Source organism: Neisseria wadsworthii 9715, from assembly GCF_000227765.1.
Classification (GTDB): domain Bacteria; phylum Pseudomonadota; class Gammaproteobacteria; order Burkholderiales; family Neisseriaceae; genus Neisseria; species Neisseria wadsworthii.
Map to the genome: position 1 here is coordinate 1,626,675 of NZ_JH165159.1, position 57,472 is coordinate 1,684,146.

Annotated in this window: 54 protein-coding genes and 1 pseudogene (1 of these 55 running past the window's edge); 28 read left to right on the top strand and 27 right to left on the bottom strand. The window is 46.7% G+C overall.

Annotated elements, in window-relative coordinates; translation table 11 throughout:
- Positions 1-25: 25 nt before the first annotated feature.
- The 6 genes and pseudogenes from HMPREF9370_RS07500 (at position 26) to glyA (ending at position 4,883) form a co-directional block, all read left to right on the top strand.
- Positions 26-910 (top strand): NAD(P)H-hydrate dehydratase, encoded by an 885-nt coding sequence (locus HMPREF9370_RS07500; protein ID WP_009116818.1) that lies wholly within the window; start codon positions 26-28, stop codon positions 908-910.
- Between the two features lie 116 nt (positions 911-1,026).
- Complete coding sequence (purM, locus tag HMPREF9370_RS07505; protein WP_009116819.1) at positions 1,027-2,061, top strand: phosphoribosylformylglycinamidine cyclo-ligase; 1,035 nt, start codon at positions 1,027-1,029, stop codon at positions 2,059-2,061.
- Positions 2,062-2,144: 83 nt separating this feature from the next.
- Positions 2,145-2,381 carry a hypothetical protein gene (locus HMPREF9370_RS07510; RefSeq protein WP_009116820.1) on the top strand — a complete coding sequence of 79 codons (237 nt, stop codon included), beginning with the start codon at positions 2,145-2,147 and terminating at the stop codon, positions 2,379-2,381.
- Between the two features lie 57 nt (positions 2,382-2,438).
- Positions 2,439-2,750 carry a PhoU domain-containing protein gene (locus HMPREF9370_RS07515; RefSeq protein ID WP_009116821.1) on the top strand — a complete coding sequence of 104 codons (312 nt, stop codon included), beginning with the start codon at positions 2,439-2,441 and terminating at the stop codon, positions 2,748-2,750.
- A 111-nt stretch (positions 2,751-2,861) separates the two neighbouring features.
- A pseudogene (locus tag HMPREF9370_RS11810) lies at positions 2,862-3,478 on the top strand (IS30 family transposase); the annotation flags it as partial.
- A 154-nt stretch (positions 3,479-3,632) separates the two neighbouring features.
- Entirely contained in the window at positions 3,633-4,883 is a 1,251-nt protein-coding gene (gene glyA, locus HMPREF9370_RS07525; protein ID WP_009116824.1) for a serine hydroxymethyltransferase, read from the top strand.
- A gap of 117 nt (positions 4,884-5,000) precedes the next feature.
- Here the strand turns inward: glyA and HMPREF9370_RS07530 are convergent, their stop codons facing one another.
- Both HMPREF9370_RS07530 and lon read right to left on the bottom strand, forming a co-directional pair.
- Entirely contained in the window at positions 5,001-5,288 is a 288-nt protein-coding gene (locus HMPREF9370_RS07530; RefSeq protein WP_483406993.1) for an HU family DNA-binding protein, read from the bottom strand.
- A gap of 199 nt (positions 5,289-5,487) precedes the next feature.
- On the bottom strand, positions 5,488-7,941 hold the full coding sequence (gene lon / locus HMPREF9370_RS07535; protein WP_009116826.1) for an endopeptidase La: 2,454 nt from the start codon (positions 7,939-7,941) through the stop codon (positions 5,488-5,490).
- 273 nt (positions 7,942-8,214) lie between these two features.
- Between lon and HMPREF9370_RS07540 the strand changes: the two genes are divergently transcribed.
- From HMPREF9370_RS07540 to HMPREF9370_RS07565, 6 genes are all read left to right on the top strand, one after another.
- A complete protein-coding gene (locus tag HMPREF9370_RS07540) occupies positions 8,215-8,484 on the top strand; it encodes an HP0495 family protein (RefSeq protein ID WP_009116828.1) in 270 nt (89 codons plus the stop codon).
- Entirely contained in the window at positions 8,484-9,089 is a 606-nt protein-coding gene (lipB, locus tag HMPREF9370_RS07545; protein ID WP_009116829.1) for a lipoyl(octanoyl) transferase LipB, read from the top strand. The genes HMPREF9370_RS07540 and lipB overlap by 1 nt, the downstream gene beginning before the upstream one ends.
- A 107-nt stretch (positions 9,090-9,196) precedes the next feature.
- Complete coding sequence (lipA, locus tag HMPREF9370_RS07550) at positions 9,197-10,174, top strand: lipoyl synthase (protein ID WP_009116830.1); 978 nt, start codon at positions 9,197-9,199, stop codon at positions 10,172-10,174.
- A gap of 70 nt (positions 10,175-10,244) precedes the next feature.
- Positions 10,245-11,993 carry a hypothetical protein gene (locus HMPREF9370_RS07555; RefSeq protein WP_244963437.1) on the top strand — a complete coding sequence of 583 codons (1,749 nt, stop codon included), beginning with the start codon at positions 10,245-10,247 and terminating at the stop codon, positions 11,991-11,993.
- Positions 11,994-12,039: 46 nt separating this feature from the next.
- Entirely contained in the window at positions 12,040-13,884 is a 1,845-nt protein-coding gene (locus HMPREF9370_RS07560) for an AAA family ATPase (protein WP_009116832.1), read from the top strand.
- 51 nt (positions 13,885-13,935) lie between these two features.
- Positions 13,936-14,799, top strand: a complete 864-nt coding sequence (locus tag HMPREF9370_RS07565) for a DNA adenine methylase (RefSeq protein ID WP_009116833.1) — start codon at positions 13,936-13,938, stop codon at positions 14,797-14,799.
- 37 nt (positions 14,800-14,836) lie between these two features.
- Here the strand turns inward: HMPREF9370_RS07565 and HMPREF9370_RS07570 are convergent, their stop codons facing one another.
- Genes HMPREF9370_RS07570 through HMPREF9370_RS07585 form a run of 4 tightly spaced genes read right to left on the bottom strand, consistent with a single transcriptional unit; the run spans position 14,837 to position 19,330 of the window.
- Positions 14,837-15,877, bottom strand: coding sequence for a TniQ family protein (locus HMPREF9370_RS07570; protein WP_009116834.1), 1,041 nt, complete (start codon positions 15,875-15,877; stop codon positions 14,837-14,839).
- A 2-nt stretch (positions 15,878-15,879) separates the two neighbouring features.
- Entirely contained in the window at positions 15,880-16,773 is an 894-nt protein-coding gene (locus HMPREF9370_RS07575) for a TniB family NTP-binding protein (RefSeq protein ID WP_009116835.1), read from the bottom strand.
- Positions 16,770-18,683: a TnsB C-terminal domain-containing protein gene (locus HMPREF9370_RS07580; RefSeq protein ID WP_009116836.1), complete on the bottom strand. Its 1,914-nt coding sequence runs from the start codon at positions 18,681-18,683 to the stop codon at positions 16,770-16,772. The genes HMPREF9370_RS07575 and HMPREF9370_RS07580 overlap by 4 nt, the downstream gene beginning before the upstream one ends.
- The gene (locus HMPREF9370_RS07585; RefSeq protein WP_009116837.1) at positions 18,668-19,330 is read right to left on the bottom strand and encodes a heteromeric transposase endonuclease subunit TnsA; all 663 of its coding nucleotides are present in this window, start codon (positions 19,328-19,330) and stop codon (positions 18,668-18,670) included. Before HMPREF9370_RS07585 ends, HMPREF9370_RS07580 begins: the two co-directional genes overlap by 16 nt.
- Before the next feature lie 317 nt (positions 19,331-19,647).
- Between HMPREF9370_RS07585 and rpsF the strand changes: the two genes are divergently transcribed.
- Genes rpsF through rplI form a run of 4 tightly spaced genes read left to right on the top strand, consistent with a single transcriptional unit; the run spans position 19,648 to position 21,039 of the window.
- The gene (gene rpsF / locus HMPREF9370_RS07590; protein ID WP_009116839.1) at positions 19,648-20,034 is read left to right on the top strand and encodes a 30S ribosomal protein S6; all 387 of its coding nucleotides are present in this window, start codon (positions 19,648-19,650) and stop codon (positions 20,032-20,034) included.
- A gap of 1 nt (position 20,035) precedes the next feature.
- On the top strand, positions 20,036-20,332 hold the full coding sequence (gene priB, locus HMPREF9370_RS07595) for a primosomal replication protein N (protein WP_009116840.1): 297 nt from the start codon (positions 20,036-20,038) through the stop codon (positions 20,330-20,332).
- A gap of 6 nt (positions 20,333-20,338) precedes the next feature.
- Positions 20,339-20,569, top strand: coding sequence for a 30S ribosomal protein S18 (gene rpsR / locus HMPREF9370_RS07600; protein WP_009116841.1), 231 nt, complete (start codon positions 20,339-20,341; stop codon positions 20,567-20,569).
- 17 nt (positions 20,570-20,586) lie between these two features.
- Entirely contained in the window at positions 20,587-21,039 is a 453-nt protein-coding gene (gene rplI, locus HMPREF9370_RS07605; RefSeq protein ID WP_009116842.1) for a 50S ribosomal protein L9, read from the top strand.
- Between the two features lie 461 nt (positions 21,040-21,500).
- Here rplI and HMPREF9370_RS07610 read toward each other — a convergent pair whose 3' ends face one another.
- The 3 genes from HMPREF9370_RS07610 to HMPREF9370_RS07620 all read right to left on the bottom strand — a co-directional run bounded on the left by HMPREF9370_RS07610 (position 21,501) and on the right by HMPREF9370_RS07620 (position 24,592).
- A complete protein-coding gene (locus tag HMPREF9370_RS07610) occupies positions 21,501-22,499 on the bottom strand; it encodes an HlyD family secretion protein (RefSeq protein WP_009116844.1) in 999 nt (332 codons plus the stop codon).
- Positions 22,500-22,560: 61 nt separating this feature from the next.
- The gene (locus tag HMPREF9370_RS07615) at positions 22,561-24,072 is read right to left on the bottom strand and encodes a TolC family protein (protein WP_009116845.1); all 1,512 of its coding nucleotides are present in this window, start codon (positions 24,070-24,072) and stop codon (positions 22,561-22,563) included.
- Positions 24,073-24,160: 88 nt separating this feature from the next.
- Positions 24,161-24,592 carry an META domain-containing protein gene (locus HMPREF9370_RS07620; protein WP_009116846.1) on the bottom strand — a complete coding sequence of 144 codons (432 nt, stop codon included), beginning with the start codon at positions 24,590-24,592 and terminating at the stop codon, positions 24,161-24,163.
- 340 nt (positions 24,593-24,932) lie between these two features.
- Here HMPREF9370_RS07620 and pyrG point away from each other — a divergent pair, with 340 nt between their 5' ends.
- Complete coding sequence (gene pyrG, locus HMPREF9370_RS07625) at positions 24,933-26,558, top strand: CTP synthase (protein ID WP_009116848.1); 1,626 nt, start codon at positions 24,933-24,935, stop codon at positions 26,556-26,558.
- Between the two features lie 69 nt (positions 26,559-26,627).
- Here the strand turns inward: pyrG and HMPREF9370_RS07630 are convergent, their stop codons facing one another.
- The 5 genes from HMPREF9370_RS07630 to HMPREF9370_RS07650 all read right to left on the bottom strand — a co-directional run bounded on the left by HMPREF9370_RS07630 (position 26,628) and on the right by HMPREF9370_RS07650 (position 29,351).
- Entirely contained in the window at positions 26,628-27,263 is a 636-nt protein-coding gene (locus tag HMPREF9370_RS07630; RefSeq protein WP_009116849.1) for a TonB-dependent receptor domain-containing protein, read from the bottom strand.
- Positions 27,235-27,537, bottom strand: coding sequence for a TonB-dependent receptor (locus tag HMPREF9370_RS12045; protein WP_009116850.1), 303 nt, complete (start codon positions 27,535-27,537; stop codon positions 27,235-27,237). The genes HMPREF9370_RS07630 and HMPREF9370_RS12045 overlap by 29 nt, the downstream gene beginning before the upstream one ends.
- On the bottom strand, positions 27,498-27,860 hold the full coding sequence (locus HMPREF9370_RS07640) for a hypothetical protein (RefSeq protein ID WP_009116851.1): 363 nt from the start codon (positions 27,858-27,860) through the stop codon (positions 27,498-27,500). The genes HMPREF9370_RS12045 and HMPREF9370_RS07640 overlap by 40 nt, the downstream gene beginning before the upstream one ends.
- 7 nt (positions 27,861-27,867) lie before the next feature.
- Positions 27,868-28,065: a hypothetical protein gene (locus HMPREF9370_RS12495; protein ID WP_009116852.1), complete on the bottom strand. Its 198-nt coding sequence runs from the start codon at positions 28,063-28,065 to the stop codon at positions 27,868-27,870.
- A gap of 89 nt (positions 28,066-28,154) precedes the next feature.
- Positions 28,155-29,351, bottom strand: a complete 1,197-nt coding sequence (locus HMPREF9370_RS07650; RefSeq protein WP_009116853.1) for a TonB-dependent receptor — start codon at positions 29,349-29,351, stop codon at positions 28,155-28,157.
- A 283-nt stretch (positions 29,352-29,634) separates the two neighbouring features.
- Here HMPREF9370_RS07650 and HMPREF9370_RS07655 point away from each other — a divergent pair, with 283 nt between their 5' ends.
- The 3 genes from HMPREF9370_RS07655 (at position 29,635) to rbsK (ending at position 33,724) form a co-directional block, all read left to right on the top strand.
- Positions 29,635-30,534, top strand: coding sequence for a surface lipoprotein assembly modifier (locus tag HMPREF9370_RS07655; RefSeq protein ID WP_009116855.1), 900 nt, complete (start codon positions 29,635-29,637; stop codon positions 30,532-30,534).
- 116 nt (positions 30,535-30,650) lie between these two features.
- Positions 30,651-32,639, top strand: a complete 1,989-nt coding sequence (locus tag HMPREF9370_RS07660; RefSeq protein WP_009116856.1) for a DNA topoisomerase IV subunit B — start codon at positions 30,651-30,653, stop codon at positions 32,637-32,639.
- Between the two features lie 185 nt (positions 32,640-32,824).
- Complete coding sequence (rbsK, locus tag HMPREF9370_RS07665; RefSeq protein ID WP_009116857.1) at positions 32,825-33,724, top strand: ribokinase; 900 nt, start codon at positions 32,825-32,827, stop codon at positions 33,722-33,724.
- A gap of 132 nt (positions 33,725-33,856) precedes the next feature.
- Here the strand turns inward: rbsK and HMPREF9370_RS11815 are convergent, their stop codons facing one another.
- Positions 33,857-36,037: a family 20 glycosylhydrolase gene (locus HMPREF9370_RS11815; protein WP_009116858.1), complete on the bottom strand. Its 2,181-nt coding sequence runs from the start codon at positions 36,035-36,037 to the stop codon at positions 33,857-33,859.
- A gap of 53 nt (positions 36,038-36,090) precedes the next feature.
- On the bottom strand, positions 36,091-37,062 hold the full coding sequence (locus HMPREF9370_RS07675; protein WP_009116859.1) for a tRNA dihydrouridine synthase: 972 nt from the start codon (positions 37,060-37,062) through the stop codon (positions 36,091-36,093).
- 105 nt (positions 37,063-37,167) lie between these two features.
- On the opposite strand from HMPREF9370_RS07675, the gene HMPREF9370_RS07680 reads away from it, so the two are divergent.
- Both HMPREF9370_RS07680 and HMPREF9370_RS07685 read left to right on the top strand, forming a co-directional pair.
- Positions 37,168-38,121, top strand: coding sequence for a nucleoside hydrolase (locus HMPREF9370_RS07680; protein WP_040667049.1), 954 nt, complete (start codon positions 37,168-37,170; stop codon positions 38,119-38,121).
- A gap of 82 nt (positions 38,122-38,203) precedes the next feature.
- Positions 38,204-39,787 (top strand): glycosyltransferase family 2 protein, encoded by a 1,584-nt coding sequence (locus tag HMPREF9370_RS07685; RefSeq protein WP_009116861.1) that lies wholly within the window; start codon positions 38,204-38,206, stop codon positions 39,785-39,787.
- Between the two features lie 80 nt (positions 39,788-39,867).
- On the opposite strand, the gene HMPREF9370_RS07690 is transcribed toward HMPREF9370_RS07685, so the two are convergent.
- Positions 39,868-41,481, bottom strand: coding sequence for a YdgA family protein (locus HMPREF9370_RS07690; RefSeq protein ID WP_009116862.1), 1,614 nt, complete (start codon positions 41,479-41,481; stop codon positions 39,868-39,870).
- Positions 41,482-41,675: 194 nt separating this feature from the next.
- On the opposite strand from HMPREF9370_RS07690, the gene HMPREF9370_RS07695 reads away from it, so the two are divergent.
- Complete coding sequence (locus tag HMPREF9370_RS07695; protein WP_009116863.1) at positions 41,676-42,713, top strand: sulfate ABC transporter substrate-binding protein; 1,038 nt, start codon at positions 41,676-41,678, stop codon at positions 42,711-42,713.
- Positions 42,714-43,001: 288 nt separating this feature from the next.
- On the opposite strand, the gene HMPREF9370_RS07700 is transcribed toward HMPREF9370_RS07695, so the two are convergent.
- The 5 genes from HMPREF9370_RS07700 to HMPREF9370_RS07720 all read right to left on the bottom strand — a co-directional run bounded on the left by HMPREF9370_RS07700 (position 43,002) and on the right by HMPREF9370_RS07720 (position 47,154).
- The gene (locus HMPREF9370_RS07700; RefSeq protein WP_040667050.1) at positions 43,002-44,084 is read right to left on the bottom strand and encodes a sulfate/molybdate ABC transporter ATP-binding protein; all 1,083 of its coding nucleotides are present in this window, start codon (positions 44,082-44,084) and stop codon (positions 43,002-43,004) included.
- Between the two features lie 45 nt (positions 44,085-44,129).
- Positions 44,130-44,981, bottom strand: coding sequence for a sulfate ABC transporter permease subunit CysW (gene cysW, locus HMPREF9370_RS07705; protein WP_009116865.1), 852 nt, complete (start codon positions 44,979-44,981; stop codon positions 44,130-44,132).
- A 22-nt stretch (positions 44,982-45,003) separates the two neighbouring features.
- Positions 45,004-45,831 (bottom strand): sulfate ABC transporter permease subunit CysT, encoded by an 828-nt coding sequence (cysT, locus tag HMPREF9370_RS07710; RefSeq protein ID WP_040667556.1) that lies wholly within the window; start codon positions 45,829-45,831, stop codon positions 45,004-45,006.
- A gap of 225 nt (positions 45,832-46,056) precedes the next feature.
- Positions 46,057-46,284: a hypothetical protein gene (locus HMPREF9370_RS07715; protein WP_169311365.1), complete on the bottom strand. Its 228-nt coding sequence runs from the start codon at positions 46,282-46,284 to the stop codon at positions 46,057-46,059.
- A gap of 168 nt (positions 46,285-46,452) precedes the next feature.
- Positions 46,453-47,154, bottom strand: coding sequence for a 5'-methylthioadenosine/adenosylhomocysteine nucleosidase (locus tag HMPREF9370_RS07720; protein ID WP_009116869.1), 702 nt, complete (start codon positions 47,152-47,154; stop codon positions 46,453-46,455).
- 310 nt (positions 47,155-47,464) lie between these two features.
- Here HMPREF9370_RS07720 and HMPREF9370_RS07725 point away from each other — a divergent pair, with 310 nt between their 5' ends.
- Positions 47,465-48,604, top strand: a complete 1,140-nt coding sequence (locus tag HMPREF9370_RS07725; protein ID WP_009116871.1) for a PilT/PilU family type 4a pilus ATPase — start codon at positions 47,465-47,467, stop codon at positions 48,602-48,604.
- Positions 48,605-48,688: 84 nt separating this feature from the next.
- Here HMPREF9370_RS07725 and argB read toward each other — a convergent pair whose 3' ends face one another.
- From argB to HMPREF9370_RS07745, 4 genes are all read right to left on the bottom strand, one after another.
- The gene (gene argB, locus HMPREF9370_RS07730) at positions 48,689-49,579 is read right to left on the bottom strand and encodes an acetylglutamate kinase (RefSeq protein WP_009116872.1); all 891 of its coding nucleotides are present in this window, start codon (positions 49,577-49,579) and stop codon (positions 48,689-48,691) included.
- A 126-nt stretch (positions 49,580-49,705) separates the two neighbouring features.
- Positions 49,706-50,119 (bottom strand): YidB family protein, encoded by a 414-nt coding sequence (locus HMPREF9370_RS07735; RefSeq protein WP_009116873.1) that lies wholly within the window; start codon positions 50,117-50,119, stop codon positions 49,706-49,708.
- Positions 50,120-50,223: 104 nt separating this feature from the next.
- Positions 50,224-50,706 carry a Holliday junction resolvase RuvX gene (gene ruvX / locus HMPREF9370_RS07740; protein WP_009116874.1) on the bottom strand — a complete coding sequence of 161 codons (483 nt, stop codon included), beginning with the start codon at positions 50,704-50,706 and terminating at the stop codon, positions 50,224-50,226.
- Positions 50,699-51,247, bottom strand: coding sequence for a YqgE/AlgH family protein (locus tag HMPREF9370_RS07745; protein ID WP_040667557.1), 549 nt, complete (start codon positions 51,245-51,247; stop codon positions 50,699-50,701). The genes ruvX and HMPREF9370_RS07745 overlap by 8 nt, the downstream gene beginning before the upstream one ends.
- Positions 51,248-51,386: 139 nt before the next feature.
- Here HMPREF9370_RS07745 and HMPREF9370_RS07750 point away from each other — a divergent pair, with 139 nt between their 5' ends.
- From HMPREF9370_RS07750 to ribBA, 4 genes are all read left to right on the top strand, one after another.
- Positions 51,387-52,646 (top strand): murein hydrolase activator EnvC family protein, encoded by a 1,260-nt coding sequence (locus HMPREF9370_RS07750; protein WP_040667059.1) that lies wholly within the window; start codon positions 51,387-51,389, stop codon positions 52,644-52,646.
- 117 nt (positions 52,647-52,763) lie between these two features.
- Positions 52,764-54,221 (top strand): S41 family peptidase, encoded by a 1,458-nt coding sequence (locus tag HMPREF9370_RS07755; protein ID WP_009116877.1) that lies wholly within the window; start codon positions 52,764-52,766, stop codon positions 54,219-54,221.
- A gap of 275 nt (positions 54,222-54,496) precedes the next feature.
- Positions 54,497-55,012, top strand: coding sequence for a lectin (locus HMPREF9370_RS11820; RefSeq protein WP_009116879.1), 516 nt, complete (start codon positions 54,497-54,499; stop codon positions 55,010-55,012).
- 164 nt (positions 55,013-55,176) lie between these two features.
- On the top strand, positions 55,177-56,532 hold the full coding sequence (gene ribBA, locus HMPREF9370_RS07770; protein WP_009116880.1) for a bifunctional 3,4-dihydroxy-2-butanone-4-phosphate synthase/GTP cyclohydrolase II: 1,356 nt from the start codon (positions 55,177-55,179) through the stop codon (positions 56,530-56,532).
- An 83-nt stretch (positions 56,533-56,615) separates the two neighbouring features.
- Here the strand turns inward: ribBA and HMPREF9370_RS07775 are convergent, their stop codons facing one another.
- Positions 56,616-57,472: the 3' portion of an MFS transporter gene (locus HMPREF9370_RS07775; protein ID WP_009116882.1), read on the bottom strand. It continues 451 nt past the right edge of the window; the window shows 857 of its 1,308 coding nt (coding positions 452-1,308); its start codon lies off the right edge, out of view; its stop codon occupies positions 56,616-56,618.

Here is a 57,472-nt window from a genome sequence, read left to right on the forward strand (position 1 = left end):
ATACTCATTTTTCCGAGGAGCTGCCATGCCGGAACTTTACCATACCGACCTCACCCGCTTTACCGAATCGGCCAAACAATTCCCCAATATTTTCAAAGCCCGCGCGGTAGACAGCCACAAAGGCACCCACGGCACGCTGGGCATCGTCGGCGGCGCGGCAGGCATGAGCGGCGCCGTAGTGCTGGCCGCCGAAGCCGCGATTTACAGCGGCTGCGGTAAAGTTTGGGCGGGCTTCAACCAAAGCGCGCTGCCCATGCCGCTGATTCCCGAGCGCCCGGAAATCATGCTTGCCACCGCAGCAACCCTGCAAAAACGCAACGACATCACAGCCTGGGTTATCGGCTGCGGGCTGGATTTGGAAGCATCCGGCACCCTGCTGCTGCACACCCAATTCACTCTCTCACACGACATCCCCCTGCTGCTCGACGCCGACGCGCTCACTCTGGTCGCCCACGATGAAAATTTGGCCGCCACTTGCCGCGAGCACCCCGCGCTCGTGCTCACGCCCCACCCCGCCGAAGCCGCGCGCCTGCTCGGCAGCAGCACGGCCGCCGTACAGGCAGACCGCGTAGCCGCCGTACAATGCCTGTCTGAAAGATTCAACGCAACCGTTGTATTAAAAGGCCGCCACAGCTTGGTTGCCGAACCCGGCGCAGCGCTCTACACCAACACCAGCGGCAACGCAGGGCTGGCCACCGCAGGCAGCGGCGACGTGCTCAGCGGCATCATCGGCGCCCTGCTCGCACAAGGCATTCCAATCGGAGAAGCCGTCCGCGGCGGCGTGTGGCTGCACGGCGCGGCGGCCGATGTACTGCGCGATTCGCAAATCGGCGAAATCGGCATGCTGTCGGGCGAGCTTGCACCGGCGGCACGCTGGCTGCGCAACCGTCTGGTTGCCGCACTTGCTTAAAGATGCCTGTCTGAAAAATACCCTTCGGCCAAAGCGATTATTAACCAAGCCACAGTTAAAATCGGGTAAAATAAGCCCGATTTTTTTACCCTCATCACCAACTGAAAGAACCCGACATGAGCGATTCATTGAGCTACCGCGACGCAGGCGTGGATATCGACGCAGGCGACCAACTCGTTGAAAACATCAAACCTTTTGCCAAACGCACCATGCGCCCCGAAGTGTTGGGCGATTTGGGCGGCTTCGGCGCACTGGTGGAAATCAGCAAAAAATACCAAAACCCCGTGCTCGTTTCCGGCACCGACGGCGTAGGCACCAAACTGAAACTGGCTTTCGACTGGGACAAACACGACACCGTGGGCATCGACCTCGTGGCCATGAGTGTGAACGATATTCTCGTGCAAGGCGCAGAGCCGCTGTTTTTCCTCGACTACTTCGCCTGCGGCAAACTCGATGTCGCCCGCGCTACCGACGTGATTAAAGGCATTGCCCAAGGCTGTGAAGAATCCGACTGCGCCCTCATCGGCGGCGAAACCGCCGAAATGCCCGGCATGTATCCCGAAGGCGAATACGACTTGGCCGGCTTCGCCGTGGGCGTGGTGGAAAAAGACCAAGTGATCAACGGCCGCAGCATCGTACCCGGCGACATCGTGCTGGGCTTGGCTTCCAACGGCGCACATTCCAACGGCTATTCATTGGTACGCAAAATCATCGAGCGCGACCAGCCCGATTTGGACGCACCGTTCGACGGCAACAAAACCCTGCGCCAAGCCATCATCGCACCCACGCGCCTGTATGTAAAACCGATTCTCGCCGCGCTGAAACAGTTCACCATCAAAGGCATGGCGCACATCACCGGCGGCGGCATCACCGAAAACGTACCGCGCGTGCTGCCCGAAAACACCGTTGCCCAAATCGACGCCGAAGCATGGGAAATGCCCAAGCTGTTCCAATGGCTGCAACAAACCGGCAATGTGGCGCAACAAGAAATGTACCGCACCTTCAACTGCGGCATCGGCATGGTGGTCATCATCGCCAAAGAAGATGCCGACGCAGTGCAGAAATTCTTGGCCGAACAAGGCGAAACCGTTTACCGCTTGGGCGAAATCCGCGCACGTAACGGCGACGAACACCAAACCCAAGTGGCCTAACATCAGGCTTAGTTCACTAAACAGAGGCCGTCTGAAAACACCTTTTCAGACGGCCTTACCTTCAAATCCAAACCATTAAACCCATGAACATCATCGAAAAACAAGCCTTAAAATTCATCCTCAAACACACGCAGGAAACGCATCAGCAGGAAATGTCCGACTACGTTCAAACCCATTGGGCGCGCTACCGTGCAGGCGAAATCAATCTGCAAGAAGCCAAAACGCTGGCCAAACAAACCCGCCCGATGCTGAAGCCCGAAAGCGTGGCCGAATTGACCGAGTTTGTGAAAACATGGTCTAAGCGGTTGAATTTCAAATAAAGAGGCGTTATCCCGCCAGCAATCTGCCTAAATTTACCGTTGTCAAATTTGTGTCATATGGCAGAACACATTTCATCTCATTTCAATCAAGAGCTGGAAACCGTGCGCACCGAAGTAATGCGCATGGGCGGCTTGGTGGAGCAGCGGCTGCAAACCGTTTTAAATGCAATGGCCGGCACCGATGCCGTGATGCTGACCTCCGTTATCGAAGGTGATGGAGCCATCAACGATTTGGAAATCGCCATAGACGACGCCTGCCGCACCATCATCGCCCGCCGCCAGCCCGCCGCCGGAGCAGGTAAAAGCCGATTTAAGCAAATGATTTCAAGCGGCGGATTATGCAGCCTTCGGGCTGCTTTTTTCATTTGATGCCGTCTGAAAAATGTTTCAGACAAACATTTCTCCATTGCTGTCATATAGTTGAAACAAAGTCCGCTTAAACTTGCCGCTATAGTCAATCCACTTACACGATAACGATTCAGAATAGCCGGCAAACCTTACTGTAAACAGTACGGCAGCACATGAACCAGAGGAAAAGCACCCGGCCGTGTCGGCATAGAAAACCGACCCGCCATCGTTGACCAAAAATCCCGTATCGGCGATTGGGAAGCCGACACCATCGTCGGTAAAGATCAAAAAAGCGCATTATTGATTTTGGTTGAGCGGGTTACCCGCTACACCATCATCTGCAAGTTGAAAAACTTCAAAGCCAAAGACACTGCCAACGCCGTCATCAAGGTATTGAAGGCGCATAAAGCCAGAGTCCATACCATTACCATGGATAACGGCAAAGAATTCTACCAACACATCCGAATAGCCTTTGCCGCCCCTACCATTCTTGGGAGAAAGGGCTGAATGAAAATACTAACGGACTCATCCGCCAATATTTCCCCAAACAAACGGATTTCCGCAACATCAGCCATCGGGAGATACGCAGGGTTCAAGATGAACTGAACCACCGGCCAAGAAAAACACTTGGCTATGAAACGCCAAGTGTTTTATTCTTAAACCGGTTCCGACCATTACTGCCTGAGTATTGCACTCGAAATTCGAATCCAAGCCTGTCTGAAAAATTTTCAGATAGGCATTTTGTTTAACAAAGCCGAAGCAAGGTTTATTCAGTTGCATTGTTGACAATCTATATAGAAAGATTCAGAATCCAGCGCATTGCTGCGTCTTGTGCTGCGAAGCCTGGGCATGCATTTCTGCATCGGATTTCTTTTGTAATTTTTTTTAAGAAAAGGAACAAAAATGTTCTCAAAAAGTATCACCATTGAAAAATATGATCCTGAACTGGCGGCGGCGATGGCCGACGAAGTGCAACGCCAGCAAGACCATATCGAATTGATTGCATCGGAAAACTATGTAAGTTGCGCCGTGATGGAAGCGCAAGGCAGCCAGTTAACCAATAAATATGCAGAAGGCTATCCGGGCAAGCGTTATTACGGCGGCTGCGAGTTTGTGGATGTGGCCGAGCAATTGGCTATCGACCGCGTGAAAAAGCTGTTTAGTGCCGAATATGCCAACGTTCAGCCTCATTCGGGTTCACAAGCAAACCAAGCTGTTTATGCTTCGGTATTGAAACCGGGCGATACCATTTTGGGCATGAGCTTGGCGCACGGCGGCCATCTTACCCATGGCGCTTCTGTTAACATTTCAGGCAAGCTTTATAACGCAGTTACATACGGCTTGGATGAAAACGAAGTGTTGGATTATGCAGAGGTTGAGCGTTTGGCATTGGAGCATAAGCCGAAAATGATTGTGGCCGGTGCATCTGCTTATGCTTTGCAAATTGATTGGGCAAAATTCCGTGAGATTGCCGATAAAGTGGGCGCTTACCTGTTTGTTGATATGGCACACTATGCAGGCTTGGTAGCAGGCGGCGAGTATCCGAACCCCGTGCCATTCGCTGACTTTGTTACCACCACTACCCACAAAACCCTGCGTGGTCCGCGCGGCGGTGTGATTTTGTGTCGCGACAACACGCACGAAAAAGCCCTGAATTCAGCCATTTTCCCTAGCCTGCAAGGCGGCCCGCTGATGCATGTGATTGCGGCAAAAGCCGTAGCGTTTAAAGAAGCTCTGGAGCCTGAATTTAAAGAATATGCCAAGCAGGTGAAAGTGAACGCTTCTGCAATGGCGGAAGAATTGGTTAAACGAGGCTTGCGTATTATTTCCGGCCGCACCGAGAGCCATGTGTTTCTAGTTGATTTGCGCGCCAAAAACATTACCGGCAAAGCAGCCGAAGAAGCTTTAGGCAAAGCGCATATCACCATCAATAAAAATGCGATTCCAAACGACCCGGAAAAACCTTTTGTTACTTCCGGCATCCGCGTAGGCACCGCAGCCATCACCACCCGCGGATTCAAAGAAGCCGATGCGCGCGAATTGGCCAATTTGCTAGCTGATGTGTTGGAAAACCCTGAAGATACCGCCACACTGGAGCGTGTTGCATCAGCTGCCAAGGCTTTGTGCGACAAATATCCGGTTTACGGTGCTTAATTTTTTGAGAAAAGCAAAATGCCTGTCTGAAACTTTTCAGACAGGCATTGTTTTTAAAAATATATAAAAAAATCAGGCGGGTATATACCTGCCTGATTGATGTTACTTTAACTGATATTACAGCGCATCTTTCAAAGCTTTGCCTGCACGGAATTTCGGGGTTTTTGCAGCAGCAATAGTCAAAGGCTCGCCGGTTTTGGGGTTGCGGCCTTGACGTTCAGCGCGTTCGCCAACGTAGAAAGTACCAAAACCTACCAAAGTTACAGTATCGCCTTTTTTCAATGCATTGGTTACAGCATTCATCATACCGTCCAAAGCTTTGGTTGCGGCGGCTTTAGAAATATCAGCTTCTTGAGCAATTGCTTCGATCAATTCAGACTTGTTCACAGTTAAGTCCCTTTCTATCGTTGTAAATTTATGAAACCCTCAAGCGGTTGGTTAATCTGCTGAGAATGTAGCGCGTTAATGAAAGATACGGTTTTCTTGCATTTGCGCCTTTATAGCAAGTATAAAAAGCAGGTGTCAAGCGAAAAGGTATGAATGGTAAGGCCTGTCTGCGCTTTGGACCGTTTACATCCGACCTTTACAACACATTTTACTTTTTTTAATGTTGCGTTGCTTTCGCGCTTGACTTAGTGCGTCGCCTTGTTTTAGGCAAAGAAGGCGCCTCAATCGGCTCAACGGGCGATGTCACGCCGCTTTCAGGCTGGCGTTCCAAGCCTAAAGCTAATACTTCATCTATCCATTTTACAGGATGAATCTGCAAACCTTCTTTTACATTTTGCGGAATCTCTTCCAAGTCTTTAACATTTCCATGAGGAATCAAGACATGTTGGATACCGCCGCGCAAGGCTGCCAAAAGTTTTTCTTTTAAGCCGCCAATCGGTAACACTTCACCGCGCAAAGTAATTTCACCGGTCATCGCAACGTCGGCACGCACAGGAATGCCGGTAAAAGCCGAAACCATGGCCAAAGTCATGGCAATACCCGCACTCGGCCCGTCTTTCGGCGTAGCACCTTCGGGAACGTGAACATGCACATCGTTTTTCTCGTAGAAATCCGGTGCGATTCCCAAAGCCTCTGCACGTGAGCGCACAACCGTCCAAGCAGCGGAAATCGATTCTTGCATCACATCGCCAAGCTTGCCGGTGCGTACAATATTTCCTTTGCCTTTCATTACGGCAGCTTCGATGGTCAGCAATTCGCCGCCTACTTCAGTCCAAGCCAAGCCGGTAACTTGACCAATGCGGTTTTCACTTTCTGCTACCCCGTAGTCAAATCGGCGCACGCCTAGATAATCATGCAGGTTTTTGTCGCTGACAACGATGGTTTTAGGCTTGGTTTTGCGGGTTTTGGTTTTCTGAGCATCTTCTTTCAACTGCACACTCATAACCACTTTGCGGCAGATTTTGGCAATCTCGCGATCAAGTGAACGCACACCTGCTTCACGTGTGTAGTAGCGAACAATATCTCTTACAGCGCTGTTTTGAATTTCTACCTCGCCTTCCTTAACGCCGTTACGTTTCATCTGTTTGGGAATCAGATATTGCATGGCAATATTGATTTTCTCATCTTCGGTATAACCGGAAAGACGGATGATTTCCATACGGTCGAGCAGGGCAGGAGGAATGTTCAGGCTGTTGGAAGTGGCAATGAACATCACATCGCTTAAGTCAAAATCTACTTCAACAAAGTGGTCGGCAAATGAGTTGTTTTGTTCCGGGTCGAGCACTTCCAGCAATGCGCTTGCCGGATCACCACGAAAATCATTGCCGAGCTTGTCGATTTCGTCCAACAGGAAAAGCGGATTTTTTACCTCTGCTTTAATCATGTTTTGAATGATTTTGCCTGGCATCGAGCCGATATAGGTGCGGCGGTGACCACGGATTTCGCTTTCATCGCGTACGCCGCCTAAAGCCATACGCACATATTTACGGCCGGTAGCTTTAGCGATTGACTCGCCAAGTGAGGTTTTGCCGACCCCGGGCGGGCCTACCAAGCATAGAATCGGGCCTTTGAGCTTGTCGGTACGTTTTTGTACGGCTAAATACTCAAGAATACGTTCTTTAACTTTTTCCAAGCCGTAATGGTCTTCGTTTAAAACCAAGTCAGCCTTGGCAATATCTTTGATAACACGGTTTTTTTTCTTCCACGGCAGTTCGAGCAAGGTGTCAATATAGTTGCGCACTACAGTAGATTCGGCCGACATCGGCGGCATCATTTTGAGCTTTTTAAGTTCAGACAGGCATTTGTCTTCTGCTTCTTTGCTCATACCGGCAGTTTTGATTTTGTTTTCCAAAGCTTCCAGTTCGCCGCGCTCGTCTTCTTCACCCAATTCTTTTTGAATTGCTTTAACTTGCTCGTTGAGATAATACTCGCGCTGTGATTTTTCCATTTGGCGTTTTACACGGCCGCGAATGCGTTTTTCAACTTGCAGAATATCCAGTTCAGCTTCCAGCTGACCCAGCAGGAACTCCATGCGTTCGATGATGTCTGCTTTTTCCAGAATCATTTGGCGAAATTCCAACTTCAATTGAAGGTGGGCGGCAATGGTGTCTACCAAGCGGCCGTTGTCTTCAATGCTGTGGATGGTGCTTACGATTTCAGCCGGAATTTTTTTATTGGATTTTGTAAATTGATCGAATTGCGACAAAATCGCACGGCGCAATGCTTCTGCATCGGCATTTTTGCTTTCTTTTTCTTCAATATTTTCGGTTTGCGCTGAGAAATAGTTTTTTCCGGTTTGCACGGAAACTGCGCGCGCACGGCGGATGCCTTCAACCAAAACTTTAACGGTTCCGTCTGGTAATTTTAATACTTGTAATACGTTGGCTAATGTACCGACTTGGTACAGATTATCAACCGATGGATCTTCATCGTTCGGGTCACGTTGTGCCAGCAGAAATACGGGGGAATCGTTTTCCATTGCAGCTTCCAGTGCGGCGATGGATTTTTGTCTGCCTACAAACAGTGGAAGTACCATGTGTGGATAAATCACTACGTCACGCAGTGGTAGGAGGGGCAGGGTGCCGTAATCCTCGAATTGTTTGTTTGCCATAATTGAATTCTGCTTTCTTTAAAAACTTACTTGATGAGCGTGAAATTGGGCCGGTAAATTTGTTTTTCAAGAGATTTTGAATAGATTGTTTTAAGAGGGATTTATGAAAGGGGTGCGTGGATTGAAAATAGCTTTTGCGTTAAAATGTGAGATTCGATTTTCAGACAGGCATTCAGTATAGCTTAAAAAGCGAATGGCGGTGTTTTTTATTTTAATCACGCGGTAATCATCCTTATATATGCCTGTCTGAAAAGTAAGTTTAGGAATGTAACAATGTCTGATGAAAAAAAAACGCTGATCGAGTTCCCTTGTAAGTTCCCTTTGAAAATCATGGGCGCTAAACATCCGGAATTTCCTGCCGAGGTGATTAAGGCAGTCAAAGTGCATGCACCGGATGCGAGCGAAGAACATTTACAATACCGTGAAAGCTCGAGCGGCAACTACACAGGGCTGACGTTGCCGGTGAATGTGGAAAATCAAGAGCAGCTCGATAATATTTATCGTGCACTCACTTCCCATCCTATGGTGAAAGTGGTTTTATAATGAAAATCTTGCACTTAGGGTTGGCCGATTATCTGCCGACTTTTGAGGCGATGAAAAAATTTAATGATTCGCGTACCGAAAGCACCGAAGATGAGCTTTGGGTGGTGGAGCATCCGCCAGTGTTCACGCAAGGTTTGGCAGGAAAGCCCGAGCATCTATTGGTTCAAGATGATATTCCTGTGGTGCAAATCGACAGAGGCGGACAAATTACTTACCATGGGCCCGGGCAATTGGTGGTTTATACCATGATTGATTTCAAACGCCGTAAAACAAGTGTTCGCCATATCGTTACGGCTTTGGAAAACAGTATTGTTGATACGCTGGCAGCTTATGGAATCAAAGCCTCAGCCGATCCTAAAAGACCGGGGGTGTATGTTGAAGGAAAAAAAATTGCTTCTTTAGGCTTGAGAATTAAAAACGGCTCGGTTTACCACGGATTAGCGCTTAATATAAATATGGATTTAAATCCGTTTACCCATATTAACCCTTGCGGCTATGCGGGCTTGGAAATGGTGCAAATGGCCGATTTCCTTAAGCCTTGCCCTTCTGTTGCCGAAGTTGCAGCAAAGTTGACCTCTAATTTGCAAGAAAAATTAGCAATCTAGATAGAATCATACTTCTATTTGAATTTTAATGGCATTATAGTGCATCAAAATATAGCTTATAGATTAATTTAAAGCTACCTCAAGAGAATTGCGAAAGAATACCTGAAATGAATAATGAAATGTCCACCAAACTTGATAATGCCCAAGGCGTAAAACACAAAGGTGCAGCTAAAACCGCACGTATTCCGATTAAAGTAGTGCCTTTGGAAGAAAAACTCAAAAAGCCTGAGTGGATTCGGGCCAAATTGCCCAATAATAAAAAGTTCTTCGAAATCAAGAATATTCTTCGTGATCAAAAAATGCATACGGTGTGCGAAGAAGCAAGTTGCCCGAATATCGGCGAATGCTTTAGTAAAGGTACGGCCACTTTTATGATTATGGGCGATATTTGTACCCGGCGCTGTCCTTTTTGTGATGTAGGTCACGGTAGACCGAATCCTTTGGATGCTGATGAACCTAAAAACTTGGCCGAGTCGGTTGCGGCAATGAATTTGCGCTATGTTGTGATCACTTCCGTGGATAGAGACGATTTGCGCGATGGTGGCGCGCAGCATTTTGCAGACTGCATTCAGGCCATACGCGAACGAAGCCCGAATACCAAAATTGAAATTCTGGTGCCCGATTTCCGCGGTCGTTTAGATATAGCACTGCAAATTCTCGCACAAACACCACCAGATGTGATGAACCACAATCTGGAAACCCATCCCCGTTTGTATAAACAAGCCCGCCCGGGATCAGACTACAAGCATTCACTTGAATTGCTTCGCCGCTATAAAGAAATGATGCCTCATATTCCCACCAAGTCAGGTATTATGGTGGGTTTGGGGGAAACTGATGAAGAAGTACGTGAAATCATGCGGGATATGCGGGCGCACAATATTGAAATGATTACAGTAGGCCAATACCTGCAACCGAGTGACGGCCATTTGCCGGTGCTGCGTTATGTAACGCCCCAACAATTTAAAGAGTTTGAAAAAGAAGCTTATGAGATGGGTTTCACCAATGCTGCGATTGGCGCAATGGTAAGGTCAAGTTACCATGCTGACGAACAAGCTGAACACGCTTGGAAAAATTGTGAATTCTAACAATAAATGCTACTGAACATCGCTCTTTGGTGCTATACATCGATAAATGGTGCTGACATGGAATAACAAAATGCCGGTGACCCAGATTAAAGAATTTCCCAACGACGGAAGAGTTTGGAGAATTGATTGGTTCGGAGCGGTACGAAAAAACGATAACGTACCTACGGAACCGACCATTGACGTTTATCTCAGACCTGTATCAGTAACAGACAAAGAGTCTATTGCTGATTTTGGTTGGTCAAATAAAGAGAGAATATGTTGTCCTGTTGGTGTTGGACAGCTGCCGCTACTTACTATCGGATCTCTATGGGAAAATGGTAAATTATTGGATCACCAAATTATTGTGCCTAGTAATCTACCGAATGTTAACATAACTGAAGATTCTGTACGTTTGATTGAAGCAGGGCATAAAGATGAAACTGGTTATATCATCAATAAAGCTGCCTTTGATATTGGCGGTTTCAAAAATGGATTATCTGCAAGATGTTTGGCTATTGCGTCTGATGAAGATCCCTACTCAATCATTATTCCCGTTGCCGAAGTTATTCGTTTTTATTACGTTATTTCAACCAATTTGGCCAAAATTGCTTTTTTGGGGTCATATGAAACTAATTTCGATCAAATCATCGGTGAACGATGCGGTTTTGATTCAAAAACCAAGATTCTCATAATCCATTTACGACAATGGCTTTACGATAATGAGGGATGGGTTTTGGGTAGGATTTTAAGGGACAAAAATGCACAGCAGGGATTTTTCCAAATTCATCGTTCGTTAGTCAAACAATTAGCGGGCAAGTATCATCAGCCGATGCCGGAAACTAATTTCCCGTTTCAAGGAAAAACAGACTGGGCTGCACGCTGCCTAAGTTTTAGGAGCGGAGAAAGGGTTCGTACCTTAGTCTTAGAATTATTGCGTTGTGCTGCTCCCTTTCCTTTTTCTAATTTGGTGGTTATCAGAGACAATGATGGCAGGCAAGCATCTCCAGAAACTGATCTCCCGGAAGCAAATAAACGTCCTTATCTAAGGAACCAGGGATTAAAATCTGGTACTTCAAAAAAACTGCATAGCATAGAAGAACCCGTGCAGAATATGAAAAGAATGGTTATTGACTATATAAAAGAACGTTTTGGAGATCTTCGGAATAAAAAACTCATAAAGCTTGAAAAAGAGTTTTGTAATTATAGAAAAACAGACTTACTGCTTTCGCCGCCATCTGAATCGACCACAGCATTGGGAACCGGAGACGGTACACTAGGACAGTCCAAAACTGCCCCCGTTTCAATCTCTGTTAATGTTGGGAAAAAAACTGGCATCGCTCAAAAGCTACGTTCTCACAGTCGTTCCGAAGCTCTGCCTGCTACCTTTGAAAATATGATGGCCGCCGTCCGATATTTATCAGAGAACTATCAAGATAAAGGTGTTACGACAAAAGTATGGCCGACCCTATATATGCCGTTAACTTCTAATCGTAGCAGCCAATGGTCTTATTTAGATACTTCTGCAACAACAACCAACCTAGTCAAAACTCCAAGAAGAGTTTTAATTGCCGAACTCAAGATAGGTAATATGCTATTTTGGTTGGTGGAGTTTGAACAGAGAGAATCAGAATCTCTAACTGCTGCTATGATATATGGAGCAAGTTCGATGAAGGCTGAAGAAATAAAAAAAATCTTGCATTTGCTTGCTAAGTCAAAAGGAATTTGGAAAAATATTTCAACAAACGGAAAGTTTCATATCAGGTCTATGAAGCATAGTTGGCCTAGCATTGAGGAGTATGCTTTATCTATCTATAAAATCTGTTCAACAATTTCCGGTTAAAATATCCTGGAGCTATCTTTATCAAAGTTAAGTTGAGAATAATAAAATGAAACTAAAAAAAATATCTTTCGATGAAAAAGGATTTCGTAAGTTAAAGAATATTGAAATTCCCATTGCTCCGTATATTACAGCAATTGCAGGACATAATGGCATTGGAAAATCTACTATATTAGGTTTGATTGCTAACTGCTCTGGACTTTCTAAAGGGGAGAAAAGTTTTTTCGGAAAAGTATTTCAATCTAATTTTCAAGAAGCTTTCCATTTGGACTACTTTCAAGATTATGACAACTACCATATAAATGGGACTAAAAAAGCAGATACGCCTAAGGTTACCGTTCAATATCATGTCGAGACAAACCAAGATGGCAGCTTTATTGAACTCAATAAAATATGTGCAGTAAGTATACAAAAACATGCTATCAAGGAGCGGCTCTATAAAAATCATATGATTAAGGTGCCGGAAGATAAGCATATAGATCCAAATCATTCTCTTGATTTAGAAGATTTTGATAACAATTCATTATCTTCATCTTCTGAACCACTAATTAATATCTGGCGGCTACGTATTATTCCACGAACACAACAATTACCTAATACTCCAGAGATAGAGGTGTTGGATGAAAAACTTAAAGGAGCTGGTAAAATGCCAATTCCTACCCTGTACTTGGGAATGAGTAGAATGACACCTATTGGTGAGTTTGATGCGGAACTTATCGATAAAAAAACCATTAGAAAAATGAATGGAGAAGACAAAAACTTTATTGTTAATTCTTTTAAAGATGTATTGTATTTTGATGAATCTGATAATGAAATTACAGCTCACTCTTTTTCGAGCTCTAAAAAAAGCTCATATCTCCCTTCTTTTCCATATCATTCTTTTACAGTTTCGTTGGGACAAGATTCACTTAGCTCAATAGTGACTGCCTTAGCTTCATTCAACTATTTAAAAAGAACCTCCCCTCAAACTTATAGTGGAGGTATTTTGGTAATTGATGAGGTTGACGCTGGACTACACCCTAGAGCCCAAGAAAAACTGATAAATTTACTTCATACACAAGCTAGGAAACTTAATCTTCAAATTATCTTAACCACACATTCATTAACTGTCATTAAAACTATCCTGTCCAAAAACGAACATCCAGGAGAGAAGGTAAATGATGTTGTTTACTTACAAGACTCAAACTTTCCTAGGATTATGGAAAATCCCACATATACAAAAATTAAAAATGATATGCTTGTGTTAGCCCCTCTTGAAGATAAGCCAGAAACAATAAAGCTTTATTTTGAAGATGATGAAGCATTATTTTTCTTTAAACAGATATTAAAATACAAAAATATCATTCATGATAAAGACTACTTTGGGAAAGAGCTGGAACTGATCAGCTTAAGTGTCGGATGTAATATTTTATTGGATCTACATAAAGGAGATTCATATTTTCAAAGTGTTATTTTAATTCCAGATAATGATGTTTTCTCTAGTGAGTCCAATCGAAAAACAATTGAAGAAAACCCAAATATATGTCCATTGCCAAATGACTCCACTTTCACTGACAACACAAGACATACTGAACGCAATCCGGAGATGATTCTATATCGTTTCTTGCAAAGAAAGCTTGAAGGACATAATGATAACTTCTGGAAACAGATGCCTGGTGCCTATACAAGCGACTATGTTAGAGACAGGGTTATTACTCTAACATCAAATTCTAATCGGGATGAGAATAAAAAATGGTTTCAAGATAATGTGAATTTTATTGAAAAAAGTGGCATCATTGAAAAGTGGTGCGGAGAAAATGAAAAACAAGTAGATATGTTTTTAGAGAGGATTGTTGAAGCAGTAAATATTGTTTCATGTTCTAAAAGTTACCGTCAAAATCAGCTGGCCAAATAGATTAGCTTACTTTATAATCAACAACTAAACAGATAGTAAAAAGGTTTCTCAATGGCTGGACATTCCAATCCTCTTACCCCTCTACGTTACCCTGGAGGGAAAGGGGCTTTTGCACCTTTCGTAAGGGCTGTAATGGATGTCAACAATCTAACGGGAGGGCACTATCTTGAGCCTTTTGCTGGTGGATGTGGCGTGGCTTTAGATCTACTTTTCAATCAATATTGCTCTGACATCCATATTAATGATTTGGATTTAGCTATTTATAACTTTTGGAACTCTATTACGAACGATTCAGAAAATTTTCTAGCACTTTTGTATGATGTGCCACTATCTGTTGAAGAATGGGAAAAACAAAAAATTATATTGCAGCATCCGGAAGAATATTCTTCGTTGGCTCATGGGTTTGCTGCTTTCTATCTAAATAGAACCAACCGGTCGGGTATTTTAAAAGCTGGAGTAATTGGAGGGAAAAGTCAAAATGGAACTTATAAACTAGATGCCCGATTCAATAAAGAACGATTGTCCAAATTGATTATTCGCATTGCGAAATATGCAAATCATATCCACATATACAATGAAGATGCTTTATCATTGCTGCAAAAAGTAAATACCTTACTACCAGAGAAATCACTTATTTATCTAGATCCGCCATATTATGTAAAGGGACAAGGACTGTATAGGAATTTTTATAATCATAATGACCATGTCAATATTTGTAATGCCTTAGGTTCTGTGAATCGAAAATGGATAGTCTCGTATGACAATTGCTCTGAAATAAAAAAAATCTATCAGAAATACAGGCAGGATGAGTATTTTTTGACCTATTGTGCATACAATAAGGTAAAAGGATCTGAGATCATGATTTATGGAAAGGACATAAATATCCCAGAAAAGAGACTATTAATCAATAAATAAATGGGGAATTATAAGAAAATATTTTTTATAGTAACTGTTATTTTAAATGTTGTTTACGATAAAGATTTTTCCTGCTGTTTCTGTTTAAAGTGGCAACTAGTTTTCTGAATTCTTCTGGACAATCATCAAAATCTTTCAGCATATGGTTATAGCGCAAAACACCATCTTTCCATGCCTGAAAGAGATTGTCCGGATAATTATCCATCAGCCACCAACATAAATCCAAAGTATGGTGGCGTTCGATCAGTTCTCTGCTTTCCCATGCTGTACGCTTGCTTTTATCAATTTTTTGTGGTTGTGAACCGGTTTTTAGGCATAAATAGGAATATAATTTCGGTGCCAGTCGTTGTGAAGTTAATAGCGTGACAAAGTGGTGCAATATTTTCAAACTGTCTCTATAACTGTTTTGTGAACTTTCTACCGGGTAGTGTTCCAACCAAACTAACAGTCTTCGCCATTGTTCAAGTGTATTACCACTCCAAGCTGTAACGGGTTGTGTTTCTGTACAAGCCAAGTCGGTTTTACACTGCCAGCAGAATTTGAGGGGCCGAAACGCTGTTTCTTGCATATTTCCTATCTCTTGCCGATGGAATGCAACACCCGCACCGCAATGTGAACATCGGTCGTGAAGTATCACTTTGTGCTTTGGGCAAAAGGTATAGCAGGCAACACGCCATGACACCCTAAAATAAGGTTCATAGTCTTCTGCCAAGCACAATGGACAGAACAATAAACCGTATCCTACGCGTTTCCGATGGTATATCTGCAAACTGTTTACCCACGTCAGATGTCCTGATGGACGTACTTTGTCAAACAAAATGCCCTGAAAACGCCGTAGTGAAGTTCTATCGATTTTCTCCGCACTTATTCCGCTTTTTTCACTTAGCTTTGTAACTATCCACTCTGGAATATATCTGTCAATGTCCCGATTCCATATCTCATAATTGTTCCCAAAGACTAAGTTGCAAAATGTCTGAACTTTTAGTCCGTTCGCATGTGCCGTTCGAACCAGCCATGAAGACAGTAATTCATTATGATACGGATGGGGATGTGCTGGCCAAAGATGTAAGTCAGACATATCTAAGCCAGTTTGTCTATTTGCCGCTTCCGCTCAGTAGGTGTTACCCAGCCGATTGAATCAAGCACTTCATGATTTATTTGTTCCGTTTCATTTTGTACAGCAGTTGCGGCAGCTTCTGTCAGTACCCGAGATAGCTCTCCAATATATCCTTCGCTCATATTGTACAATCTGACGGCAAGTTCTCTCGTTTGCAGTTCAGACGGTCTTTTCAGGGGGATCATTCTTTCAAAGCTAACCAATAACCGAAGAAAATTTCTATCTAAGTTCCATCTAGGCAGAACAGCCGGTTCGAATCGGTTGGATAACTGCGGATCAGTTTGCAACGCACGGAAAGCATCCTTAGTGCCTATACCGACAATCGGTATTTGTAAATCGTTTCCTAGATATTTGATGACATTCAGAAAAGCCCTTTGCCGGTTCATGCTACCAGCCAAGATATGATGGATTTCGTCAATAATCAGCATTCTAGTTTGCATACGTTTGAGTAAGTGTATGACTTGAGTCTGCTTCTTATCTATTCTGTCATGCGATTTATATGGTGCAAAGATTGCATCTAAAATGGTATTGTAAAATCTTCCTTCATCCGGAACAGGTGGAGCCTGAACCAGCAGTACAGGAACCAATACACTGTCACCATCTAAATTTTGGTCAGCAGGATGTTTTCTTAAAAAACGGTGAGCCAGCATGGTTTTACCGTTATTGGTATCTCCGACAATCAGAAGATTCGGCATACGGTGGATTTTGGGATAAACCAAAAGATCTTCCAGTTTGTCCAAAATGTGTCCAGCTTGGGGATAGCCTATCCAATGCGGCGAACGGATATGCCAGATGCGTTCCTCTGTATCAGCATCCAAATATGTGGCGGTTTTTGTGTGCAAATGAGGATATTTCATGACAAATCATCCAAGTCGTCAAACGGCTGTACATTTTCAAAAGACATTTCAGTCTCCAGCGAATCCGTTTGCGGAAAAGCAGTGGCTGTATTATTGATACCGTTATTCTCTTTGGGAACCGGTTTGGTTATAGCAATACTTTCATTTTTTTTACGTCGTTGCATCGCTCTGCGTACCGCTTTGGTTTTACCTTGAGCTTGTTCTTCCATCTCGCGCATCTTGCCATAAGCTGAAAAAATCATTCTTTCGTCAATGTTGGATTTGTGTTCCTGTTTGAGTTGGCGGTTGATTTCCCTTAACTCCCAAATACTCATAACTGGATGGGAACTGTCCCGGTAAGGGATAGCAAAATAGCTATTCAATTCAGGGTCAAAAAACCAGATTACGCTGAGATCACGAGGGTCAAATCGAAACACAAACTGACGAGCCCTTTTCGGGTTTCCCGGTTCTGTTGAACCAATCCAAGTGCGAAGTACATCATGCCAATAATGAATTTTATGGATGGATACGCCATATTGTTGGACGGTTCTCATTTCAAAAGGCATGAAATCCAATCGGAATTTGGTTTCATCTAGGACTTTAGGCGGCATACCCGTTCCCGGGAGAGAGTCAGTACCGAATATACCTTCTTTATATTTGGCCATCGGCGACATACCCAATGCTGAATGCATCCTCTGGTGATACACACCGGTAATGAAAGTTGTCAGCCATTTTTCAAATTCTGACAGTGTAAATACTGCACTGTCTTCGGAATCATAATTACGACGTTCGACAACATTGGAAAAAGTCGTACCGGGCAAAGTATGTATTTCCTGTAAAACCGTACCCAGTAGTCGCTCTATATGACCACCGAAATGTGGCCGCCCCACCGGACGCCATTCAATGTCGATACCGTATTGTTTACAAGCTTTTTCCAATACTTTGCCGTGAAACTCCCTTGCATTGTCCAAATGGATTTTTCGTGGTAATCCCCAACACGGCCACAAGCCTTCCACTTCATGCTGGGCAAGCCATTTTTCTTTTGTCAGTACAGAATGAGCTAGACACAATCCTGCCGATAATGCACTAGGTGGATCAAAGGAAATGTAGAATCCGGGAATCATCCGGCTGAACACATCAACTGCCATTGTGATCCACGGGCGACCAATTGGTTTACGGTAAACATCATCCACCAGAATAATATCTAGTTTCGTATGGTCTATCTGAATGACCGCCAACGGAAAATCCGCATTGGGAAAACTGCCCTTAGACGGTTTAAACTGCTCCTCAGCAGCTTTTTTCCCCTGTCTTTTCGCTATCTTAAACTGAGGATCCAGCTTGCTGATGCGGGCACGGATAGTATTGTTATGAGGATATGCCAATCCTACATCCAAGCATTGCCGCTTGATCTCGTTAATTATTTGTTGGACTGGCTTTTTTTGTTTGGTCAGATATTCTTTTTCAATAACGGATTGGACGATCTCTTCGACATTGCTGTCAATACGATAGCAACCTTTGTCTTTTCGGTGTTGTTTGAATAAACCCGTTAGCAAACCTGTTTCGTGGTATTGCCGAAGCCAGCGGTAAATGGTATTGGTATGAACACCAAACTGTGCAGCTCTTTCTTCAACAGCTTTCTTCGTCCGTTTTTTATCGTCCAGTAAAGGCTTGATAATCTCAAAACGTTTTGTTGCCGTGGCCCATTCTTGTGCATCGATGGTACTTAAATCTTGGGCGGAAGGAGGTTCATTCGTTATGGAGGACAACTCCGCCACTTTAACTTGATAAGTTTTACGGCTTTCTACCTCAGTCAGCAAAACCGTGTCCAAATCCACAATGTTTGTAATTACACAGCAGATCCCGTTAAATTCGACCATTGCCCCCGGTCGAATATCTAACACAGCCTTTCCGGTATTCATCGCTTTCTCCATAATGTAGAATTCATCGTCAGCGGTAGGTTCAAATCTGCACCGATTTCTCCTACGGCCACTAGATACCATAACACTGGTAAAATCTTTGCCTGATTCCACTCATCTTGAAAAACAGCTGCAACTAGCTCTCTCGGAGTAGCTGTTTTAAGCTCTTTTAATTTTTGGTCAAGTAGTATCATATATGGCTCGTAATATTCATGCACAACGGCATTCCGCATATAGGGCAGCAGAAATCGCACGTTTTGAAGATAGACTGTATGAATTTCAACTTCAGTGACCAGTTTGAACATCCAGCCCTTTTGTCGGCAAAATGCTCTTGCTGCTTTAAATTTTGGCTGCAATACTGACCAGTTTTTCCTCAAATCGCTTCGGTATTTGACTTCATAGAGAATTATCGTAACAGGTTGCCGACTAGGTTTGTAGTGCACCAAAACATCAGGTGTGTACATATGCTTTTTGCCGGAATCATCAAACCATTCGATAGAAACCGGTTGTACCTCGAAGCGGATTACATCGGGATAAAACTCCAATAAACTAAGGAAATCCCGTTCCAAAGAAGATTCATAAGCTGCGCAGCCTACAGACTTAGAATAGGCGGCCATTCCAGTGATATTACGGTAATTTTTAGGAATTTTTCTGACAGGCATGATAATTCAGTCTCAAATATCGTTGTAATTTTGACTTAAGGATAAATTTTTAACCCGTTTAGCACTAAATAATAATGTAGAAAATAAAGTTTTAGGTCGTTTGGGCACCATTTAATGATGGAATTTACAAAAATGAAGCGTAAAAATGGCCTGGATAAATAAACAATGCCTGTCTGAAAAATTAATCAGACAGACATTATTTATTAAACTACGCTATCACTTGTGTGAAAAATATAAAGTATGTATAATCCCTAGGTTTTTAACCTTGCCTTTTGCTTTCGCATGGTAAAAGGCTGTTTAAACCGTAAGGAGATAACATGCGTCATTATGAGATCGTGTTTATCGTTCACCCTGATCAAAGCGAGCAAGTTCCCGCTATGGTTGAACGCTACAAAGCACTTGTTACCGAAAACAGCGGTACTATCCACCGCTTGGAGGATTGGGGTCGCCGTCAACTGGCTTACCCGATTAACAAAATCCACAAAGCACATTATGTTTTGATGAACATCGAAACCACGCCTGAAGTGGTAGATGAATTGGAAACTGCTTTCCGTTTCAATGATGCAGTATTGCGTCATCTGACCATCAAAACTAAAGCTGCAGTTACAGAAGCTTCTCCAATGATGAAAGACGAAAAATCAAAAAGTCTGCTGAGCGCGGAAGCTGCCCCTGCACCTGTTAAAGAAGAAGCTGCCGAAGCCTGATTTGGATAATCTATTCCAAATTACTGCCGAACTAACTCAAACCGAAGTACTTCGTTATACACCTGCAGGTATTCCTGTATTGGATGTCATGCTAAAACATGAGTCCTGGCAAGTAGAAAACGGACAAAAATGTTTGGTTAAGTTTGAATTACCCGCAAAGATTGTGGGTGAGCAGGCTAAGCAGTGGCAGTATCGTGAAAATACAATGGTTAAAGCGAGCGGCTTTTTAGCGCAGCGCAACCAACAGATATTTAAGCCGATACTGCGGATTCAAAATATTCAAGAATATAAAGGTTAAACGACAATGGCTCGTCAATCATTTAAACGTAGAAAATTCTGCCGTTTTACGGCTGAAAAAATCCAAGAAGTGGATTACAAACAAGTTGATTTGCTGAAAGATTTCATTTCTGAAAACGGTAAAATCATTCCCGCACGCATCACCGGCACTAAAGCCCGTTACCAACGCCAATTGACTACCGCAATTAAACGTGCACGTTTCTTGGCATTGTTGCCTTACACCGATCAACACAAATAATTTGGGAGAATCAGATTATGCAAATTATCCTGTTAGAAAAAATCGGTGGTTTGGGCAATTTGGGCGATGTGGTAACCGTTAAAAACGGTTATGCCCGTAACTTTTTGATTCCCCAAGCCAAAGCGAAGCGCGCTACTGCTGAAAACTTGAAAGAGTTTGAAGAACGTCGCGCTGAGTTGGAAGCCAAACAAGCTGCGATCTTGGCCGATGCAAAAGAGCGTCAGTCTAAATTGGATGGCCAAACCGTTACTGTTGCTCAAAAAGCCGGTGTTGATGGCCGTTTATTTGGTTCTGTTACTAATGCTGATATTGCGGAAGCTATTAAAGCTGCCGGTATTGAAGTAGTTAAATCGAATGTACGCTTGCCTGACGGCCCATTTAAAGCGATAGGCGAATACGAAGTAGAAGTTGCTTTGCATTCGGATGCTGTTGCTAAAATTACAGTGGCTGTTGTAGCTGCCGCTCAATAAGGGCTTGAATAATTAGTTTTATCAGCGAAACCCTTTAAAGTCGGATAAGACTTTAAAGGGTTTTTTATTAAAAAATAAGCAATATGCTCTAGCTATAGTTAATCAACTTAAAAATAGTACACTTATCATACGCGGGCTTGCTCCGAGCATCTTGGGTTTTAGTAAGGTTGGGTGATATAGTTAATCAACTTAACTTTTACTACGGTGTTATTGCGTCTCAGCAGAAATAAAGTTTATTTGCGATAGGAATAATAGAAATGCCTGTCTGAAAAAGTTGTTTTTTAGACAGGCATTATGTTGTGTCGGTTTTATGTAAGAATTCCATAATTTCATAACTATGGAAAAACCAAAGGATAGCAACTGGGCAGGTCGGGTTTTAGGTTCGTATTTTTAGCGTGCTTGGATTGAATGCCGACTAAATCTCGCCTACTCTGTTAATGCCGCATTTCCTATAGTAAAGCTTATTTCGGTTCTGCAGATACCAACACGCTCATCCCCGGGCGGATATTGTCTAACGGCTGTATGGGGCGGGCTTTGATTTCGAAAGTGCGCATATCAAAGCCGTCGTTGTTGCGGGTAGCGCGCCAGGTGGCGTAGTCGGCGAGGACTTTGCTGGCAAACACCTTAAAACGTACGGGTTTCTCACCCAGAGCGGGAATCGTGCCTTCGAATTCTTTATTCAAACCGAAAGCTTCTAAATAATCTTCACGCACGTTCAATACTACCCACTGGTCTTTTAAATCCACCAGTGTAACCAAAGGCACGCCTTGCGGTACAACGGCGCCTTCTTCCACCATTACGTCGGCCACTTGGCCTTTAATCGGGCTTTTCAGGTTGGCTTCGGCTTGTGCGACTTCGGCTTCTTCCACTTTGGCGGCAACTTGTTTGGCTTGGGCTTCGGCTGCTTCTTTGTCTTCAGTACGTGCGCCGGTTTTTGCCATGTCGTATTGTGCTTTAGCAGCAGCGGCCTGCTCACGGCTGGCGATGTAGTTGGTGTAGGCTTCGTCACGTTTCTGGCGCGACATCAGGCCTTCGTTGGCTAAGTTTTGTACGCGGCGGTAAGAGGTTTCGGCGAGTTCGGCGGCGGCTTGTGCACGTTTCCATGCGGCGTGTGCCATTTCGATTTCCTGCGGGCGTGCTCCGTGCTCGGCTTTGCGTGCCACTGCATCGGCAGCATCTTGTGCGGCTTTGGCTTGTTTGATTTTGGCGGTAATCTCGGGGCTGTCCATTTCAATCAGTTGTGTGCCGGCTTCGATGTTTTCGCCTTCTTTCACTAAAATTTTGCTGATACGGCCGGGTACTTTGGCGGCAATATCGGTTTCTTGTGCATCCATCTGACCTTGCAATACTACAGGGTCGGGCTTGGCAGCCAACCATACGCCATAGGCAATCACGCACACTAAAATCAACAATACGATAATCAGAGCGGTGGAGCGGGTTTTGTTTTCACTTTTTGTCATGGTTTATCTTTCTTTTTTCAGACAGGCATGGGTAGAGGCAATGCCTGTCTGAAAGCATGCTTTATTTCGTCACTCGGTTTTTCATCAATAATTTTACATCGGCTTTGCGTTCATAATCTGTCAGCCTTTCGGGCACGCCGCTGCTTTCGAGGAGTTTGGCCAAAGATTGTACATAATCATTGGCGGCTTTGGCGCGTTCGGTTTCGGCTTTGGCGAACTCGGTTTCGGCTTTCATTAAGTCGGCCACGGTATTCACGCCTTCGCGCAGCCCTGCTTGTTTCAGGCGGAGCACTTCTTTGGCAAGGTTGACGTTACTGCCGCGGCGGATGTAGTCGGTGCGTGCGTTTTCAACGCTGCGCCAGTTTTTCTCTACCAGCAGCATTATGTTTTCGCGGAGTTCTTCATCGCTTTGTTCGGCCTGAATGATTTGCTGGGCAGAGGCGTGATTCATTGCACGTCGGTCAATTTGGCTGTATAGCGTCCAGCTCATATTTACACCGGCGACCCAGCTGCCTTTTTCGCGGGTCTGATAGGCACCAAACAAATTGACGTTGGGCATATAGCGCGCTTGCCCTGCTTTATGCATGGCTTCGGCCTGATGCTTTTTGGCGTTGACTTTTTTAAAGCCCGGATGGTTTGCCAAAGCTAAATCTTGAAAGTATTCAACCGGTTCGATCGGTTTGGTAAGAATAAAAATCGGGGTGGTTTGTTTGACTGGAGTATTGCGCTTGAGCAGACGGCGCAGGGCGGTTTCGGCGAGTATGGCATCGTTATGTGCTTTTTCTGCCTCGCGTTTGGCGTTTTCAAACGTAGTTTGCGCTTCCAAGCGTTCAACTTTGGAGATCAAGCCTTCTTCCAAAGCGCGTTTGGCGGTGTAATCGTAGCGGGAAATGGTGCGTACAGATTGATCGTGCAAGCCGGCGGCCATGCGTGCGAGCTGGGTGCCGAAATAGCGCTCAACCAGTGTGCTGTTTAATTCGTTGGCGGTAAGCAAGGTATCCGCTCCGGCCTCTTCGACCTGGGCTTTCAACAGGTTTTTAACTGCTTTTGTGGTGCCGCCGTTGTACACCGGCCAAATGGCAATCAACGAGGCATTGCTGGTGCTGCCGCGCTGATCGTAAACGATTTCATCGGGTATGCCCGAAGAAATGCGGTTGGCTGTGTTGCTCAGTAAAGATGAAATAGAAGGGTCGATACCGCTTAAGGTTGCGCTGTTGCTGCCTCGGTCTAAGACATGTTGCTTGATATCGTCCACATCGACATCGCCGCGAACACGGTATTTGGAGGCGGATGCGTCCAGCACCAGGCTGGGGCCGCCCAATCCTTTTGCTGCATCGCTTTGCAGCTGTCGGGCGGACTCAAACGCTTGAGCAGCGGCAAGCTTGGGGGATTGCTGCATCAATTCTGATCGAGCTTCTTGAAAACTTAAGGCGTTTGAGCCGGTATGTTCTGCATTTTCCTGCTCTGTATGTGGGATAACGGGTAGCTCTTGCGCTAGTGGGGAAGCGGCTGCACTGAGGGGAAAGGTCACAAGAAAAGGCAGATAAATTATAGATAAAGCGGTTTTTCTCATGGTAGGTGGTTTGCTGCCGGAATGCAGCGAGGTTTGTTAGTGTTAAATAAAATGTATTCTACACAATCTTTTCAGACAGGCATCAATCCTAATCTTCTGTAATGAAGCGCATGGACTTGCCTTCAGGGCTATTTAAAATTAATTCGTGCCCTTGAACGATGTAGCTATTGATGCTGTTAAGTTTACTCAGAAAGGTTTGCTCCAGCTTCATGGTTTCCGCACAATACATGCGGGTGGCGACCACGCTGCTGAAGCTTATTTGGCCGGCATTCATTTTCTCGGCGCTGAACATTAATTGGTTACAGCCCATATAGGCATGTATTTTAGGTAGTTTTGTCCAATCCATTGTGGCTTTGGCGTTAATCAGTTGGTCGCGGCTGAAGCCTTCCATTTCGATAAGTTTCCAAATGCGTTTAACGTGTGTGCTGTCATGTGGGGGAACAGCGCTGCCGGATTGTTGTGGTGTGACGGTACAGGCCGCAAGCAATAGTAGAGCTGATGCGATGAAAGGCAGTTTCATTGTCCGATCCTATCTTATGCTGGAGAAACTAAGCAAGAGTGATTGTACACGGATTCTTTGTGGGGTTGGTTGATTCGAGGCGTTGAAAAATGCCTGTCTGAAAACCACTTTTTCAGACAGGCATGATCATTATTCAAACTTTTACCGTCATACTCAGGCTTGGCCCGCGTATTCCCTCAATTCCAAATCCATACACGAACAAGAAAAAATAGCTGCCTACACAGTTACTGTTTTTTAGTTATTTCACTTATAAACCACCTCCCCAAACCCACCGTAACCCGCGTTGCCGAAAGCTGTTTTTTTCAGTAAAATTACGGATTCCAACCGAGCGACAAACATCATGACTAAGTTTATCTTCGTAACCGGCGGCGTAGTATCTTCATTAGGCAAAGGTATCGCCGCCGCTTCCATTGCTACTATCCTCGAGTCGCGTGGCTTGAAAGTAACCATGCTCAAACTCGACCCTTATATCAACGTAGACCCCGGCACCATGAGCCCTTTCCAGCATGGCGAAGTATTCGTGACGGAAGACGGCGCAGAAACCGACTTGGATTTGGGCCACTACGAACGTTTCATTAACTCCACCATGTCACGCCGCAATAGTTTCAGCGCAGGCCAGGTTTACGAGCAAGTTATCGCCAAAGAGCGCCGAGGCGATTACTTGGGCGGCACCGTGCAAGTCATCCCGCACATTACCGACGAAATCAAACGCAAAATCCACGAAGGTGCGGCAGGCCATGATGTTGCCATCGTCGAAATCGGCGGCACCGTGGGCGATATCGAATCCTTACCCTTCTTGGAAGCCATCCGCCAGATGCGCAGCCAGTTGGGGCGCAACAACACTTTATATGTGCACCTGAGTTATGTGCCCTACATTGCCGCAGCGGGCGAAATCAAAACCAAACCGACCCAGCATTCCGTTAAGGAATTGCGCGAAATCGGTATCCAGCCCGATGTGCTGATCTGCCGTATGGACCGCCTGCTGCCGGAAGACGAAAAGCGCAAAATCGCCTTATTCTGCAATGTGGAAGAGCGGGCGGTTGCAGGCAGCTATGATGCAGACAGCATTTATGAAATTCCCGAAATGCTGCACGAGCAAGGCATCGACACCATTATCTGCGAGCAGCTTCAGCTTAATGTCCAACAAGCCGATTTAACCGAATGGAAGAAAATCGTTTACGCGATTAAAAATCCGAAACACACGGTGAAAATCGCCATGGTCGGCAAATATGTTGACTTAACTGAATCCTACAAATCACTCACAGAAGCTCTGAAACATGCCGGTATCCACACAGAAACCGACGTTCAGATTACTTATGTTGACAGCGAAACCATCGAAAAAGAAGGTGATGCCTGTCTGAAAGACATGGATGCTATCTTAGTGCCGGGCGGATTCGGCATCCGCGGTGTAGAAGGCAAAATCGCCGCTGTTAAATACGCGCGTAAAAATAATGTACCTTATTTAGGCATCTGTCTCGGCATGCAAATCGCGCTGATTGAATATGCACGCAACGTTGCCGGAATGGAGGGCGCTAACTCGACTGAGTTTGATTTAAAATCTCCTTATCCCGTGGTCGGCTTAATCGATGAATGGCAAACGGCAGACGGCAGCATCGAAAAGCGCGATGAACACACAGATTTAGGCGGCACCATGCGCTTGGGAGCGCAAGAAGTCGATTTGAAGCCCGACAGCCTTGCTGCGAAAATCTACGGCACCACCTCAATCAAAGAGCGCCACCGCCACCGCTACGAAGTGAACAACAATTTCGTACCCGAACTGGAAAAAGCGGGCTTGGTTATCGGCGGGGTATCCGCAGGCCGCGAGCGTTTGGTAGAAACGATTGAGCTGCCCCACCACCCATGGTTTTTTGCTTGCCAGTTCCATCCCGAGTTCACATCCAATCCGAGAAAAGGCCACCCTTTGTTCAGCTCTTTTGTGAAAGCAGCGCTGGCTAAAAAAGCCTGATACCGTGTAAAAAGAAAATGCCTGTCTGAAAAATCACTTTCTCAGACAGGCATTTGTTATCAGCATTCCTTAAAACTTTTTGCTCAAAGAAAAACGGAACGCCCTACCCGGTGCCGGCATATTCGACCGGGTAATCGGGTCGAAATAATAGCGGTTGGTCAGGTTGGTGCCCGAAAACTCCACACTTAGGTCGTTTTTAAAGTTGTATTTCACATAGGCATCCACAATGGCGGCAGCATGCCATGGAATTGAGCCGTTCAACCCGGTCACATTGGTATCAGAATTGCGATAGTATTTTTGGGCATACTCTTTCGCTTCCGCCGAACGCTTGTAGCCGGTATGGTAGGTCAGGCGGCCGCCCGCTTCCAGCTTGCAGTCGAAGAAACGGCCGCCCACCAGCAAATTGAAATTGTATTTCGGCAATTCCATATTATACATGTAGCCCAATGGGAAACCGCCGTCTATACATTTCGGCGATTGACCGAAATCAACATCCGTCCGCGCCGCCTGATTTTCATCACACACGCGGTTGCTCAGCAGATAATTAGCGCCCAATTCGGCAAAAAACTTGCCGTTATCACAGCGGGAAGAAAGCTCCAAGCCCGAAGTGGCCCATTTGTCGCGCTGTATAAAAGTGAGTTCGTCGCCTCGGTCTATCGGGTTTCGGATGGTGTTTTTATACCATGCCCAGCTTAATATCGGCATTTTCAGGATTGCCCGGCAAGATGTGCCGTAAATTGTGCACATAGTCGATTTTCAGATTGGTACCGCGCTCCGGCTTCATTTTGTAGGAACGTCGGCTTGCGCTAAAGCCGGAAATGTCCTCGAAGCTGCTCGGCATCCGTGTGGTTTGCGCCCATCTGCCGTAAAGCCTGCCGTTGTCGCCCAACCGGTAAGATAAGGAAAAAGTGGGCGACCAGGCATGTGCTTTTCTTTTAATCAGCTTCTCCTTCCAACCCGAGTTTTCCAAAGCTGCCATTTGCGCTCTGAGTGTTCCGGCTTTAGCTTCCAATTCTGGTCTGCGCTCCGGTTCGAAGTTTTTTCCAAACTATCTTCAATCAAGCTCAAATCCCTTCCCAGAGATTGGTATCTTGCAAGCACGCCGTCGCTTTCGCCGCCGATATCAATATTCTCTATCTGCTTACCGTTCTGTCCCGACAATTGCGGCACCCGCCAGCCGTTTTTCTCTGCTTGGCCGTTTAAGAAAGGGTTGTCTGAGCGCGATATTTTGCCGTATTCATCACGCGGAATCATATAAGTATTGCTCTGCCAAGCTAGCTGATCCGCTTCCTGCTCAGTCATACCGGTTTCAATATAGCTTCTGCTTAAGCGCTTTGTCCTGCTCTTCATAATGGATAATATAGCCAAGCTCGCCGGATAATATGCTATTCAGCTTGCCGTAATCCTCTCCCGTCATGGTATATTCCGGCGACACGCCGTTACGCCGCAAATTATCCTTTGATAAGTGATTTTGCCGCTCATTCCACTCTATTCTCTCTCTTTCCATAAATAAATCATGCAATGAACGGGTTTTGCCCAGCAATTCATTTGCCCAAGTGTCTTCAGAGCTGTAATGGTTGTAGCGCGCGCCGGCATTTACCGAAATCCGGTCTGTCGGCCGCCAATTGAAATTGAAATAAAGTTTATATTCATCCCGTTTACCTTGCCTAGGCGTGCTACCCAAGATACATCTTGCTCCGCCAACTTCCTCCAAGTATCGTCCGGCGTGCCGAGCTTTTCATATTGATAGCTGCCGCCCAAGGTTAAGTTTAAAGTGTCGTGCAGCTTCATTTTATTGGTCAGGTAAACGCCCAAACGGTTATTGGTGTTCTTATTCAGCGAGCCGTGAAGAACGGTGGTTCTCTGCAGGCTACTCAAGCTATGGTTTCGCGAATTTTTATAGTTGCCCAAATCGTAAACCATGCCACCGCTGTTTTGCAGCATCATATCGGCTTTGTTCAACCAAATGCCGCTTTCCAAATCAAGCCAGCGGTTTTCTGGCTTCCAGCGGTAATCCAGCGTGTAGGTATCCATTTTGATTTTGCTTAAAGGCCATTGCGGCAGTAGGGGGCCGTCTCTTGTTTCTATACCATAAATCCTTGAGGGCATAATTTCACCGTATCGGCTGTCCAAGCGACGGTAGCCAAGCTGGATAGACTGTTTGTCGGTAAGTTTGAACGTACCTTTCAGCAAAAAATAGCGGTTGTTCAAAGAAGTGTTCAATACTTCGCTACGCTCTTCAAACATATTCTCCTGAATATTTTGTGAAGCAATACCGGGAATGATCACTCCCCCTGCATGATAAATCTGCTCATAACGGTGCTTGCCGCCCTTACCTGGATAATGGTTGCCGTGATAGCGGTAGGCATAAGCGGCCACCAGCTCCGTGCGATCGGTTTTGGCCGCCACGGCAACCCGCGCAGCTTGATCATGCCCGAATGTTTTGGCATCGCCGCCTGCTTTTTTAGGCAACTTGTGAAAATGGTTGGCCAAATCTTGATAGCTGACGCGCAGCTGTGTGCCCACCAGATTGAGGTCGGGAACACGTTCACCCGCCATATTATTGGCCGCTTCCACCCGGATATCGGCACCGAATTTGCGGTCGGGCTTTACAATATCGTCGGCTTCCAGTGTTTTAATCGCAATGCCGCCTACCGAGCTTTCAAACCCGCAGGTCAGCGAAGCGCCTTTTTCCACCCTGATGCTGCTGATCAGCATCGGGCCGATATTAAGTGCGGCTTTTGCTACCGTTATATCCTCTCCAAACCGTAACGCCGTTTTCGGCGCCGTCAATCGTTATATAACAACTTTAACCGTACATGCGACACAGCTTTCGGCGTTAAACGCTAACCAACTCTTTTTTAATCAAAACAACCGATACAGTGACGTGCTGTATCAGTTTCCTCATTCATTGTTTTCAGACAGGCTTTTATGTTGAAAAGATTAGTTTATTTCTGTTTAGCACGTTTATTATTTGAAGACCAATTAAATCAGGAATCAGCGGAAGAGTTTGCCAAAATTCCTGCGGAGCAAGTGTCCGAAGCAGTAAAAGACAATACCCGCTTATTTCAATGCTTTGGAAAATCGACAAAAATGGCAAGACTCTGTTTCTAGAGGTTTAATATGGAGCAGCAATATAAACGAAGGCTCAGACGGTCCGGAGTGCCTGCATATTGAAGAATTAGGCGACATTTGGGAGCATTGTCAAAACGGCGAACCATCGGAAAAAGCGCTTGGCATCAATTATGAAGCCGCCGCTTCCCGCCGCTTTCAAATCAGCGGACACCACGGCTTGAACACCCGCATACTGGCATACGGCAAAATCTACCGAAACCATCAAAAATACAATGAACACACGCTCAATGTAAGCGCAGGCTACCAATTTGCCAACGCCAAGCGCACAGTCACTTTGGCGCCTTTGTGGGAATGGAGCAGCAGCGGCCAACATGCACAACACCGCGCTTACGGCGCCCGCGCAGAATGGAACGAAGCCCGCAGCCGCTGGTCGTGGAACACCGAAGCCGAATGGAAAAAGCAGGTCTATTTCAACAGCGACATGAAACACAATAACCACCGCCTGTTTTCCGTGTTCAACACTTTGTCATACGGCTTGCGGGATGATGTTGTAATCTTCGGCGGTTTGGACTGGCAGCAGCGCTTTTCCGAAGAACCGACCGAAAGCTACCGCCAACCCGCTATCCGGCTGGGAGCGGCAAAACAATTTGCCGGCGGCTTCGACGCCTCGCTCTACACCCTGCTCCGCCACCGCTCCTACAAACAAGAAAATGAATTCTTAGGCAAACGGCGCAGGGATAACGAACAAATCTACACCTTAAACCTCGGCTCCGACCGCTGGAAAATAGCCGATATGAAACCTGTATTCACACTCAAACACCGCCGCGTTAATAGCAATATCAAATGGTTAAACAGTTTCAAACAAAATGAAATCGGCATTTCTCTAATAAAGCAGTTTTAAAACCCGCCAATGCCTGTCTGAAAGTTTCAGACAGGCATTAGTTACATGCCGGCGCCGCCCAGTTTTAAAGCTGTTGTGTTAAAATCCGAATCTATTTTTCATTCAAACACATTCTTATGTCGAACCCAGCAAAGCAATACAGCGAATCCAGCATCACCGTCCTCAAAGGCTTGGAGCCGGTAAAAGAACGGCCGGGCATGTACACCCGCACCGACAGCCCCACCCACATCTGCCAAGAAGTGATCGACAACGCCTCCGACGAAGCACTCGGCGGTTTTGCCGATGAAATCAAAGTGGAAATCCATGAAGACGGCTCGCTTTCCGTGCGCGACAACGGGCGCGGCATTCCGGTGGGGCTGCATCCGGTGGAAGGTTTGCCGGTGGTGGAGCTGGTATTCACGCAGCTTCATGCGGGCGGCAAGTTTAACAAGAAAGACGGCGGCAGCGCGTATGCCTTTTCAGGCGGCCTGCACGGGGTGGGCGTGTCGGTAACCAACGCGCTTTCCAAACGCCTCGAAGTTACCGTGAAGCGCGAAGGCAAAATCCACCGCATCGTGTTTGCGGGCGGTGCGGTGGTGGAGCCGCTGGCCGAAGTCGGCAAATGTGCGGTGAAAGACAGCGGCACCGAAGTGCGCGTGTGGCCCGACGGCAAATATTTTGAAAGCCCGCAATACAGCATAGCCGAACTCGAACGCCTGTTGCGCGCTAAAGCCGTGTTGCTGCCGGGCGTTACCGTGTCGCTTACCCGCCCCGTTAAAGGCCTGTCTGAAAAAGAAGTGCAGACATGGCATTACCCCAACGGCCTCAAAAGCTATCTGCTCGACTTAATCAGCGAGGCGCAGGAAGCCGTGCCGGTGTTCGCTTCGGAAAACTATATTTCAGACGGCCACGACAGCGATTTCAGCACGGGCGAAGGCGCGGCGTTTGCGCTCACTTGGCTGGAAGAAGGCTCGTGCAACAGCGAAAGCTATGTCAACCTGATTCCCACCCCGCTCGGCGGCACGCACGAAGCAGGCTTGCGGCAGGCGGTGTTCCAAGCGGTAAACAACTTCATCAACCACCACAACCTGCTGCCGCGCGGCGTGAAAGTGCAGAGCGACGACGTGTTCGGCCGCGTGGCATTCGTGTTGTCCGCCCGCGTGCTCGACCCGCAATTCCAAGGCCAAACCAAAGACAAGCTCACCAACCGCGACGCGCTCAAGCTCGTGGCCGCCGTATCGGGCGACCCGCTGGAATTGTGGCTCAACCAAAACGTCGAAGCCGGTAAAAAAATCGCCGAACTCGCCATCAAGCAGGCACAGGCACGGATGCGTTCGGTGAAGAAAATCGAAAAGAAAAAAGGCAGCGGCGTGGCCGTGCTGCCCGGCAAGCTCACCGATTGCGAAAGCGAAGACATCCGCGAAAACGAACTCTTCTTAGTGGAGGGCGATTCGGCAGGCGGCTCGGCCAAACTCGCGCGCGATAAAGCCACCCAAGCCATTTTGCCCTTGCGCGGCAAAGTGTTGAACAGCTTTGAAGTGCATCAAGACCAACTGTTCGGCAATGCCGAAATCCACGACATCGCCGTCGCCATCGGCGTTGACCCGCACGGCACGAACGACAACCCCGATTTAAGCGGCCTGCGTTACGGCAAAATCGCCATCCTCTCCGATGCCGACGTGGACGGCTCGCACATCCAAGTGCTGCTGCTCACCTTGTTTTACCGCCACTTCCCCAAACTGGTTTCAGACGGCCACATCTATGTCGCCCAGCCGCCGCTGTTTCGCGTGGATGTGAACGCACAAGGCAAAAGCAAACCCGCGCGCAAATTCTACGCACTCGATCAGGGCGAATTGGACGGCATTTTGGAGCGGCTGCAAAAAGAAGGTGTAAAAGAAACCGCCTATTCCATCAGCCGTTTCAAAGGCTTGGGCGAGATGAACCCCGATCAGCTCAAAGACACCACCATGCACCCCGACACCCGCCGCTTGTTGCGGGTCAGCATTCCCGAAGGTGCGGGAAAAGAAACGCATGATATTTTTGTCAAACTGATGGGCAAAGGCGAAGCCGCCAGTCGCCGCGCATGGATGGAAGCCGAAGGCGATAAAGCTGAAGTGGATATTTAAACTTAAAGCCTTTACAAAACAACCATTCGCGCAGCTGAAGAATGATGAACTTATCATTAAGAAAAACATTCTAAACGCTTGGTAGTTCAAGACAGTCTTTTTAATAAAGAATGCCTGTCTGAAAATGTTTTCAGACAGGCATATCATATATTTTCAAGCAAAACCTGTTATCGCCGGAGAATCAAATGAATGCCCACAAAATCGTCGTTATCGGCAGCATTAATATGGATTTAGTTACCTCATCGCCCCGTTTTCCTAAACCGGGCGAAACCTTACTAGGAACGGGTTTTCATCAATATATGGGCGGAAAAGGGGCCAATCAGGCCGTGGCCGCCGCGCGCTTAGGCGCAGAAGTTTCACTTATCGGCGCGGTTGGTTCGGATCATTTCGGGCAGGCTTTATTAGACAATCTGCGAAAAGAACATGTCAACACGGATGCCGTGCGCATTATTCAAGACCGGCCCAGTGGAATGGCAAACATCACGGTAGCAGAAGGCGATAACCATATTATTGTGGTTTCAGGCGCCAACTTTTCACTTACCCCGACTGATATACATAACGAAGAACAACGTATTGCCAATGCCGATGTGGTTATGGCACAACTGGAAACCCCGCTAGACACTGTAATTGCCGGCGCCGAGCTGGCGAAAAAATACAGTAAGCCCTTTATTCTCAACCCCGCTCCCGCTCAAAAACTGCCGCAGGAGCTAATCAATTTAACCAGCATACTTACCCCAAACGCTTACGAGCTCGCGATTAGCTTAGGCCTGTCTGAAAACTTGTCTCCGGAAGAAATGTTACGACAATCACCTTGCCAAGTGGTCATGACTTTAGGTTCAAAAGGCGCACTATTCAATGATGAAACCGGCGCACAATATAGCCAGCCCAGCTTTACAGTCACTCCTGTCGACACAACCGGCGCAGGCGATACGTTCAATGGTGCTTTAGCAGTGTTCCTTAAACAAGGTTTACACGAGGCAGTAAAAAAAGCCTGCGCGGCCGCAGCCATTTCAGTTACCCGCCCGGGCGCACAAGGTGGCATGCCTTTATATAAGGAATTGGAAGCGTTTTTAACCAAACAATAAACCGGCTACCGAAAAAGCCGGAAACATATCACTCTGCTTGACGAATATAATGTAACTTCTGAATCGCAAATAAGGTAATACCTGTCTGAAAAATCACTTTTTCAGACAGGTATTTCTCAAATTACTCTTTGTTTAAACCACTTCTACCACTATGTCAGTATCAACATACAAGTGATTATTGCCGTGTTTATACAGGCTATAGCTCACATTGTCTTTCAACTCACTGGCACCACTGAATGACCAATCTGAAGACAATGTCAACATGTCATCGGTATCACCGTTGAGCCATACGAAGGAATAGCTGGAAAGCAAATCGTCAGCCAGAGAAACATCAACCAACTCCGAAGCAGAACTCTTCAGATTGATTACTTCACCATCTCGATTTTCTTTCGTAATATCCAAAGTTACTTTCGACAAATCGTCTTTATTAATTGAATCCGCATTGGTTTTGCTGATCAACGCTGCCAAACCGTTGGCGCTCCATTCGTAAATCTGATCATCAGTCAGATTATCGGCATTTTCACCCCAAATCGTTAAGGACGAGCCAATGACCTTTCCGGTATCGGTAATCAGGTCGGAATGATCTTTACCATCCCAAACGCTCAAATCCCACATAGCTTGAATATCGCTGGCCATATGTGCACCGCTTTCGGCATTGGTTACGCCGTCATCGGGTACGAAATACAGGTAATACCAGTTGTAATTCAAAACATCAAAGCCGTCGTCCAGCAAGTCTTTCATGCTTGCGCGCTCTGCGCGACGATCAGCTGCCACCGAATCAACACCCGGATTACCGTCGTAACTCCAATAGGTAATTTCGATTGAATGGTTTAATTCTTTCAAGCTGGTTTTCAAAAGGCCGTCGTTCCACATGCGTGTTTTCAAGCCTTGCTCTTCCAAGAATTTCGATAAGGTATTGGCATAAGTGATGAACTCGTGATTGTTCAAAGCACTGTAACCAAACTCATCACCGCCGATATGGAAGTGTTTGCTATTGCCCTGCATCAAGCCGATTACTTCGGTATAAAGGCTCTTCACAAAATCAATAGCCTTAGGATCGGTAATCTTGATTTCATCGTTTACCACTTCGGATTTGATGCTCTTCACATAATCCGCACCTTTGTGATGCTCCAACAAATCAAAGATTGCGTCCATATGATTGGGCGTGTCTACCTCCGGAATCAGCTCTACACCTTTGGCTTTAGCATGAGACACAATATCGGCAATCTGCTCGTAGCTCAAAAACTGTTTGCCTGTTTTAGGATTGGTGTAAGTACCGTCTTCATTTTGGGTAGCATTCGCAGCGCGTTGATCAAGCACGGTGCTTTCAAACGCGTAATTTTCATCGTCCGATAAATGCAGTTGCAAAAACGTGCCGCCTGATTTGCTGATGGTATCAATATATTTTTTAATTACATCGGCAGAATAGAAATGTTTGGCAATATCCAGCGTCAAACCACTTTGCTTGCCATTTACTGCAGGTTGCGGCGCGGGCTCTGCTTGCTCTGTTGCAGAATGATTAGGGTCAACGATATTGCCGGTGCCCTCTGTTGTTTCCGGCACAATGTTTTCTTTAGCCGAAGGAGTCGATTCCGGCGCATTATTGCTTTCTTTCGGTGTTGAATTTTCTACTTTTGTTTCCGGCTTAGGAGCGGGCTCTTCCGATGGTTTAATGTCACTGGCAGGTGGAGAAGCAGGGTCTTCAGCAGGCTTGGCTTCCTCAGCAGGTTTAGCTTCAGGCGATTCAGCTGTTACTCGAGCAGTGCTTGGTGTTTGATCTTCTTTCACTGAATGTTCTTCAGAAGATGCAGCAGGCTGTGTTACGGAGCGTTCCTCTCCCATGCTCCGCTTTCGAGCTGTTTTTTCTTGACCATTATCTGAACTACCACCGGATGAACCTCCGGCAGCTGCCGCAGCCAAACCGGCCAGTAACAAACCCGAACCACCAACAATCCAAGGCATTTTGCCGGAACCTGAGTCATTGATAGGCGCTATCTCTTCTGCACCACCATCAACAACACTTGAATCATCGGCAACATCAACAGAAGCATTTTTTGCTAAATGTGTATAACCGATATGGTTATGAGCGGTTTGTATTTGATCTTCCGGAATAATCCAATTTTCAGTAAAAAGTTGGTAAGTTTCCTGATCTTCTAGGGCTAAAGCTCCTTCTGAATTTAATTCCTCCGCAATTAATTGACCATTCTCAATGTCCGACAAAGGAATTTCTTTTGATTGGTTTATAATCTCTTGCATATGTGTGAGCTCATGTTGTTTGAATTTTGAACTTGGCATATGATGTTTAAATTTCATTTTTGTTCCCCGATAATCTTTAAATTTTCAATATTTGCCCAAATATCAAATAATTAATGAGTTCTTTTTATCTGAAATTCATACTCTCGTAAAGCATTTTTTATGCCGCTTATCTCTTTTATAGACCGAATACATTGAAATAGCCCATCAGCATGGGGATACGCTTTTTTCATCATCCCCAACCATTGTTTCAATCTTGCAACAGGATATTTGTTTTCTCCTTCTTTCTCTACGCACAAATCTACAAACAGCAAAATCCAATCCATGATTTCTTCAAACGGCATTGGCCGAACCGGTTCGCCATTTTCATACTGTTTAATCTGCCTTGCCAAATCCGGCACCATCACAGCCCCACGACCCAGCATCACACTGTCGCAACCGCTTTCCTCTTTAATCCCTATATAGTCAGCCAGAGTGAATACATCACCGTTTGCCGTAACCGGAATATCCACAGCTTCAGCAATTTTACGCACCCATATCCAATGGGCAGGCGGTTCGTAACCTTCTACTTTAGTGCGTGCATGTACGGTTAAGCCGCAGGCGCCGCCTTCATTAATCGCACAGGCATTTTCCAAAGCGAGCGTTTTATCCTCAAAACCCAAACGCATTTTTGCCGTAAGTGGTATATGTTCGGGCAAAGCATCCCGTAGGGTTTTCACAATACGGAACACTCTGTCCGGCTCCTTCAGTAAAACTGCGCCTCCTTGATGCTTATTTACCGTAGGTGCGGGGCAACCAAAGTTGAGATCGATTTTTTCCACGCCAAACCGCACTGCTGCCAACGCATTGACTGCCATATTTTCTGCATCACTACCTAAAAGCTGCACTGTACACGGCACACCTGAAAATGTTTTATTACCGTGTGCAATTTCAGGTGCATATCTTAACCAAGTCGCACGGGAATGCACCGTGTGCGTGATACGCACAAACTCACTCACACACTCGTCAAAACCACCGATACGCGTTAATAAATCACGCATCACATCATCAGTTAACCCCTGCATCGGGGCCAGCACCAAACGCATATCTCAACAATGCCTGTCTGAAATTAAGAAAAGCGCATATTGTATCGTTATCTTGGCTGCGTTACACTTCCAACTTCCTCCTAATTTTTATCGGTGCGCTTGAATATGTCTGAAAAAATCCGCTTAATCATTGATACCGACCCAGGCCAAGATGACGCAGCAGCCATTCTGATGGCACATGGCTTAGCCAAACGCGGGTTGATTGACTTTATGTCGATTACCGTAGTAGCCGGCAATGTAGGTATCCGCTATACCTCTGAAAATGCACGGATTATTTGCGATTGGGCCGGAAAGGAAAATTTTCCTGTGTATTCAGGTGTTGCCAAACCGCTGCTGCGGAATCTGGTTACCGCCGAAGAGGTGCACGGCAAAACTGGTTTGGACGGCGTTGAACGCCATTCCCCCCGTTGCCCGTTACAAGAGCAGCACGCCGTGAACTATTTGATTGATACTTTACGTGCAGCAGAAGACAACAGCATTGTCATCTGCCCTATCGGCCCGTTAACCAATATCGCCCAAGTTTTAACGCTTGCACCGGACTGCGCGCGTGCTATCAAACGGATTGTTTTGATGGGCGGCAATTATTTCGAAGCGGGTAACATCACGCCCGCGGCGGAGTTCAATTTTTATTGCGACCCGCACGCCGCACAAATCGTGTTGCAAAGCGGCGTACCCACAACCATTTTGCCGCTCGATGTAACCCACAAAGCATGCATTACCACCCCCCGTATGGATGTGTTGCGTCAGCAGAATAATAAAAACGGCCCGCGTTTGGCCGGCATTCTGCAAAGTTATGAGCGATACGACATTCAAAAATTCGGCACCGAAGGCGGCCCGTTGCATGACCCCTGCGCGATTACTTGCGCGGTGTTTCCCGAATTATTCCAAGGTCGCGAATGCTATGTTCAAGTGGAAACTTCCAGCGAATTAACCATGGGCGCGTGTGTGGTGGATTGGTGGAATTCAACCGGCAAACCGGCAAATGCTTATTGGGTAACCGAAGTTGATGCAGATAGAATGTTTGAAGAAATGGCTTTATCTATCGGGCAATTGCCTTAGATCTTAAGAATGCCTGTCTGAAAACAAACAGAAAGGCCGTCTGCAATATTTCAGACGGCCTTCTCTCCTTAAAATATCGAATATGAAAATGAACGACACTGCCGAAAAAATACCCGTTACCGCTGCCATGATGGTTAAAAATTCCGAAAAATACCTAGCAGAGGTATTACAGTGCCTGAGCGGTTTCGACGAAGTATTACTATTAGACAACGGTTCGACCGACCGCACACTCGAAATCGCTGCATGTTTTAACAACGTAAGCATACACAAACACGAGTTCATCGGTTTCGGCCCCATGAAAAACCTTTCGGCCAAGCTTGCACGCCATGATTGGATTTTCAGCATAGACAGCGATGAAATCGTTACACCCGAGTTGATGCAAAGCATACGCCAAGCGGATTTATCGCAAACCAACCGCATATACACCCTCTCCCGCTTAAATCATTATCGCGGCCGTGCAATCAAAGGCTGCGGCTGGTATCCCGACATAATCTGCCGCCTCTACAACCGCAAACACACACGTTTTAACGACCGTCAAGTTCATGAATCATTAGAGCAACCGGAAGGAACCCAAATTGCTGCTCTAAAAGGCGAACTTTTGCATTATTCTTTTGATTCTGCCGATGGTTTGATTCAAAAAATGCAGCAATACACTTCACTTTATGCAGACCAATTCCGTTTTACCAAACGCACCTCTGCCGGCAGCGCAACTTTGCACGGATTTTCTTCTTTTATTAAAAACTATTTCATCAAACAAGGTTTTAAATATGGCAGCGACGGGTTTACCATCTCCTTTTCCAATGCTGCCGGTTCTTTTTACAAATACATCAAGCTAAATGAGCGCAACCAAGCTTTGCGGGTATCGCTGCTCATCACCACTTACAACCGCCCCGATGCCTTGCAAAAAGTGCTTTATTCCACACTCCAGCAAAGCGTCAAGCCCGTTGAAATCTTAATTGCAGACGACGGCTCTCGTGAAGATACGGCAGAAGTTATCCAAATATTCGCTTCACATTGCCCAATCCCGGTCAAACACCTATGGCAGGAAGACGACGGCTTCCGCGCCGCTCAAGCCCGCAACCGTGCCATCGCAGCCGCAAACGGTGAATATATGGTGATTATTGACGGTGATATGGTGCTGCATCCCGAGTTTATCCGCGACCACATACAAGCCGCCCAAAAAAACACGCTTATCCAAGGCTCGCGCGTTATGCTCACCCAAGAGAAAACCGCAGAGTTGCTCAGCCGATCCGACCAAACAGAACCCATTTCTCTTTTCGATAAAGGAATAGAAAAACGCTTATCAGCTTTGCGCTGCAGTCATTTAAGTAAATTCATTTGGCGCAAAAAAAGCCAAAGCCATAAATCCATTAAAAGCTGCAATATGGGCTTTTTTCGGGAAGATGCATTGGCAGTCAACGGCTTTAACAACGAATTTGTCGGTTGGGGCAGAGAAGACAGCGAATTTGTCGCCCGCCTCTATCATCACGGCTTAAAACGCCGCAACCTGAAATTCAGCGGCATTGCCTACCACTTATGGCATCATGAAGCAGAACGCGATGCTCTGCCGCACAACGATGCGCTTTTGAACAAAACGCTGGAAAACAAACTGACACGTTGCGAAAACGGTGTGAATCAATTCTTGATGGTAGACACTGAAAATTAAACAATGCCTGTCTGAAAATAGTTTTCAGACAGGCATTTTAAAAGGACCCGAAATAAATTGGCTGCCTAAGCCTTTAGCAATCAACCGCCTGCTTTAGGCTGGCTTGCAGCTGCTTTTGGAGCGCTTGCCGCCTGAGATTCTTGAAATTCAATCACGTCATCAATGTCCACATCATCAGGTTCGCTTCTAAGCGGCTTGCCGTTAAACAGCAACTGGCTGTCTTTTAACATCATTTGAGTGCTTATATGGCCGTTGTTTACCGTAATATAACCGTCACGGTTCATCGAAGCCACCACATTCTCCACCATCAAACGCAAGGTTTCGTTAATATCATCCAAGCTGGCGCGACCTTCGGCGGCATCTTCAGCATTAACCGTAAACACATTGCGCGCCTGATTGATTACCAAACTCTCCAGCAGCTTTTGCGGCACCTGCAATTTGAAATCGGCATGCGTTTTTTTGATTAAAGCGTTGAAATTATTCAAATCAGGTTGTGTGAGACCGTTAAACTTCAACTCGCCGCTGGAATACACTTTACCTTGCGGCATCTTCAAATCGAAAGCACGCACTTTAATCACCGGGTTATTGATAAACAAACCGGCCGCTTCGTTTTTCGCCGCCTGAATCAACATATCCTGAATTTGCTGGCCGGTCATTTCTTTGGATGCGGCTTCGGCCATTTTGTTTTTCAAAACCAAAAGGCTCTTAGCGTCCAGATGCTCGGCGGCCACATCAATATTCAAAGGGCCGTATTGTTCGTCGCCATACACCAGATTGGCAAACTGAAACTTGCCTTCGCTGTTAATCCAGTCGCCGTTTTCCGCCATCTTGGTATCAAATTGCAGCTTGTCCACCACAATTTTAGAAGGGGCTACTTGGCCGGTAGGATTGATGAAAGCACCAATCTGCAAATCGGTTACCAGGTTAATCAGCTCGTTGATTTTTACATTGTAATCAACGCCTTCTTTCCAGACCACAGAAAATTTATCCAGCTTGAAGCTGCTGTTGCCGAGCGACAGCCGGGTTTTGCCGTCTTGGGTTTGCGTGTTGATTTGCAGATTTTCCAGCGACACGTCACCCTTATCGGCCAGCTTGGCAAGCAATGCGGGCGCCTGGTAGCTGTGGCTGTAATCCGACCAGCCCGGCTGATAATCGGTGGTGCCGTTCATGCCTTTCCAATTCAGCTTGATGCCCGACAGCTCTTCGTAGTCAAAAGCAGGCATACTGGCGGTTAATTGGCCCGAACCGTTTAAGTGAATCACATTGCTTAAAACCAATGGCGCCTGATCGCCGAAAAACCGCTTGAGTGCTTTTTCCGTTTCAGGATGATATTTGAACTCGGTTTCCACTTTTGCGCTAACCGGTGTCAAACCGGAAGCAAACGGACCGTGTTTGATATGGTTCACTACCGTAACCGGCTCGTTCAAGATGGTTTTCAGATTATCCGGCAGATATTGCTGCATGTTTTTCAGCAATGTGGGCTTCAATCTGATAACGGTCGTTTCCTTAGCACTGAACCAACCGCGTTCGTATTGACGTGATTCAACTGTGAGAAAGCTGGCTTGGGCAAGCAATTGGTGCTGCTCGTTTAATACTTGCTCGGCTTTTTGCCCGAGAAAATAAGGCGCGCCGCCAAATACGCCGGCCAGCGCCAAGACAATACCGGAAACTCCGATGGGTATCAGCTTTTTCATTGTATCGCTAGAAATGTAAAAAAATAGAGGATAGCATTTTTTAAAGTTTTTGTCCCGACCGCAGAAAAGCACCCTATTGCGATGGTTTTATATAACCAAGAAGCATTAGCTAACAATCATTCATTCTTTTTCTTATTAAAAACCCTTCTTTAAAATGAAGAAGTCATCTCTAAAATTAAGCAAAAGGAAATGGAATGAAACCCAAACACTTGATTGCCTTATTAACGGTATTCGCCCTACCCGGCTGCGCCCCCGAATCCGGCGACAAATCGGCATCGGCTCCGAGCGATAAAGTTGCCGCCTCAACGCTGCTGAATGTTTCATATGACGTAACCCGCGATTATTACAAAGACTACAATCCCATTTTCACCAAACACTACGCAACCAAACATCCTAACGTAACCATTAATATCCAACAATCACACGGCGGCTCCAGCAAGCAGGCTTTGTCGGTAGCAAACGGTTTGCAGGCAGACGTGGTTACGATGAATCAAAGTTCGGATATTGATTTATTGGTACAAAAAGGTTTGGTCTCCTCCGATTGGCAAAAACAGTTTCCGAATAACGCCGTACCCTTTACCAGCACGACGGTTTTCTTGGTTCGAAAAGGCAACCCTCTGCAAGTTAAAGATTGGTCGGATTTAGCCAGAGATAATATCAAAGTGGTGGTTGCCAACCCCAAAACCTCCGGAAACGGCCGTTATTCTTTTCTGGCAGCCCATGCTTATGCGTTAAAAACCAATCAGAATGATGAATCCAAAGCAATCGAATTTACTAAAAAACTCTTAAAAAACATTCCGGTATTTGAAAACGGCGGGCGGGCAGCCACCACTACTTTTGTTCAGCGCAACATCGGCGATGTGTTGATCACATTTGAAAACGAGGCCAATTTGGCCGCAAAACAATTGGGCAATGGCAATTTTGAAATCGTTTACCCCAGTTATTCGATTTTAATGGAAAGCCCTGTTGCAGTAGTCAACAGCGTTACCGATAAAAAAGGCTCAACCGCAGCCGCAACCGAATATCTGAATTATTTATGGAGCAAACCTGCACAAGAGCTTGGCGCCAAGCTTTACCTGAGGCCTACAGACAAAGATGTGCTGGCGGCAAACGCAGCTACATTCCCGAAAGTCGAAACATTCCGCCCGACGGAGGTGTTCGGCCCCTGGGATCAGATTATGAAAAAATACTTTGCCGACGGCGGTTTATTTGACCAGCTGACCACCAAATAACAGTTACCCTTAACGATAAACAATGCCTGTCTGAAAACTTTCAGACAGGCATTTATGTTAAACCCGGGCATAACGGATGCTTTATAGTTAATCAACACATTTTTAATACAAGGCAGCAAGCCGAAGACAGCACAGATACAGTCAATTCACTTAAGTTTAATAACGATACCGTCATACTCGGGCTTGACCCGAGTACCTTGAGTTCTGGTAAGCTTAGGAGATACTCGGGTCAAGCCCGAGTATGACGAGCGTGCTATTTTTTAAATTGATTCACTATATATCTGCCGCTTAAATCACATATTCCACCATCTCGGGCAGCTTGAATACGATGTGCTTTCTAGGATACAGCCACACCCTTTGCCCCAATGCAAACGGCTCAGTACGGTATTCATTATGCGGAACCAACACCTGCAACATCCGGCTGTTGCCCGTGCGCTTCAACATAAGCCGAACCATAGAGCCGGTGGTTTGTATGGAAGCTATTTCCGCTTCTCCGATACTGTTGCCGCCCGCTTTTGCAGATAGTGCCAAATCATGCGGGCGAACATAAGCCACTACATTTTGCCGCTCATGCCCCCGGCCTTCCAGTTTTTCCTCATAACCGCCGATAAACAGGCTGCCCTGCTCTATTTTTGCATTTTCAAACGCGTTTACCTCGCCGAGAAATTCTGTAACAAACACATTCTCCGGCTCATGATATAAATCATCGCCGCTGCCCGTTTGCTCAATTACCCCGTGGTTCATTACCACGATACTGTCGGCCATTTCCAGAGCTTCCTCCTGATCATGCGTAACCAACACACTGGTAATTCCCAATTCATGATGGATTTGACGCAGCCAATAACGCAATTCTTTCCGCACCTTAGCATCCAGCGCGCCAAACGGCTCGTCCAGCAGCAACAGTTTGGGTTCGGTAACCAGTGAGCGAGCGAGCGCGATGCGTTGGCGCTGGCCGCCCGAAAGTTGGCCGGGATAAGCTTTGGCAAGATGCTCAAGCTGCACCAGCTTGAGCAGGCTGTAAACTTTCTCTGCAATTTGGCTTTCCGCCGGCCTGATTTTCCGCGGCAGCACCTGCAAACCAAAAGCAATGTTATCAAACACATTCATATGCCTAAACAGTGCATAATGCTGAAACATAAAACCGACTTTACGGTCGCGCACATGCTTGCGGGTCACATTTTCGTCATCAAAGAAAATGCCGCCTCCATCTGCATGCTCCAAACCCGCAATAATCCGCAAGAGTGTGGTTTTGCCGCAGCCCGAAGGGCCGAGCAGCGCCGTGAGGCTTCCTGTCGGAATGGTCAGATTAATGTTTTTCAAGGCATGAAAACTGCCGAAATATTTATTGAGTTGTTCAATGCGTATGGTCATGCTCATGCTCCATTAAATTATTTACGGTTGTTTCAGACAGGCATCCTAATTACCGGCCGATTCAAGCTGCTTTTGCCGCCTCCAGGCCAACACGTTCTGCAACAACAAAGTAAGCAAGGCCAATAAAGCCAGCAGGCTGGACAAAGCGAATGCGGCAGTAAAGTTATACTCGTTATAAAGAATCTCCACCTGCAAAGGCAGCGTATTGGTTTGCCCGCGAATGTGGCCGGACACCATGCTTACCGCGCCGAATTCGCCCATAGCCCGTGCATTCGTCAGAATAATTCCGTAAAGCAGCGCCCATTTGATATTGGGCAGAGTGATGCGCCAAAACATCTGCCGGCCGCTCGCGCCCAAAATCAATGCAGCTTGCTCCTCACTGTCTCCCTGAGCCTGCATTAAAGGAATCAGCTCCCGCGCTATAAACGGAAAAGTAACAAATAAAGTAGCCAATATCATTCCGGGCAGAGCAAACACAATCTGAATACCGCGTGCTTCCAGCCAGCCGCCCATCACACTGTTAGCACCGAATAAAAGCACAAACATTAACCCGGCCACCACCGGCGATACGGAAAAAGGCAAGTCCAACAAAGTGGTAAACAACTGCTTGCCGCGGAAATCGAAACGCGTGAGCAACCAGGCCAGCGCAACGCCTATCACGATATTTACCGGCACCACAATTGCCGCAATCAGCAAAGTCAGCTTAACCGCATGCAAAGCATCCGCTTCAGTCAGCGCGGCAAGATAAAGCCGCCATCCCTTTTCCAGCGCGTTCCAAAACACAGCAACCAGAGGCATCACCAGCATCAGGCCGAGAAACAATAGCGCCGTTCCGATTAACGCATAACGCACAATGCGCGACTCGGTAAGCAGAGGATTGGTTTTAGCCGTATTCATAGTCTCACTCCGTCAAACACGCTCAACGCTTGCGCTTAGCCAAACGCCATTGCAAAATATTTAAGATAAATAAAATCACAAACGAAATACCCAGCATAAATAAAGCCACGGCACTCGCACCCTTCACATCAAACAACTCAAACTTGCCGGCAATAATCAAAGGCAGAATTTCCGACTCCATCGGAATATTTCCCGCAATAAAAATCACAGAGCCGTACTCGCCCGTTGCCCGCGCAAACGCCATGCCCGCACCGGTTATCAGAGCAGGCAGAATTTCCGGCAGCAACACGCGGCGGAACACCGTAAAACGGCCCGCCCCCAAAGACACCGCAGCCTCTTCATATTCGGCCGGCAACTCTTCCAAAACAGGCTGCACGGCACGCACAATAAACGGCAAGCTCACCACAACCAGAGCCACCCAGATACCCAACGGCGTAAACGCCACCTTGATACCGAAAGGTTCCAGCCAACGCCCGATCCAACCGTTAGGCGCATAAAGCGTGGCCAGCGCCACCCCGGTTACGGCAGTCGGCAGCGCAAAAGGCAAATCAACCAAAGCATTTACCAGCCCCTTGCCCCAGAATCGGTAGCGCACCAACACCCAAGCCACCAGCGTACCGAACACCACATTGGCCAACATGGCGAAAAAAGAAGTTTTCAGCGTGAGCCACACCGCAGCCAACGTACGCGGTTCGACAATCTGCTGCACAAAATCCGCCCACCCCATGCCGGCTACCGTCGCAACCAGCATCGCAAAGGGCATCAGCACCATTAACGAAAGTGTCAGCATACTCAGCCCGAGCGTCAGCTTGAAACCGGGCAAAACAGTTTGTGTTTTCAGCAACAGCATCATTCCACCTTATCTTAATGCCTGTCTGAAAAATGATTCAGACAGGCATTGCTTAGATTCCATAACACAACAGCAGCCGACACATGTTAAAGACAACACGGCCATTTGAAAAAGAACATAAAATTGTAACTAAATACACTTTAGTTATAAGCATTCCGCACAAACAAAATGCCTGTCTGAAAAGCTTTCAGACAGGCATTGTTCATACCGCTCACCAATCTCTATTTACAGCAACACAAACACCAACGCAAGTATCGCGGCATAAACAAACATAAACATCACGGAAATTGCCGGCACGCCCCGATTAATAACGCGGCAGATGTTATACAGCATGTGCCCCACCGTATACCAATACACCGAATTGAGCATCAAAAAGCTGCCGTAATGATCCGTGTATTCCGAAGAAAAAAGAGAAAAAGGCCAAGCAGTTATATAGCTTAACGGCGCAGCCAAGCTACCGCCTTTCACATAAAACACCAAAGCATTACCGGCAAAATAAACCCCTGCGAACCATACCCCAATCCATGCGGGTTTAAGCCAAAGTTTTATCTGGCAACACACAGATCGGCAATCATTTTTTGGAAATGCCTGTCTGAAACCCATACTACCGGCCTTTCTGAATTACAGACTGCTGATAATCGAATTAACCATCTTGGCGGAATTTACCGCCGCTGTTTCCAAAAATTCTTCAAAACTAATATTGGCTTTTTCATCAGCCAAATCCGATACGGCGCGGATTATGACAAACGGCACACCGAATTGCTCGCACGTCTGCGCAATCGCCGCAGCCTCCATTTCTACAACCTGCACGCCGAAGAAATTCTGGCGGATACGCGCCACCTGCTCCGCACTGTGGATAAACTGATCGCCGCTCACAATCAAACCTTTATGAATCCGCGCACCTGCAAAAACCCTTGCCGCTTTACCCGCCGCGCGAACCAAATCATTATCGCTTTCAAACGCAGGCCGCAATTTCGGCACTTGGCCGATTTGGTAGCCGAACGCAGTCACATCCACATCATGGTGCGCAATCAGCGTACCCACCACTACGTCGCCCACCTGCAAAGCCGCACCCAAACCGCCGGCGCTACCCGTATTAATCACGCAGTCGACCTGATAGCGGTTAATAGCCAGCGTGGTTGCAATAGCAGCGTTCACTTTACCGATGCCACTGAGTGAAAGAATCACTTCTTTATTAAATAAGCTGCCGCGATAAAAGGTGAAATTACCGAATTTTTCTTCTTCAGGATGGTGCATCAAGTTTTTCAGGAGCTCGATTTCCTGCTCCATCGCACCAATAATGGCAATCGTATTCGCTTTCATAGGCTTCCTTCCGACCGGCTGTTATCGTTTACAAAGGCATAATGCAACCTTACTGCAACACAAGTAAGGCTGAAACTGTGTCTATTTGTTTTCTTATTAATGTTGATTTCGGTCATTTGTTGTAAAACCTGTAAAAGCAAGGGAACTTAAATCCGATTATACATATGGTCTGATATAATTGCACGGTTCAGCCTTCCAGCAAATACACTCGATGCCAAAGAGTGCCATACCAGAAAAAAGAACTTTAAATATTTCAAACACTTTAATTAGTCAATAAACAATACCATTGTCTTTTAAGGTTTCTTCACCCATGGATAACACATTACACGATTCAATTGACACAAAAGACGAGCTTTACCAATGGCTTCGGTACATGGTGCAATACAAAGCGTCTGACTTATTCATAACCACGGGCTTTCCTCCGGCTGTAAAACTCGACGGTAAAATCACCCGTTTAAGCGACCAGCCGCTCACACCCGAACGCTGCATTGAAATCGCCGCTTCGGTGATGAATCCGAAACAGCTTGAAGAATTCACCACCACCAATGAATGCAATTTCGCCATTCAGCTTCCCGGCACAGCCCGTTTCCGCGTAAACGCGATGGTGCAGCGCGGTGCAACCGCTCTGGTACTCCGCCAGATCAGCAGCGAAATTCCTTCTTTCGAGCAATTGAATCTGCCGCCTGTTTTACAGCAAGTAGTTATGCGCAAACGCGGCCTGGTTATTTTTGTCGGTGGCACAGGCTCCGGCAAATCCACTTCACTGGCCTCGCTGATCGACTACCGCAATGAACACGGCAACGACCACATCATTACCATTGAAGACCCGATTGAATTTGTACATCAGCATAAAAACTGCATCATCACCCAGCGCGAAGTCGGCGTAGATACGGAAAACTGGTTTGCCGCCCTGAAAAATACTTTGCGCCAAGCGCCTGATGTGATTCTGATTGGCGAGATTCGCGACCGTGAAACCATGGAATATGCCCTGGCATTTGCCGAAACAGGCCACTTGTGCATGGCCACACTGCATGCCAACAGTTCCAACCAAGCGCTTGACCGTATCATCAACTTCTTCCCCGAAGAGCGCCGCACCCAGCTTTTGACCGATTTGTCATTGAACCTACAAGCCTTTATTTCTCAGCGCCTCATCCCGTTGGAACACGGCAGAGGCCGTATTGCCGCAGTGGAAGTGTTGCTGAATTCTCCGCTAATCTCCGATTTGATTCACCGCGGCGAAATCCACAACATCAAAGAGATTATGAAAAAATCGACCGATATCGGTATGCAAACTTTCGATCAGGCTTTATACAAACTGTATGAGCAAGGCTCTATCAGCTTCCAAGAAGCCATTAAAAATGCCGATTCAGCCAACGACTTACGCCTCGATATCCAATTGCGCAGCCGTCGCGGCCGCAGCCAGGGCGTGGATCTAGAAATCATCGGTTAAAGAGAAAGTGTAATCTATTAATCACAATGCCTGTCTGAAAAAGTTTCAGACAGGCATTGTTTAATTAAGTAATATAAACCAGCTTTAATCTGTTTCCTTACCCAAAATCATCGAACCCACACCTTTGTCGGTAAAAATTTCCAACAACAAAGCATTCAATACACGTCCGTCAATAATGTGCACGGCTTTCACGCCATTGGTGGCCGCCTCGATAGCCGAGCTGATTTTCGGCAACATGCCGCCGTAAAGCGTACCGTCTGCGATTAGTGTGTCAATTTTGCGCGGGGTCAAGTTGGTTAGCAGATTACCGTCTTTATCCATCACGCCCGTGATGTTGGTCATCATAATCAGCTTTTCCGCATTTAATTCTTCCGCCAGCTTACCCGCTACCAAATCAGCGTTGATATTGAACGCTTCACCCTGCCGCCCGACACCAATCGGTGCTACAACGGGAATGTAGCCGCCACGTATCATTTGGGTAATCAAAGTACAGTCTATGCTTTCGATCACGCCCACTTGGCCGATATCCACTCCGTTGCGCTCAGGCGTGTTGATAAACAGCTTTTTCGCTTTGATAAAATGGTTGTCGCGTCCGGTAATGCCCACCGCTTTACCGCCATTTTGGTTGAGCAGCGATACGATTTCTTTGTTGACATGGCCGCCCAAAACCATTTCCACAATATCCATGGTTTCAGGATCGGTTACGCGCATTCCCTGTACAAACTCGCCTTCCTTGCCTACTTTTTCCAGCATTTCGTTAATCTGCGGTCCGCCGCCGTGCACAATCACCGGATTAATCCCCACCAGCTTGAGCAAGGTTACATCTTTGGCAAAGCCTTCTTTCAAATGTTCTTCCGTCATGGCATTGCCGCCATACTTAATCACGAAAGTGCTGCCGGAAAAATGGCGGATATAAGGCAGCGCCTCGCCCAAAATATTGGCTTTCACGGCGGCAGGAATGTGTTCTCGATCCATTTCTTGTGTTTCCTTCGATTTCAAAGTGTATTCAGTATGCAAAACGCAGACATTATAGCGAATAAACAACAATGCCTGTCTGAAAGAAACGTTTCAGACAGGCATCGCTTCACGCAAAGCAGCAACTTATTTCAGAAAATTCTGCATCACAATCCTTGCGATATCATCCAAACCGAAACCATCCGCATCTGCTGCACTGCCGTTCGGCGTTAGGCTGTCGATAATTTGCGGCAGATATTGTGATAACAAATTACCCGCCTGCGCGCTGTCCACGCCTACCGAAGAAGCTGCTTTTTCCAACGTGCCGCCGCCCAAAGCGTCTTGAATCTGGGAGGCGGACACAGATTCATTGCTGCTTTGGTTGGAAATCCACGAATTCAATATATCGCCCAACCCACCTTGTTGAAGCTGATTAATAAGATTACCCGCTCCGCCGTTTTGCTGCATCAGCTGCATAACCAGTTGAAGCGCCGTATTTTGGCTACCTGAGCTGCTAAGCGCAGAGCTTGCCGCACCGATTAAAGTATCCATTAAATTCATTGCGTATCCTTATACCAAACGTATTCATATATATTTACAGCCGACCACGCTGTTTCAGCCAATCATGTAACATGATGCCTGTCTGAAAATAATCTAGGATATTTTCAGACAGGCATCATATCGCCTTCATTATTTCCATCAAACCATTCAACCGCACCGCTTTCAAACAAGCTATGCAGAATCGCCTGCGCCGCTACTTGATCAAGCACGCTTTTCTGTTTACGGCCAAACACCTGCGCCTCAGCCAACAAACCCTCCGCATAAACCGACGACAAGCGTTCGTCCACCCAATACACAGGCAGCTTATAACGGCCATGCAGACGACGGCCGAATTTGCGTGATAACCGGGTCAACTCATGTTCCGCGCCGTCCGTATGCGTAGGCAAACCCACGGCGAAATAATGCGGCTGCCATTCCTTAACCAGCTTATCAATCGCGGCAAACTTCGCTTCATTGCTCTCACCTGTTACCGTCGTGAGCGGATGTGCCAAACCGATTTCCGCATCACCTTGCGCAACCCCGATGCGTACCTCGCCGAAATCAAAAGCCAAGGCCGTACCTCGCGGCACCTTGATTGCCTCAGGCATGACCTGCGCCTCCCATCAGCGTTTGCGGAGAAACACCCAGTTTCGCCATGGCCGCTTCGTAGCGCTCTTCATGCGGCAAATCAAATAAAATCCGCTCATCAGCAGGCACGGTCAACCAAGAATTGTCCATCAATTCTTGCTCGAGCTGCCCTTCCGACCAACTCGCATAACCAATGGTAATCACAGCTTTTTGAACCAAGTCCGACTGGCTGAGTTTCTCGATAATATCCCGTGAAGTCGTCATTGCCACATGATCATTTACTGCCAAACTGCTCTGCCAAGAGCCGATCGGCATATGTACCACAAAACCACGGTCAATCTGCACAGGGCCGCCCATCATCACCCACTCCCCTTTAAAACGCTCCGGTGTATGATGTCCTGCCGCCTCAAACACCAAATCCATCGTAACCGGAGAAGGCTTATTAATAATAACACCGAGTGCGCCGTCTTCATTATGTTCGCATAGATACACCACACTGTTTTCAAAAAACATATCGTTCATAGAAGGAGCGGCAATCAGAAAATGATCTGTCAGATTCATGCTGAATTTCATATTATTGATTCATTCCGTAAACATAACGGCTAATATGGGTATCAATCCACTAAATACAATAGGGCTGTTCGGCACGCGCAAATCCGTTATAATCGGTAAGATTTCGTCTGCTTAACTATAATTAACCATGCAACTGAAGCCCCTATTGCTCACTGTTCTTTTATGTCTGAGCCTTCCCTCATTTGCCCAGCCCAGCCAAAAAGAGCTGCAAAATATCCAAAAAGCCATCAGCAATGCGCAAACCGACCTGAAACAAAAACAGGCCGCCCAACGCCGCGCGCAAGCAGCATTAAATGCCAGTCTGAACGCATTAGAAAAAGCCCGGGCAGAGCTGGCCACCATTACCCGCCAGCAAAACGCAGCCTGGAATCAGTTGCAGAAATTACAAAACGAATTGGAAAAAGTCAAAACCGAAGTCACCGGCACAAAAGCCCAAATCACCCGTCTGCTCGCGGGCCACTATAAAAACCGCCAACCCAACTCTATTTCATTGTTCTTGAAAAATGCCGAACCCGGCCAAAAAGCCCGTTATCTGGAATATATCAAACATATTAACCAGGCCAACGAAAAAGTGATAAACAATCTGGTTAAACAGCAAAAAGAGCTCGAGCAACAAGAAAAAGCCATTGATGCCGAGCTGAACCGCCTAAAAAAACTCAAAGCAGCCCAACAAGCCGCGCTCAAAAAACTGGGTAAAACCCGCAGCGCGGCGCAGCAACAAAGCAACGAGCTCAACGCCCAAATCAGCAGCCAAACCCAGAAAATTGCCAAACTACGCGAAGACGAGCGCCGGCTGAACAACATCCTCGCCGATATTTCACGCCGCAACGCCGCCAGCAGAAAAGCTCAAGCCCAAAGCCGCAAACAAGCCGCACAAGAGCGCATCAAAAAATCCAATCAATCACAAAAACAAACCAAACAAAAAAACAACACTGCTGCTCCGCACGGCAACCTTACCGCTGAAGACCGCGCCTTATCCGGGCCGGATCAAAGTCAAGGCAGCAGTTTCAGTCGCATGCAGGGCAGATTGCGCAAACCCGTCGGCGGCAGCGTAACCGGCCGTTTCGGCCAAGCGCGTGCCAGCGGCGGCACATGGCGCGGTGTATTCTTCGCCACCCCGCCATCCGGTGTAAGCAGTGTTGCCTCAGGCACCGTTGCCTATGCCGGCACGCTTGGCGGCTACGGCAATACCGTTGTGGTAGATCATGGTGGCGGCTATGTCAGCATCTATACCGGCCTAAACAGTATCGGTGTGAGCGGCGGCTCAAACGTAGGCTCCGGCAGCTATATCGGTACAAGCGGCACTTTACCGGCCGGCGAGCAAGGTTTGTACTTTGAAATCCGCTACCGCAACCAGCCCATGAACCCACTTTCATGGATAAGGTAACGATTCATTAGCATATTTTTACCCGTGATTGGTTGATACTGAAAAACAAATCCAATAAAGTTCCACAGTTCGTAACTGCCTCCGACAGACACAGAAAGAAAGAGAAAGCAAAAAATAATGGCCAATTCTACTTTGAAAAAAGTCGCTCTTTATACCCTCGGCGCTTTCAGCGGCGTGATACTGAGCCTGAGTGTTCAGAGCTATGCAGCAGAAAAAGACAGCCAAAGCTCACTGCCCGTGCAGTCTATCCGCACCATGGCAGAGGTATACGGGCAGATTAAAGCCAATTATTACCAAGACAAAACCGACGAAGATTTGCTCGAAGGCGCCATGAAAGGCATGGTTGCCGGTTTGGATCCGCATTCTGAGTTTATGACCAAAAAAGACTATACCGACCTTAAAGAATCGACCTCGGGAGAATTCGGCGGTTTAGGCATGGAAATCGGCGCAGAAGACAGCTTCGTAAAAGTAATCGCACCGATTGAAGACACACCCGCCGAACGTGCCGGCGTAAAAAGCGGCGACTTTATTGCCAAAATCGACGGCGTATCCACCCGTGGCATGACCGTACACGAAGCTGTGAAAAAAATGCGCGGCAAACCCGGCACATCCATCACATTAACCCTTTCACGCAAAGACGTTAATAAACCGATTACCGTAAAAATCACCCGCGCCATCATTAAAGTGAAAAGCGTGCGCTATAAGCTGCTCGAACCGGGCTACGGTTATGTGCGCATCAGCCAATTCCAAGAGCGCACTGTTACCGCTTTAAACGATGCCCTCAAAACCCTGCATAAACAAAACAGCGGCGCACTCAAAGGCCTGATTATCGACTTACGCGACGACCCGGGCGGTTTGCTCAACGGCGCGGTAGGTGTATCGGCCGCCTTCTTAAAAGAAGGCCAACCGGTAGTCAGCACAAAAGGACGTGACGGTAAAGAAGGCTTGAAACTTTCTTCCGTTAAAAAAGATTATATGATCGGCATGGGGCAAGACCCGCTGGCGGGTGTACCGGCTGAAATGAAGCACATCCCGATTACCATCTTAATCAACTCAGGCTCCGCTTCAGCTTCCGAGATCGTAGCCGGTGCGCTGCAAGACCATAAACGCGCCGTTGTCGTGGGTACGCAAAGTTTCGGTAAAGGCTCCGTACAAACCGTATTGCCGCTTTCCAACGGCGGCGCGGTCAAACTGACAACCGCGCTTTACTACACACCTAACGACCGTTCGATTCAGGCACAAGGTATCGTGCCCGATGTGGAAGTGAAAGATAAGAAACGCTTATTTGAAAGCCGAGAAGCCGACCTTGCCGGCCACATCGGCAATCCAAGCGGCGGCACGGAAGTTAACGGCAACATCTTTGAGCCTGACGAAGCCTCATCTTCGCCCGGTGCAAAAGATGAAAAAGAAGAAAAAGAAGATCTTTCTTCTCGCCGCGAACCCAATCCGGCTAAAGACGACCAATTGAGAAAAGCCTTAGAGCTGGTGAAATCGCCCGCCCAATGGCAAAAATCTTTAGGTTTGGCTGCAAAAAAACCCGCGCCGAAAAAAGAAAACAAAGAAGATAAAGAATAATTTTTCAAATAGTGCCGTTAAACATTAATGCCTGTCTGAAAAATGTCAGACAGGCATTTATTATCACGATAACCCATAAAAACCATGAAACTGAATGTTTCAGAATCTTGCCGTGAAAAAAATATTTCATACAAGGTAGCGAACCGCAGGCAATACAAAGCCTGCAGCAAGTGAAGGGCCTTGTACAAAATATCCAACTTCATAGCAATACAAGCAAAATGCTTGTCTGAAAGTCTACAAAATTAATCAAACACAATGTAACAAGGAAACAACTTATGAAATTGAAACACAGTCTGTATCTTTTACTTTTTTTACTTGGCGGCTGCATTTATATCGGCCATCCTGACGATGTGTATAATACTATTCCCGATATCCACACAGAAGCGCCCCGCTCCGAGCGCAACCCGCTTCCGCGTAAGCCTGGGCAATCAGGCACCTACCTTATCCGAACTCCCGATGACAGGTGCCTTGATTTGAGTGGTGCTAACAATAAAGACATCATCGCCCATACCTGCCACGGTAAAAGCAACCAACAATTCACCTTCCACAATGACAGCATCCGCGTACAAGGATTATGTTTGGATGTGGCCGGTAATCAAACCCAAGACGGCGCGCCCGTTATCGCCTACCAATGTCATGGCAAAAGTAACCAGAAATGGTATCGCGAAGGTAAAACCATCCGCAGCGCACTGAACGGCAAATGTCTGGATGCCGGCAAACATAAAAACCAAATCCGCCTATACCATTGTGATGGCAGTAGCAACCAAAGATTTTACATATCCGCTTATTAATTTCTAAACATACTAAAGATGCCTGTCTGAAAACATTTTCAGACAGGCATTCATTTCAAATCTATATTTTACTTTAAAGTAAAAATAAATACAATTATATAAAACTTTACTTTTATTTGTGGCGAGCGTAATATCCGCTTTTTAGTTCATAACACCCTCATAACATGAATCTTACCGATCAGCGCCGTAAAAACCTGCGCTTATGGATAGACCGCCTACATCAAGGGCGGCAATCACTTTTTGCCGCAGAAACCGGTATCAATCAAGGTGAGCTTTCCGCCCTTTTAAAAAACAAACCCTTCGGCGAGCGCAAAGCCCGCAAAATCGAACAATCAGCAGGCATGCCCGCTATGTGGCTCGACGGCAACTACTCCGAAACCACATCAACCGCAAGCCCAAATTCTCCAAACCCTCAGAAAACAAACGCCAACACTATGCAAATCTCACCTATATCCGAAATTCTGGCCGACATCAAAGCCGGCAAAATGGTCATCATCACCGATGCAGAAGATCGAGAAAACGAAGGCGACCTCGTTATGGCCGCCCAATTCGTTACCCCGCAAGCCATCAACTTCATGATCAAACACGCTCGCGGCCTGGTTTGCCTGCCAATGAATGATGCCATGGTCGACCGCCTTAACCTGCCGCAAATGACGCAAAAAAACGGCGCCCAATACGGCACCAACTTTACCGTTTCCATTGAAGCAGCCCACGGCATTTCCACCGGCATCTCCGCCGCAGACCGCGCCCTCACCATTCAAACTGCCGTATCGCCCAACGTTAAACCCGAAGACATCGTACAACCCGGCCATATCTTCCCGCTGCGTTCACAAAAAGGCGGCGTATTGGTGCGGGCCGGACACACCGAAGCAGCGGTCGATCTTGCCGAAATGAGCGGCCTTTCTCCTGCCGGCGTTATCTGTGAAATTCTCAACGACGACGGCACTATGGCGCGTATGCCCGAATTAATGAAGTTCGCCGAAGAACATAACCTCAAAATCGGCACCATCGCCGATTTAATCGAATACCGCAGCCGCACCGAAAGCCTGCTCGAAGAAATGGGTGATACTACCGTACAAACCCCTTGGGGCACTTTCCAACAGCATGTTTATGTAGACAAACTCTCCGGCGAAACCCATCTGGCTTTAGTTAAAGGCGAACTGTCGCCCGAAACAGAAACTCTTGTGCGCGTACACGAACCCTTCAGCGTAATGGACTTTCTACAAGCCGATCCCAACCATTCCTGGCCGCTGCCCAAAGCGCTGGAACATATCCAAAACGCCGCCAGCGGTGTGATTATTCTACTGCACCGCACGGAAGACGGCGACGCTCTGCTTGACCGCACCTTGCCGAAAAACACATTCCAAATCAAAAAGTGGGATAGAAAAACCTACGGCATCGGCGCCCAAATTCTTGTAGGATTAAACGTGAAAAAAATGCGCGTAATGGGCAAACCCTCTTCTATGAACGGCTTAACCGGCTTTGGCTTGGAAGTAACCGGCTTTGAAGCGGCGCCTTAAACCATTCGATATAAAAAACCATGCCTGTCTGAAAATTTTAGCTTCGCAGAAACCTGCATTGCTCGTTTTCAGACAGGCATGGTTTACTTCATACCCAAATAAGACTTCAAATCTTCCCATATCTTCGGCTCCAGCTTCAAAAGATAATAAAGCATGCCGAGATTACCCAATGCGGCTAAAAAATAAAGCAGGTTAATGCTGTCAAACAAAAATAAAAGCAAGGCACTAGCCAGAGCGGCAATAACCATAAACAAGCCGTTCACGATATTGTTGGCGGCAACAGCGTGCGCGCGAAAGCTGTCGCTGCTGGCAGTTTGCAGCCAAGTATAAAGCGGCACGGAGAAAAAGCCGCCGAAAAATCCTATGGTAACCATACAGGCCATGATTGGCAAAGAGCGGGGCTGTGAAAGGAAATACCACACGCCGTTCAACTCAACATGGTGCGTGCCGTAAGTGAGCCACACCAGCAACACCCCGGACAAGGTCAAGCCCAAAGTGCCGACGGCAACCAAGCCTAAACGGAGCCGTTCGTGGCTGAGTTTGGCGCACAATACTGAACCTGCGGCAATGCCGATGGAAAACAAGGCAAGCATCAGGTTGAACACATTGTCGTTGCCGCCCAAATGGATTTTAGTAAAGGTGGGCAATTGAGTGGTATAAACCGCACCAATCAGCCAAAACCACGAAATGCCGATAATCGCGGTATAAAGTTCGCGCTGGGCGAATGTGGCTTTCAGCAGGCTACAAGTGCTGCGGGCGATATTCGGATCAATCCGCACATCCGGCCGCTTGGCGGCTACCGGCGGCATAAATACACTAGTTACAAACCCCACGAATGCAGTCAAAATGATTAATGTTGCCACCACATAATGGCTCATGCCGGCAACAAACGTACCCAAAATCTGACCAAACAAAATCGCTAAAAACGTACCCGACTCAA

Excerpts from the sequence above, each read along its gene's own strand:
- HMPREF9370_RS07500 (WP_009116818.1), top strand. The coding sequence starts at position 26 with ATGCCGGAACTTTACCATACCGACCTCACCCGCTTTACCGAATCGGCC.
- purM (WP_009116819.1), top strand. The coding sequence starts at position 1,027 with ATGAGCGATTCATTGAGCTACCGCGACGCAGGCGTGGATATCGACGCA.
- HMPREF9370_RS07510 (WP_009116820.1), top strand. The coding sequence starts at position 2,145 with ATGAACATCATCGAAAAACAAGCCTTAAAATTCATCCTCAAACACACG.
- HMPREF9370_RS07515 (WP_009116821.1), top strand. The coding sequence starts at position 2,439 with ATGGCAGAACACATTTCATCTCATTTCAATCAAGAGCTGGAAACCGTG.
- glyA (WP_009116824.1), top strand. The coding sequence starts at position 3,633 with ATGTTCTCAAAAAGTATCACCATTGAAAAATATGATCCTGAACTGGCG.
- lon (WP_009116826.1), bottom strand. The coding sequence starts at position 7,941 with ATGGCAAACAAACAATTCGAGGATTACGGCACCCTGCCCCTCCTACCA.
- HMPREF9370_RS07540 (WP_009116828.1), top strand. The coding sequence starts at position 8,215 with ATGTCTGATGAAAAAAAAACGCTGATCGAGTTCCCTTGTAAGTTCCCT.
- lipB (WP_009116829.1), top strand. The coding sequence starts at position 8,484 with ATGAAAATCTTGCACTTAGGGTTGGCCGATTATCTGCCGACTTTTGAG.
- lipA (WP_009116830.1), top strand. The coding sequence starts at position 9,197 with ATGAATAATGAAATGTCCACCAAACTTGATAATGCCCAAGGCGTAAAA.
- HMPREF9370_RS07555 (WP_244963437.1), top strand. The coding sequence starts at position 10,245 with ATGCCGGTGACCCAGATTAAAGAATTTCCCAACGACGGAAGAGTTTGG.
- HMPREF9370_RS07560 (WP_009116832.1), top strand. The coding sequence starts at position 12,040 with ATGAAACTAAAAAAAATATCTTTCGATGAAAAAGGATTTCGTAAGTTA.
- HMPREF9370_RS07565 (WP_009116833.1), top strand. The coding sequence starts at position 13,936 with ATGGCTGGACATTCCAATCCTCTTACCCCTCTACGTTACCCTGGAGGG.
- HMPREF9370_RS07570 (WP_009116834.1), bottom strand. The coding sequence starts at position 15,877 with ATGTCTGACTTACATCTTTGGCCAGCACATCCCCATCCGTATCATAAT.
- HMPREF9370_RS07575 (WP_009116835.1), bottom strand. The coding sequence starts at position 16,773 with ATGAAATATCCTCATTTGCACACAAAAACCGCCACATATTTGGATGCT.
- HMPREF9370_RS07580 (WP_009116836.1), bottom strand. The coding sequence starts at position 18,683 with ATGGAGAAAGCGATGAATACCGGAAAGGCTGTGTTAGATATTCGACCG.
- HMPREF9370_RS07585 (WP_009116837.1), bottom strand. The coding sequence starts at position 19,330 with ATGCCTGTCAGAAAAATTCCTAAAAATTACCGTAATATCACTGGAATG.
- rpsF (WP_009116839.1), top strand. The coding sequence starts at position 19,648 with ATGCGTCATTATGAGATCGTGTTTATCGTTCACCCTGATCAAAGCGAG.
- rpsR (WP_009116841.1), top strand. The coding sequence starts at position 20,339 with ATGGCTCGTCAATCATTTAAACGTAGAAAATTCTGCCGTTTTACGGCT.
- rplI (WP_009116842.1), top strand. The coding sequence starts at position 20,587 with ATGCAAATTATCCTGTTAGAAAAAATCGGTGGTTTGGGCAATTTGGGC.
- HMPREF9370_RS07610 (WP_009116844.1), bottom strand. The coding sequence starts at position 22,499 with ATGACAAAAAGTGAAAACAAAACCCGCTCCACCGCTCTGATTATCGTA.
- HMPREF9370_RS07615 (WP_009116845.1), bottom strand. The coding sequence starts at position 24,072 with ATGAGAAAAACCGCTTTATCTATAATTTATCTGCCTTTTCTTGTGACC.
- HMPREF9370_RS07620 (WP_009116846.1), bottom strand. The coding sequence starts at position 24,592 with ATGAAACTGCCTTTCATCGCATCAGCTCTACTATTGCTTGCGGCCTGT.
- pyrG (WP_009116848.1), top strand. The coding sequence starts at position 24,933 with ATGACTAAGTTTATCTTCGTAACCGGCGGCGTAGTATCTTCATTAGGC.
- HMPREF9370_RS07630 (WP_009116849.1), bottom strand. The coding sequence starts at position 27,263 with ATGCCGATATTAAGCTGGGCATGGTATAAAAACACCATCCGAAACCCG.
- HMPREF9370_RS12045 (WP_009116850.1), bottom strand. The coding sequence starts at position 27,537 with ATGGCAGCTTTGGAAAACTCGGGTTGGAAGGAGAAGCTGATTAAAAGA.
- HMPREF9370_RS07640 (WP_009116851.1), bottom strand. The coding sequence starts at position 27,860 with ATGACTGAGCAGGAAGCGGATCAGCTAGCTTGGCAGAGCAATACTTAT.
- HMPREF9370_RS12495 (WP_009116852.1), bottom strand. The coding sequence starts at position 28,065 with ATGGAAAGAGAGAGAATAGAGTGGAATGAGCGGCAAAATCACTTATCA.
- HMPREF9370_RS07660 (WP_009116856.1), top strand. The coding sequence starts at position 30,651 with ATGTCGAACCCAGCAAAGCAATACAGCGAATCCAGCATCACCGTCCTC.
- rbsK (WP_009116857.1), top strand. The coding sequence starts at position 32,825 with ATGAATGCCCACAAAATCGTCGTTATCGGCAGCATTAATATGGATTTA.
- HMPREF9370_RS11815 (WP_009116858.1), bottom strand. The coding sequence starts at position 36,037 with ATGAAATTTAAACATCATATGCCAAGTTCAAAATTCAAACAACATGAG.
- HMPREF9370_RS07675 (WP_009116859.1), bottom strand. The coding sequence starts at position 37,062 with ATGCGTTTGGTGCTGGCCCCGATGCAGGGGTTAACTGATGATGTGATG.
- HMPREF9370_RS07680 (WP_040667049.1), top strand. The coding sequence starts at position 37,168 with ATGTCTGAAAAAATCCGCTTAATCATTGATACCGACCCAGGCCAAGAT.
- HMPREF9370_RS07685 (WP_009116861.1), top strand. The coding sequence starts at position 38,204 with ATGAAAATGAACGACACTGCCGAAAAAATACCCGTTACCGCTGCCATG.
- HMPREF9370_RS07690 (WP_009116862.1), bottom strand. The coding sequence starts at position 41,481 with ATGAAAAAGCTGATACCCATCGGAGTTTCCGGTATTGTCTTGGCGCTG.
- HMPREF9370_RS07695 (WP_009116863.1), top strand. The coding sequence starts at position 41,676 with ATGAAACCCAAACACTTGATTGCCTTATTAACGGTATTCGCCCTACCC.
- HMPREF9370_RS07700 (WP_040667050.1), bottom strand. The coding sequence starts at position 44,084 with ATGACCATACGCATTGAACAACTCAATAAATATTTCGGCAGTTTTCAT.
- cysW (WP_009116865.1), bottom strand. The coding sequence starts at position 44,981 with ATGAATACGGCTAAAACCAATCCTCTGCTTACCGAGTCGCGCATTGTG.
- cysT (WP_040667556.1), bottom strand. The coding sequence starts at position 45,831 with ATGCTGTTGCTGAAAACACAAACTGTTTTGCCCGGTTTCAAGCTGACG.
- HMPREF9370_RS07720 (WP_009116869.1), bottom strand. The coding sequence starts at position 47,154 with ATGAAAGCGAATACGATTGCCATTATTGGTGCGATGGAGCAGGAAATC.
- HMPREF9370_RS07725 (WP_009116871.1), top strand. The coding sequence starts at position 47,465 with ATGGATAACACATTACACGATTCAATTGACACAAAAGACGAGCTTTAC.
- argB (WP_009116872.1), bottom strand. The coding sequence starts at position 49,579 with ATGGATCGAGAACACATTCCTGCCGCCGTGAAAGCCAATATTTTGGGC.
- HMPREF9370_RS07735 (WP_009116873.1), bottom strand. The coding sequence starts at position 50,119 with ATGAATTTAATGGATACTTTAATCGGTGCGGCAAGCTCTGCGCTTAGC.
- ruvX (WP_009116874.1), bottom strand. The coding sequence starts at position 50,706 with ATGCCTGAGGCAATCAAGGTGCCGCGAGGTACGGCCTTGGCTTTTGAT.
- HMPREF9370_RS07745 (WP_040667557.1), bottom strand. The coding sequence starts at position 51,247 with ATGAATCTGACAGATCATTTTCTGATTGCCGCTCCTTCTATGAACGAT.
- HMPREF9370_RS07750 (WP_040667059.1), top strand. The coding sequence starts at position 51,387 with ATGCAACTGAAGCCCCTATTGCTCACTGTTCTTTTATGTCTGAGCCTT.
- HMPREF9370_RS07755 (WP_009116877.1), top strand. The coding sequence starts at position 52,764 with ATGGCCAATTCTACTTTGAAAAAAGTCGCTCTTTATACCCTCGGCGCT.
- HMPREF9370_RS11820 (WP_009116879.1), top strand. The coding sequence starts at position 54,497 with ATGAAATTGAAACACAGTCTGTATCTTTTACTTTTTTTACTTGGCGGC.
- ribBA (WP_009116880.1), top strand. The coding sequence starts at position 55,177 with ATGAATCTTACCGATCAGCGCCGTAAAAACCTGCGCTTATGGATAGAC.